Source organism: Vibrio sp. MA40-2 (genome assembly GCF_047302445.1).
Lineage (GTDB): Bacteria > Pseudomonadota > Gammaproteobacteria > Enterobacterales > Vibrionaceae > Vibrio.
On the sequence record NZ_CP178628.1, the window covers coordinates 1,787,812 to 1,845,482 of the forward strand.

The 57,671-nt window shown below is 39.8% G+C and carries 54 protein-coding genes and 1 tRNA gene (1 of these 55 running past the window's edge); 38 read left to right on the forward strand and 17 right to left on the reverse strand.

Annotated features, from left to right (window positions below):
• The first annotated feature begins 144 nt into the window (after positions 1-144).
• Positions 145-630 (forward strand): DUF4442 domain-containing protein, encoded by a 486-nt coding sequence (locus ACLKML_RS15780; RefSeq protein WP_413283991.1) that lies wholly within the window; start codon positions 145-147, stop codon positions 628-630.
• Between the two features lie 94 nt (positions 631-724).
• Here ACLKML_RS15780 and fldA read toward each other — a convergent pair whose 3' ends face one another.
• From fldA to ACLKML_RS15795, 3 genes are all read right to left on the reverse strand, one after another.
• Positions 725-1,252 carry a flavodoxin FldA gene (gene fldA, locus ACLKML_RS15785; RefSeq protein WP_317716407.1) on the reverse strand — a complete coding sequence of 176 codons (528 nt, stop codon included), beginning with the start codon at positions 1,250-1,252 and terminating at the stop codon, positions 725-727.
• Between the two features lie 86 nt (positions 1,253-1,338).
• Positions 1,339-1,560: a DUF2788 domain-containing protein gene (locus ACLKML_RS15790; protein ID WP_317716406.1), complete on the reverse strand. Its 222-nt coding sequence runs from the start codon at positions 1,558-1,560 to the stop codon at positions 1,339-1,341.
• A gap of 83 nt (positions 1,561-1,643) precedes the next feature.
• A complete protein-coding gene (locus ACLKML_RS15795) occupies positions 1,644-2,414 on the reverse strand; it encodes an alpha/beta fold hydrolase (protein WP_413283992.1) in 771 nt (256 codons plus the stop codon).
• A 161-nt stretch (positions 2,415-2,575) separates the two neighbouring features.
• On the opposite strand from ACLKML_RS15795, the gene seqA reads away from it, so the two are divergent.
• Together seqA and pgm are read left to right on the forward strand one after the other, a co-directional pair.
• Positions 2,576-3,148 carry a replication initiation negative regulator SeqA gene (gene seqA / locus ACLKML_RS15800; RefSeq protein ID WP_413283993.1) on the forward strand — a complete coding sequence of 191 codons (573 nt, stop codon included), beginning with the start codon at positions 2,576-2,578 and terminating at the stop codon, positions 3,146-3,148.
• A 112-nt stretch (positions 3,149-3,260) separates the two neighbouring features.
• Positions 3,261-4,901 (forward strand): phosphoglucomutase (alpha-D-glucose-1,6-bisphosphate-dependent), encoded by a 1,641-nt coding sequence (pgm, locus tag ACLKML_RS15805; RefSeq protein ID WP_413283994.1) that lies wholly within the window; start codon positions 3,261-3,263, stop codon positions 4,899-4,901.
• Positions 4,902-5,051: 150 nt separating this feature from the next.
• Here the strand turns inward: pgm and ACLKML_RS15810 are convergent, their stop codons facing one another.
• On the reverse strand, positions 5,052-5,798 hold the full coding sequence (locus tag ACLKML_RS15810) for a DUF1853 family protein (protein ID WP_413283995.1): 747 nt from the start codon (positions 5,796-5,798) through the stop codon (positions 5,052-5,054).
• 60 nt (positions 5,799-5,858) lie between these two features.
• Between ACLKML_RS15810 and ACLKML_RS15815 the strand changes: the two genes are divergently transcribed.
• Positions 5,859-6,614, forward strand: a complete 756-nt coding sequence (locus ACLKML_RS15815) for a Nif3-like dinuclear metal center hexameric protein (RefSeq protein WP_317716401.1) — start codon at positions 5,859-5,861, stop codon at positions 6,612-6,614.
• A gap of 208 nt (positions 6,615-6,822) precedes the next feature.
• Here the strand turns inward: ACLKML_RS15815 and ACLKML_RS15820 are convergent, their stop codons facing one another.
• Complete coding sequence (locus ACLKML_RS15820; RefSeq protein ID WP_413283996.1) at positions 6,823-8,112, reverse strand: citrate synthase; 1,290 nt, start codon at positions 8,110-8,112, stop codon at positions 6,823-6,825.
• 417 nt (positions 8,113-8,529) lie between these two features.
• Between ACLKML_RS15820 and sdhC the strand changes: the two genes are divergently transcribed.
• The 10 genes from sdhC to ACLKML_RS15870 all read left to right on the forward strand — a co-directional run bounded on the left by sdhC (position 8,530) and on the right by ACLKML_RS15870 (position 20,347).
• The gene (gene sdhC / locus ACLKML_RS15825; protein WP_413283997.1) at positions 8,530-8,922 is read left to right on the forward strand and encodes a succinate dehydrogenase cytochrome b556 subunit; all 393 of its coding nucleotides are present in this window, start codon (positions 8,530-8,532) and stop codon (positions 8,920-8,922) included.
• Positions 8,916-9,263: a succinate dehydrogenase, hydrophobic membrane anchor protein gene (sdhD, locus tag ACLKML_RS15830; protein WP_317716398.1), complete on the forward strand. Its 348-nt coding sequence runs from the start codon at positions 8,916-8,918 to the stop codon at positions 9,261-9,263. Before sdhC ends, sdhD begins: the two co-directional genes overlap by 7 nt.
• Positions 9,264-11,030: a succinate dehydrogenase flavoprotein subunit gene (gene sdhA / locus ACLKML_RS15835; protein WP_413283998.1), complete on the forward strand. Its 1,767-nt coding sequence runs from the start codon at positions 9,264-9,266 to the stop codon at positions 11,028-11,030. It begins immediately after the preceding gene.
• 15 nt (positions 11,031-11,045) lie between these two features.
• Positions 11,046-11,759 carry a succinate dehydrogenase iron-sulfur subunit gene (locus ACLKML_RS15840; RefSeq protein ID WP_413283999.1) on the forward strand — a complete coding sequence of 238 codons (714 nt, stop codon included), beginning with the start codon at positions 11,046-11,048 and terminating at the stop codon, positions 11,757-11,759.
• A 166-nt stretch (positions 11,760-11,925) separates the two neighbouring features.
• Positions 11,926-14,736 carry a 2-oxoglutarate dehydrogenase E1 component gene (sucA, locus tag ACLKML_RS15845; RefSeq protein ID WP_413284000.1) on the forward strand — a complete coding sequence of 937 codons (2,811 nt, stop codon included), beginning with the start codon at positions 11,926-11,928 and terminating at the stop codon, positions 14,734-14,736.
• A 32-nt stretch (positions 14,737-14,768) separates the two neighbouring features.
• Positions 14,769-15,977 (forward strand): 2-oxoglutarate dehydrogenase complex dihydrolipoyllysine-residue succinyltransferase, encoded by a 1,209-nt coding sequence (odhB, locus tag ACLKML_RS15850; RefSeq protein WP_413284001.1) that lies wholly within the window; start codon positions 14,769-14,771, stop codon positions 15,975-15,977.
• 311 nt (positions 15,978-16,288) lie between these two features.
• Positions 16,289-17,455, forward strand: a complete 1,167-nt coding sequence (sucC, locus tag ACLKML_RS15855; protein WP_317716393.1) for an ADP-forming succinate--CoA ligase subunit beta — start codon at positions 16,289-16,291, stop codon at positions 17,453-17,455.
• The gene (sucD, locus tag ACLKML_RS15860) at positions 17,455-18,327 is read left to right on the forward strand and encodes a succinate--CoA ligase subunit alpha (protein WP_413284002.1); all 873 of its coding nucleotides are present in this window, start codon (positions 17,455-17,457) and stop codon (positions 18,325-18,327) included. Before sucC ends, sucD begins: the two co-directional genes overlap by 1 nt.
• Before the next feature lie 221 nt (positions 18,328-18,548).
• Complete coding sequence (locus ACLKML_RS15865; RefSeq protein ID WP_413284003.1) at positions 18,549-19,115, forward strand: NnrU family protein; 567 nt, start codon at positions 18,549-18,551, stop codon at positions 19,113-19,115.
• A 146-nt stretch (positions 19,116-19,261) separates the two neighbouring features.
• A complete protein-coding gene (locus ACLKML_RS15870) occupies positions 19,262-20,347 on the forward strand; it encodes a TRAP transporter substrate-binding protein (RefSeq protein ID WP_413284004.1) in 1,086 nt (361 codons plus the stop codon).
• Between the two features lie 47 nt (positions 20,348-20,394).
• On the opposite strand, the gene ACLKML_RS15875 is transcribed toward ACLKML_RS15870, so the two are convergent.
• Complete coding sequence (locus ACLKML_RS15875; RefSeq protein ID WP_413284005.1) at positions 20,395-21,573, reverse strand: multidrug effflux MFS transporter; 1,179 nt, start codon at positions 21,571-21,573, stop codon at positions 20,395-20,397.
• Positions 21,574-21,787: 214 nt separating this feature from the next.
• A complete protein-coding gene (gene sodB, locus ACLKML_RS15880) occupies positions 21,788-22,372 on the reverse strand; it encodes a superoxide dismutase [Fe] (RefSeq protein WP_317716388.1) in 585 nt (194 codons plus the stop codon).
• 275 nt (positions 22,373-22,647) lie between these two features.
• Here sodB and ACLKML_RS15885 point away from each other — a divergent pair, with 275 nt between their 5' ends.
• The gene (locus ACLKML_RS15885) at positions 22,648-22,971 is read left to right on the forward strand and encodes a Grx4 family monothiol glutaredoxin (RefSeq protein WP_413284006.1); all 324 of its coding nucleotides are present in this window, start codon (positions 22,648-22,650) and stop codon (positions 22,969-22,971) included.
• A gap of 129 nt (positions 22,972-23,100) precedes the next feature.
• Here ACLKML_RS15885 and ACLKML_RS15890 read toward each other — a convergent pair whose 3' ends face one another.
• A complete protein-coding gene (locus ACLKML_RS15890) occupies positions 23,101-24,423 on the reverse strand; it encodes a Na+/H+ antiporter family protein (protein WP_413284007.1) in 1,323 nt (440 codons plus the stop codon).
• A gap of 27 nt (positions 24,424-24,450) precedes the next feature.
• Positions 24,451-25,107 (reverse strand): ribonuclease T, encoded by a 657-nt coding sequence (gene rnt, locus ACLKML_RS15895; protein WP_413285909.1) that lies wholly within the window; start codon positions 25,105-25,107, stop codon positions 24,451-24,453.
• A gap of 212 nt (positions 25,108-25,319) precedes the next feature.
• Here rnt and motY point away from each other — a divergent pair, with 212 nt between their 5' ends.
• Complete coding sequence (gene motY / locus ACLKML_RS15900; protein ID WP_413284008.1) at positions 25,320-26,204, forward strand: flagellar protein MotY; 885 nt, start codon at positions 25,320-25,322, stop codon at positions 26,202-26,204.
• A 112-nt stretch (positions 26,205-26,316) separates the two neighbouring features.
• Here motY and purU read toward each other — a convergent pair whose 3' ends face one another.
• The gene (purU, locus tag ACLKML_RS15905; protein WP_413284009.1) at positions 26,317-27,150 is read right to left on the reverse strand and encodes a formyltetrahydrofolate deformylase; all 834 of its coding nucleotides are present in this window, start codon (positions 27,148-27,150) and stop codon (positions 26,317-26,319) included.
• A 228-nt stretch (positions 27,151-27,378) separates the two neighbouring features.
• Between purU and ACLKML_RS15910 the strand changes: the two genes are divergently transcribed.
• From ACLKML_RS15910 to ACLKML_RS15955, 10 genes are all read left to right on the forward strand, one after another.
• Positions 27,379-27,576 (forward strand): hypothetical protein, encoded by a 198-nt coding sequence (locus tag ACLKML_RS15910; protein ID WP_413284010.1) that lies wholly within the window; start codon positions 27,379-27,381, stop codon positions 27,574-27,576.
• Positions 27,577-27,684: 108 nt separating this feature from the next.
• Entirely contained in the window at positions 27,685-29,598 is a 1,914-nt protein-coding gene (locus ACLKML_RS15915; protein WP_413284011.1) for an ATP-dependent DNA helicase, read from the forward strand.
• A gap of 27 nt (positions 29,599-29,625) precedes the next feature.
• A complete protein-coding gene (gene tsaB, locus ACLKML_RS15920) occupies positions 29,626-30,327 on the forward strand; it encodes a tRNA (adenosine(37)-N6)-threonylcarbamoyltransferase complex dimerization subunit type 1 TsaB (RefSeq protein WP_413284012.1) in 702 nt (233 codons plus the stop codon).
• A gap of 81 nt (positions 30,328-30,408) precedes the next feature.
• Positions 30,409-30,705, forward strand: a complete 297-nt coding sequence (locus ACLKML_RS15925; protein WP_413284013.1) for a chromosome partitioning protein ParA — start codon at positions 30,409-30,411, stop codon at positions 30,703-30,705.
• 115 nt (positions 30,706-30,820) lie between these two features.
• Entirely contained in the window at positions 30,821-31,366 is a 546-nt protein-coding gene (locus tag ACLKML_RS15930; RefSeq protein ID WP_413284014.1) for a Slp family lipoprotein, read from the forward strand.
• Complete coding sequence (locus ACLKML_RS15935; RefSeq protein WP_413284015.1) at positions 31,367-32,245, forward strand: alpha/beta fold hydrolase; 879 nt, start codon at positions 31,367-31,369, stop codon at positions 32,243-32,245.
• 151 nt (positions 32,246-32,396) lie between these two features.
• Positions 32,397-34,112 carry a long-chain-fatty-acid--CoA ligase FadD gene (gene fadD / locus ACLKML_RS15940; protein WP_413284016.1) on the forward strand — a complete coding sequence of 572 codons (1,716 nt, stop codon included), beginning with the start codon at positions 32,397-32,399 and terminating at the stop codon, positions 34,110-34,112.
• Between the two features lie 98 nt (positions 34,113-34,210).
• The gene (gene rnd, locus ACLKML_RS15945) at positions 34,211-35,332 is read left to right on the forward strand and encodes a ribonuclease D (protein WP_413284017.1); all 1,122 of its coding nucleotides are present in this window, start codon (positions 34,211-34,213) and stop codon (positions 35,330-35,332) included.
• Positions 35,333-35,340: 8 nt separating this feature from the next.
• Positions 35,341-35,616: a YcgL domain-containing protein gene (locus ACLKML_RS15950; RefSeq protein ID WP_413284018.1), complete on the forward strand. Its 276-nt coding sequence runs from the start codon at positions 35,341-35,343 to the stop codon at positions 35,614-35,616.
• Positions 35,617-35,656: 40 nt separating this feature from the next.
• Positions 35,657-36,628, forward strand: coding sequence for a lytic transglycosylase domain-containing protein (locus ACLKML_RS15955; protein WP_413284019.1), 972 nt, complete (start codon positions 35,657-35,659; stop codon positions 36,626-36,628).
• Positions 36,629-36,709: 81 nt separating this feature from the next.
• Here ACLKML_RS15955 and folD read toward each other — a convergent pair whose 3' ends face one another.
• Complete coding sequence (gene folD / locus ACLKML_RS15960) at positions 36,710-37,567, reverse strand: bifunctional methylenetetrahydrofolate dehydrogenase/methenyltetrahydrofolate cyclohydrolase FolD (RefSeq protein WP_413284020.1); 858 nt, start codon at positions 37,565-37,567, stop codon at positions 36,710-36,712.
• Between the two features lie 52 nt (positions 37,568-37,619).
• Positions 37,620-37,745 carry a hypothetical protein gene (locus ACLKML_RS15965; protein ID WP_413284021.1) on the reverse strand — a complete coding sequence of 42 codons (126 nt, stop codon included), beginning with the start codon at positions 37,743-37,745 and terminating at the stop codon, positions 37,620-37,622.
• 9 nt (positions 37,746-37,754) lie between these two features.
• Between ACLKML_RS15965 and ACLKML_RS15970 the strand changes: the two genes are divergently transcribed.
• Positions 37,755-37,831: transfer RNA gene (locus tag ACLKML_RS15970), tRNA-Arg, on the forward strand.
• A 546-nt stretch (positions 37,832-38,377) separates the two neighbouring features.
• Here the strand turns inward: ACLKML_RS15970 and ACLKML_RS15975 are convergent.
• Complete coding sequence (locus ACLKML_RS15975) at positions 38,378-39,337, reverse strand: transposase (RefSeq protein WP_413284022.1); 960 nt, start codon at positions 39,335-39,337, stop codon at positions 38,378-38,380.
• 395 nt (positions 39,338-39,732) lie between these two features.
• Here ACLKML_RS15975 and ACLKML_RS15980 point away from each other — a divergent pair, with 395 nt between their 5' ends.
• The 3 genes from ACLKML_RS15980 (at position 39,733) to ACLKML_RS15990 (ending at position 42,780) form a co-directional block, all read left to right on the forward strand.
• Entirely contained in the window at positions 39,733-40,728 is a 996-nt protein-coding gene (locus ACLKML_RS15980; RefSeq protein ID WP_413284023.1) for a DctP family TRAP transporter solute-binding subunit, read from the forward strand.
• 63 nt (positions 40,729-40,791) lie between these two features.
• The gene (locus ACLKML_RS15985; protein WP_413284024.1) at positions 40,792-41,415 is read left to right on the forward strand and encodes a TRAP transporter small permease; all 624 of its coding nucleotides are present in this window, start codon (positions 40,792-40,794) and stop codon (positions 41,413-41,415) included.
• Positions 41,416-41,418: 3 nt separating this feature from the next.
• A complete protein-coding gene (locus ACLKML_RS15990) occupies positions 41,419-42,780 on the forward strand; it encodes a TRAP transporter large permease (protein ID WP_317716369.1) in 1,362 nt (453 codons plus the stop codon).
• 61 nt (positions 42,781-42,841) lie between these two features.
• On the opposite strand, the gene ACLKML_RS15995 is transcribed toward ACLKML_RS15990, so the two are convergent.
• A complete protein-coding gene (locus ACLKML_RS15995) occupies positions 42,842-44,185 on the reverse strand; it encodes a sigma-54-dependent transcriptional regulator (protein ID WP_413284025.1) in 1,344 nt (447 codons plus the stop codon).
• Positions 44,186-44,200: 15 nt separating this feature from the next.
• The gene (locus ACLKML_RS16000) at positions 44,201-45,985 is read right to left on the reverse strand and encodes a sensor histidine kinase (protein ID WP_413284026.1); all 1,785 of its coding nucleotides are present in this window, start codon (positions 45,983-45,985) and stop codon (positions 44,201-44,203) included.
• Positions 45,986-46,533: 548 nt separating this feature from the next.
• Between ACLKML_RS16000 and tig the strand changes: the two genes are divergently transcribed.
• The 7 genes from tig to ACLKML_RS16035 all read left to right on the forward strand — a co-directional run bounded on the left by tig (position 46,534) and on the right by ACLKML_RS16035 (position 55,766).
• Entirely contained in the window at positions 46,534-47,844 is a 1,311-nt protein-coding gene (gene tig, locus ACLKML_RS16005; protein ID WP_413284027.1) for a trigger factor, read from the forward strand.
• A 246-nt stretch (positions 47,845-48,090) separates the two neighbouring features.
• The gene (gene clpP / locus ACLKML_RS16010; RefSeq protein WP_317716365.1) at positions 48,091-48,717 is read left to right on the forward strand and encodes an ATP-dependent Clp endopeptidase proteolytic subunit ClpP; all 627 of its coding nucleotides are present in this window, start codon (positions 48,091-48,093) and stop codon (positions 48,715-48,717) included.
• 99 nt (positions 48,718-48,816) lie between these two features.
• Entirely contained in the window at positions 48,817-50,097 is a 1,281-nt protein-coding gene (gene clpX / locus ACLKML_RS16015) for an ATP-dependent protease ATP-binding subunit ClpX (RefSeq protein WP_317716364.1), read from the forward strand.
• A gap of 274 nt (positions 50,098-50,371) precedes the next feature.
• On the forward strand, positions 50,372-52,723 hold the full coding sequence (gene lon / locus ACLKML_RS16020; RefSeq protein WP_413284028.1) for an endopeptidase La: 2,352 nt from the start codon (positions 50,372-50,374) through the stop codon (positions 52,721-52,723).
• A 201-nt stretch (positions 52,724-52,924) separates the two neighbouring features.
• Positions 52,925-53,197 (forward strand): HU family DNA-binding protein, encoded by a 273-nt coding sequence (locus ACLKML_RS16025; RefSeq protein WP_413284029.1) that lies wholly within the window; start codon positions 52,925-52,927, stop codon positions 53,195-53,197.
• 152 nt (positions 53,198-53,349) lie between these two features.
• The gene (gene ppiD, locus ACLKML_RS16030) at positions 53,350-55,215 is read left to right on the forward strand and encodes a peptidylprolyl isomerase (RefSeq protein ID WP_413284030.1); all 1,866 of its coding nucleotides are present in this window, start codon (positions 53,350-53,352) and stop codon (positions 55,213-55,215) included.
• A gap of 269 nt (positions 55,216-55,484) precedes the next feature.
• Positions 55,485-55,766, forward strand: a complete 282-nt coding sequence (locus tag ACLKML_RS16035) for a ComEA family DNA-binding protein (protein WP_413285910.1) — start codon at positions 55,485-55,487, stop codon at positions 55,764-55,766.
• Between the two features lie 118 nt (positions 55,767-55,884).
• Here ACLKML_RS16035 and rrtA read toward each other — a convergent pair whose 3' ends face one another.
• A complete protein-coding gene (rrtA, locus tag ACLKML_RS16040; RefSeq protein ID WP_413284031.1) occupies positions 55,885-56,439 on the reverse strand; it encodes a rhombosortase in 555 nt (184 codons plus the stop codon).
• Between the two features lie 3 nt (positions 56,440-56,442).
• Between rrtA and ACLKML_RS16045 the strand changes: the two genes are divergently transcribed.
• On the forward strand, positions 56,443-57,063 hold the full coding sequence (locus ACLKML_RS16045; RefSeq protein ID WP_413284032.1) for a tRNA-uridine aminocarboxypropyltransferase: 621 nt from the start codon (positions 56,443-56,445) through the stop codon (positions 57,061-57,063).
• Between the two features lie 70 nt (positions 57,064-57,133).
• Here ACLKML_RS16045 and ACLKML_RS16050 read toward each other — a convergent pair whose 3' ends face one another.
• Positions 57,134-57,671: the end of an anti-phage deoxyguanosine triphosphatase gene (locus ACLKML_RS16050; RefSeq protein WP_413284033.1), read on the reverse strand. 818 nt of this gene lie beyond the right edge of the window; only the last 538 of its 1,356 coding nucleotides appear in the window; the start codon falls outside the window, past its right edge; it ends in the stop codon at positions 57,134-57,136.

Below are 57,671 nucleotides of genomic sequence, written 5' to 3' on the forward strand. Positions count from 1 at the left end.
ACAGCATCAATATTACACATTATAGGGTAGCATTCATTAACATTAAACCTCAAACGTCAGAGGCTTAACAAGAAAAGTTGTAATAAGTTAATAATTTTAGTTACTGTAACCTATAAATAACATTTTGTTAACACTGAGGTGATTATGAATAAAACGTTAGCAAAGCTGTATAAGCCAAATTTAGTGAGACATGCACTTAACAGTTGGCCTCCATTTTGGGGGGCGGGCATCAAAATAACCAATATCAGTGAAGACTTTCGCAATGTAAACATCAAACTAAAGTTACGTTGGTGGAATAAGAACGCCAATAGAACTCAATATGGTGGGAGTATTTTTTCTTTAACGGATCCCGTTTACGCTTTGATGTTGATGGGGATACTTGGTGATAAGTATTTTGTGTGGGATAAAGAAGCGAGTATAAACTTTATTAAACCAGGAAAAACAGATTTATATGCTGATTTTCAAATTACGCAGGCCATGTTAGATGACATTTTGAATAATACCGCCAATGGAGAAAAGTGTTTCCCGCAATTTATGACCTACGTGAAAGATAATAATGGGGTTATTGTCGCGGAAGTACAAAGAAAACTGTATGTAAGAAAGAAACCGCAATATAGAGAAGAACAATAGTATAAGAGAAGAACAATAATCTTAGCGAATAAAAAATGCCTCTAAGAGGCATTTTCGATATATCGTAATTGAAACGACGGGGCAGCTACAAAGCTTAGTCTTCAAGCTCGGCAAGACACATCTCGTCGTAAATTTGCTTAACCCAGTTTGACACTCGTTCATCAGTCAGTTCCGGTTGACGATCTTCATCAATACACAAACCAACAAATGTTTCGTCGTCGATAAGCGCTTTTGATGCTTCAAACTCGTAGCTTTCTGTTGGCCAGTTGCCTAAAACAGTTCCGCCTTTTGCTTCGACGATATCGCGGATATTTCCCATCGCATCACAGAAATATTCGGCGTAATCTTCTTGATCACCGCAACCGAAAATAGCAACAAGCTTAGTAGAAAAATCTATGTCTTCTAATTCAGGGAAAAAGTCATCCCAGTCACATTGTGCTTCTCCGTAGTACCAAGTTGGTATACCCAGTATAAGAAGATCAAAGTTGTCGATATCTTCTTTACTACTTTTCGCGATGTCTTGAACGTGAACCAGTTTTTTACTCAATTGTTTTTGAATCATCTTAGCGACAGCTTCTGTGTTGCCGGTGTCACTGCCAAAGAAGAGACCTACACTTGCCATATTTGTATACCTATTGATAATTTGTGATGTTGGCCAAACGCGCTATGGACAGTATGTTACTACCGCCTAGCTTTGACGAATTCTGGTTAACCTAAACCAGTTCCTTCCCAAGCTATTTGGATAATGCCTTTGGCAATGAATCCAGCGCAGCCTAAAAATAGAACCATCCATACGATACGTTGACCAAATACTGGAACATTACCCTGCTTAAGTACATCTTTTATCGCCATCCCTATGAGGAAAAAAATAGACGCAAATAAAAGATCTAAACCGATGGATTCCAATAAATCGTAATACTCGTAAAGCATAGTTGCCCTTTATACCAAATTTGTGGGTGAACTATACCACTGTTAATCATTAAAGTTAATGTGAAGCAGCACAGTTTAGCAGTCTATTTTTTATCGAGAAATCGTCTTATAACTCTAATCACTTCTTGTGGCTTTTCTGCATGCAACCAATGGCCAGTATTAGCAATAACATGAGCTTTTGCATCGGCGAATTGAGCTTGTATCAATGGTTGCTGTTCTTGAGTTAGATAGTCAGACTCGCCACCTTTAATAAATAAGGTCGGAATTCGAGTCTTTTCAATACGATCCCAACCGAGAATATAATTATAATTATCCATTATAGATTTAACATTAAAACGCCAGTTGAATCCTGTTTCAGAGCGAAATAATGATTTACTCAAAAACTGCCTAACACCATCTAATTCTATGTGCTGTGCTAATATTTCCATCGCTGCAACGCGAGTTTGAGGCTGGGTTGCTTGTACCGCTTGTAGACCAGCAAAAACATTGTCATGCTTTCTTTTTATGTAGGCAACAGGCGCCATGTCTAAGACGATAAGTTTATTGATATTATCTGCATATTGGCTCGCAAGTTTTATTGCCACTTTGCCACCCATTGAGTGGCCAATTAACGTGATATTTTTTAGCTCTAGTGAGGTAATTAACTGCTGAACATCGTCTGCCATTGCTGAATAAGTATGTTCATTTGAATGAAACGACAAGCCATGGTTTCGCAAATCCATAGACAAGACCTGATGATCGCGTTCGAGTTCTCGAGCCAGAAGTCCTAAATTGTCTAGATTACCAAATAGACCGTGTATTAATACTACCGTTGGCCCCTTGCCTTGAAGTTTATAGTTGAGCAGCTCAGACATTGTATTTATTTTCGATAAAAAAGGGAAAGAACGTTCATGGTAGTAATCCAAATGTCGCTGTGCAACCCAAAAATGCAGAAATACGATCTTGGAAACTCGCATCTTATGTTTGAATGAGTATAATCAACCAGATATTAATACAGTGAGATTGTGAAAAGCGAATGAAAACAATTGAAGTTGATGAGGATCTATACCGTTATATTGCAAGTCAGACTCAGCATATTGGTGAAAGCGCGTCAGATATATTGCGCCGTTTGCTGATTGTAGCTGAGGATAAGCAAGGTTTACCTCAAATCGCAGAAGCTACAGGCGCGCAGAAAGTGCCTCTTGCTACCAAAGAACCAGTTGGTATTGTTGTGAGTAAAGATGCAGGGAATACCGAGAAAGTTAATGGTGTGAAAGCGATGCGAATGTTACTTATCTCTGATGAATATTCAGAAAGTAACAAAGCAATAGATCGTTTTCTACAAGTTTTGTCTACGTTATACCGTATAAACAATGAAAGTTTTGCAGAAGCTACTCAAGTGAAAGGGCGAACACGTGTTTATTTTGCTGATAATGAAGACGTACTTTTAGCCAGTGGCAAAACAACCAAACCTCGCTCTATACCAAATACACCATTCTGGGTTATTACTAATAATAACACCAATAGAAAACGTCAAATGGTTGATCAGTTGATGACCAGAATGAACTTCCAGCAAGATTTAATAGAAAAAGTGTGCAGTTCGATTTAATTTTTGATTTGTGCTGTGGTATTCAAATGTATATAAGCCTCATAATGAACTGATTCCTCAGATGTCGTTATGAGGCTTTTTATTTAGGCTTTAGTTATTAAAGGATTACAAAATGGCAATGCATCCCCGAGCTGGGCAGAAAGCCCAACAACAAGATCTCACCAATATTCCTGCATTAGTATCAAGTTATTATTTGTTGCAGCCTGATAGTGAAGACACCGCAAAACGTGTTGCGTTTGGTACGTCTGGTCATCGTGGTTGTTCAGAAAAAGAGACGTTTAATGAGAATCATATTCTTGCTATTGCACAAGCCATAGCAGAAGTTCGAGCGGAAAAAGGGACTACAGGGCCTTTATTTCTAGGTAAGGATACTCACGCTCTTTCTGAACCGGCTTTTTGTAGTGTAATAGAAGTATTGGTTGCTAATGATGTGAAAGTGATTGTTCAAGAAAACAATGGTTTTACGCCCACGCCTGGTATTTCACACGCTATTTTGACTTATAACCTTCAACATGATGACAAAGCCGATGGGATTGTCATTACTCCTTCTCACAATCCACCTCAAGATGGCGGAATTAAATATAATCCACCACATGGTGGCCCAGCAGAAGGTGACTTAACCCAGGCTATTGAAGATCGTGCTAATGAATTGATCGCGAATGAAATGACTGGTGTTAAAGCCATGCCAAGTGGTGCAGCTAAGCAACTTATATCTGAAGTTGACCTTGTGCAACCTTACGTTGACGATTTAGTTAATGTTGTTGATATGCAAGCGATTCAAAATGCCAATATCAAAATTGGCGTAGATCCATTAGGGGGATCGGGCATCGAATATTGGCGACAAATAGCGAAAACCTATAATTTAGATTTAACCTTAGTTAACGAAGCGATTGACCCATCATTCCAATTTATGTCTTTGGACAAAGATGGCGCTATTCGTATGGACTGTTCTTCACCTTATGCTATGGCGAGTTTACTGGCATTAAAAGATGATTACGATTTAGCATTTGGTAACGACCCAGATTACGATCGTCATGGTATTGTTACCCCTAAAGGTCTGATGAACCCTAATCATTATTTGGCGGTATGTATTGATTACCTTTATCGCCATCGCGACGGTTGGGGGAAAAATGTTGCGGTAGGAAAAACACTGGTTTCAAGTGCATTAATCGACCGTGTTGTTGCCGATCTCGGTCGAGATCTGTGTGAAGTACCTGTTGGCTTTAAATGGTTTGTTGATGGTTTATACGATGGTTCATTTGGCTTTGGTGGTGAAGAAAGTGCTGGTGCTTCTTTCCTACGTAAAGACGGTACACCTTGGTCTACTGATAAAGATGGTATTTTATTGTGTTTGTTAGGTGCAGAAATTACCGCTGTGACAGGAAAAAATCCGCAACAATATTATGAAGAATTGGCCGCCAAACACGGTTCTTCAGAGTATAACCGTATATCTGCTGTGGCTAATGCCGAGCAAAAACGCGTTTTATCTAAGCTTTCTCCTGACATGGTTTCAGCAGAAACGTTAGCAGGAGAGCGTATTACTGCAAGATTGACTCATGCTCCTGGTAATGGCGCTGCGATTGGTGGATTGAAAGTAACCACGGAAAACGGTTGGTTTGCAGCTCGTCCATCTGGGACGGAAGAGATTTATAAAATTTATTGTGAAAGCTTTAAAGGTGAAGCGCATTTAAAAGCTATCGAAAAAGAAGCACAAGAAATTGTAAATCAAGTCTTTAAAGAAGCAGGACTATAGTTTTATCGCTGTTTAATGCGTTAATCTACCGCGATTTTAAAGTTAATAAATTTGAAAACCGATACGGTTAAGTGTCGGTTTTTTATTGGATTTTCAGTCAGCATATTTATCTATTTGATTGATTTGAGTATACAAGATCTATCTAACTGATTACTTAGGCCAATGGTCAGGTACCACAAACCAAAAGTCACCGCTTAATGTTTGGCAATGTACGGCATACTCGCTAAGTTCTGTCAGTTTTTCGGTTAGTGCGTTAGTGCCGGCAATCCAATCGTACTTTTTAAGTTTGTATAGTGGTTCATTTACTAACTGTAGTTGATGTTGATAGCACCAGTTACCGACAATCGAACATGGGTTGATCGTGTACCCAACGCTCTCTTGAGGCACTGTTTCGGGTTCAAATGGGTTGATATATAGCCGTCCATGCATGAGCAGTTTTGGTGTAATATCGGCTAAATTGGGAAAGCGTTGCATAAATGCTTCACTTTTGGACATTTCTAGTTGGTGGGTAAGCATTCTATCCAGTTTTATATCTAACCTATCGCGACTATCTGGACCATACCAGAGTCCTCCTCGTAATAAATAAAACTTAATCGCGACTTCCCAATGTTCAATTTTTTGCTGCCGTTTGAGGATAAAATCAATGGCTCCGATGGTTTGCTTACCTTCAAATAGTTGTATTTCATCTGCGACAACAGAAAAATCAGAATGATGCTCAAAAAGGCGTTTACATAGTTCTTGATAGATAAAACCTAATCGACTGTTTCCGTTATATTCTTGGTAGTTAGGTAAGGATAATTGTTTAAATGGGTTACATGTGGCAGGTTCTTTATCAGGTTGTAATATTGGTGGATTATCGATCATCCATTGCGTTATTTTGCTGACATTATCCTGCATTATTGACGTCCTGTGGTATTCTGGAAACAAGGCTAACTTTATATATTGGTATAACATAAAATGGATCACTTGCAATTAGAAGCACTGCTAAATCAAAAACTTTCTCCTGAATTAATCAAAGATTACTGTCCAAACGGACTCCAAGTAGAAGGAACGTCGCAAGTTAAAAAAATTGTGACTGGTGTTACAGCATCTATTGCTCTTATTGAGAAAGCAATAGCTTTAAATGCTGATGCTATTTTGGTTCATCATGGTTACTTCTGGAAAGGCGAGCCTGAACCGATTCGAGGAATGAAAGGTGAAAGAATTAAAGCCCTCATAAAGAATGACATTAATCTTTACGCCTATCATTTACCGTTAGATATTCACCCAGAACTTGGTAACAACGCGCAACTTGCACAATTACTAGGTATTGAGGTTGAAGGTGGCCTAGAAGCGACGCCTCAATCTGTTGCTATGTATGGTTCGCTAAAGTCCACGCTTTCGGCAGATGAGTTTGCACAAAAAATTGAATCTGTTCTAAATCGAGTACCGTTACACATTTCCTCAGAAGTAAACAAGTCAATAAAAACGGTAGGTTGGTGTACTGGCGGAGGACAAGACTATATCGATTTAGCTGCAGCTAAAGGGCTTGATGCTTTTATTTCAGGGGAAATATCAGAACGCACAACGTACTCAGCCAGAGAGCAGGACATTCATTTTTTTAGTGCGGGTCATCATGCGACCGAACGTTATGGGGTGAAAGCGTTAGGGGAGTGGTTAGCTCGAGAATATGGGTTTGATGTTGAGTTTATTGATATCGATAACCCTGTTTAAAGAAAGTTCTTGTAACTCATTGATTTATAAATTTATTATTGTGTGGATAAAAAAGAGAAGCGATAAAATACGCTTCTCTTTTATTGTTTAACCGTTAATCAGTTATCCAAGTACTAATCAGCTACCTGAACACCAATTACTTGCCCGATTATGAGTAAATAAGTAGTGCGCCATAAACTCTCAGCACACTACAATTTAATCGTGACTGTTATTCTCTTTCGTGCAACGGTTCAAAATCACGTAATTGTTCACCAGTATAAAGCTGACGTGGACGACCGATACGGTTGTCTGGATCGCCATGCATTTCATTCCAGTGAGCTATCCAGCCAATAGTACGAGACATTGCAAAAATAACCGTGAACATAGAGATTGGGATACCAATTGCTTTCAGGATGATACCGGAGTAGAAATCCACATTCGGGTACAGTTTTTTCTCAACAAAATATGGGTCAGATAGAGCGATACGCTCTAATTCCATCGCCACATCCAACAATGGATCTTCGATTTTTAGCTCTTTTAAAACTTCATGACAGGCTTCACGCATTACTGTTGCACGTGGGTCATAGTTTTTGTAAACACGGTGACCAAAGCCCATTAATCTAAACGGATCTTCTTTATCTTTGGCACGGTCGACATATTCTGGAATATTATCAACACTGCCTATTTCCTCTAACATACGCAAGCACGCTTCGTTAGCACCGCCATGAGCAGGCCCCCAAAGAGATGCAATACCTGCGGCAATACAGGCAAATGGGTTTGCACCTGAAGAACCGGCTAAACGTACCGTTGAGGTTGATGCGTTTTGTTCATGGTCTGCATGCAATGTAAATATTTTGTCCATAGCACGAGATACAACAGGATTAACTTCATAATCCTCACATGGGTTAGCGAACATCATATGCAAGAAGTTTTCTGCATAGTTTAAATCGTTGCGAGGATAAATAAACGGTTGACCAATAGAATATTTATAACACATTGCCGCCAGTGTTGGCATTTTCGATAGTAAACGGAATGCAGCAATCTCACGGTGGCTGTCGTTATTGATATCAAGTGAGTCGTGATAAAACGCTGCAAGGGCACCTACTACCCCAACCATAATAGCCATTGGATGAGCATCACGACGGAAACCATGGAAAAAGCTTGCTATCTGCTCATGAACCATTGTGTGTCGCGTAACAATTTTTTTGAAATTGTCGTACTCTTTTCTGTTGGGCGCCTCTCCGTATAGGAGGATATAGCAAACTTCTAAGTAATCTGCTTTGTTAGCTAATTGATCTATTGGATAGCCTCGGTGTAATAACACACCTTTTCCGCCATCGATGAATGTTATTTGGGATTCGCAAGATGATGTCGCTAAAAAACCAGGGTCAAATGTAAAATATCCATTTGCACCTAATTTACGTACATCGATTACTTCAGGTCCTAAAGTACCTTCCATAATCGGCAGTTCTATTGGAGCTTTACCTTCTATATGAAGGGTCGCCTTCTTATCTGCCATTACATTCTCCTTTGTTTAAAATTAGTCTATCCGGGATTTGTTCTGAGACATTTTTTACTCAGGATCTTGAGTAAAGTCAATTTTTCTAGAGGTTTGTGTGCACTTGTTAAGGTTTTCCACATTTAAAAAGTTAAAAACATGTGCCATGTAGCACTTTTTGTTAAGATTATTGTATTAATTTGTTGCCAAACGTATAGTGTAAATGAAGTTTGTGGTTGAGACCTTATAAGTTCAAGCCTAGAAAGAAATAATTACTTTAAAATCTGAACGCTTGATTAACATTTTGTTTACATGTTTAACCGTCATTTGAGTGTTAAAATGTTAATTAGATGTTAAGTTTTGTAAGGTTGACACATAAAGAACTCCAGATCTATCAAAATTCGAAGTAATAAATAAACAAACGCTCAATGGAGCTGAGTGAGCAAGCCCGTGAAAGAAAGAAAGTCAAGACCTGTCAATCTCGATTTGCAGACCATACGCTTTCCAATTACTGCGATTGTGTCTATCTTGCACCGTGTTACTGGTGTAATCACATTTGTAGCCATTGGTATTTTGCTTTGGCTGTTATCAATATCTTTATCATCCCCTCAAGGTTTCATGCAAGCAGCTGATCTCGTCGACAGCTTTTTGGTCAAGTTTGTCTTATGGGGAATACTAACCGCACTTGCCTACCATATTGTTGGTGGAATTCGTCATTTAATAATGGACTTTGGTCATTATGAAGAATTCGAATCTGGCGTTATGACTGCAAAAGTAACCTTTGCTGCTACTGCAGTATTGTCGCTACTTGGAGGTATTTTGGTATGGTAAATTCTGTTTCTTCTGTAGGTCGTAATGGTGTTCATGACTTCCTACTTATCCGCGCTACTGCAATTATCCTTACTTTGTATACGATTTACATTGTTGGTTTTTGTGCTTTTAGTGGCGATATAACTTATCACACATGGACCTCGTTCTTTGGTGGCACGTTTACCAAAGCATTTACCATGCTTGCTTTGACTTCTGTCCTTGTTCACGCCTGGATTGGTTTATGGCAAGTTCTAACCGACTATATCAAGCCAACGCTTATTCGTGGCCTGTTACAATGTGTAATAGTTGCTATCTTATTTGTGTATTTCTTTTCTGGCCTATTTATTCTGTGGGGTGCGTAAGTGACTATTCCGGTTCGTGAATTCGATGCAGTTGTCATCGGTGCTGGTGGCGCGGGTATGCGCGCAGCATTACAAATTTCAGAGCAAGGCCTTTCTTGTGCTTTGCTATCAAAAGTATTTCCTACTCGTTCGCACACTGTATCCGCTCAAGGTGGTATTACCGTTGCACTAGGTAATTCCCATAAGGATAACTGGCAGTGGCACATGTACGATACGGTGAAAGGTTCCGATTATATCGGTGACCAAAATGCCATCGAATACATGTGTAAAAATGGGCCTGAGTCGGTAATTGAACTTGAAAAAATGGGGTTACCTTTTTCTCGTTTTGAAGATGGTTCTATTTACCAACGTCCATTTGGTGGACAATCTAAAGAGTTTGGTGGTGAACAAGCCGCTCGTACTGCAGCGGCAGCTGACCGTACCGGGCATGCATTATTGCACACGCTTTATCAGCAAAATATTAAACATAAGACCACTATTTTCTCTGAATGGTATGCGCTAGATTTAGTTAAAAACCAAGATGGCGCTATAATGGGTTGTACCGCAATCTGTATGGAAACTGGTGAAATAAATTACTTTAAATCTAAAGCAACTATTTTAGCCACAGGTGGCGCAGGTCGTATTTATTCATCGACCACTAACGCTCATATTAATACGGGCGATGGTGTTGGTATGGCATTGCGTGCTGGTGTGCCAATGCAAGATATCGAAATGTGGCAATTCCACCCAACAGGTATCGCTGGTGCAGGAGTATTAGTGACGGAAGGTTGTCGTGGAGAAGGTGGTTATCTTCTCAATAAAGACGGTGAACGCTTCATGGAACGTTATGCGCCAAATGCGAAAGACTTGGCCGGACGTGACGTTGTTGCTCGTTCCATCATGATCGAAATCCGAGAAGGTCGAGGGTGCGATGGCCCATGGGGACCACATATCAAGCTTAAATTGGATCATCTAGGTAAAGATGTACTAGAGTCTAAATTGCCAGGTATTTGTGAATTGTCGCGTACATTTGCTCATGTGGATCCAGTAAAAGAACCGATTCCTATTATTCCGACTTGTCATTATATGATGGGTGGAGTGCCTACTCAGGTATCAGGACAAGCGATTAAGCAAGATACAAATGGTGCTGACATTGAAGTTCAAGGCCTGTTTGCCTGTGGTGAAATTGCATCTGTATCTGTGCATGGTGCTAACCGTCTAGGTGGTAATTCATTGCTTGATTTGGTGGTATTTGGTCGTGCTACAGGGCTTCATTTGGGTGACACATTGGCTGCTCAATCAGAAGCTCGTCCAGCAACAGAGTCTGATATCGAAGCATCTTTGGCTCGCACAATGCGTTGGGAAAATAGCGATAAAGGTGAAGATCCTGTTCAAATTCGTAAGGATTTACAGGCGTGTATGCAGAATAACTTCTCAGTATTTAGAGAAGGTGATGCAATGGCAAATGGCCTTCAAGAGTTAAAAGAGATTCGTGAGCGTTTAAATAATGCTCACCTATCAGATAAGTCTTCTGAGTTCAATACTCAACGTATTGAGTGTTTAGAGCTTGATAACTTAATGGAAACGGCCTTTGCTACTGCGGTCGCTGCTAACTATCGTACAGAAAGCCGTGGTGCTCACGCTCGATTCGATTTCCCTGACCGAAATGATGAACAGTGGTTGTGCCACTCTATCTATAATCCGGAAACAGGTGAAATGTCTAAGCGAGATGTCAATATGGAACCTGTGCATCGTGATGCTTTTCCACCTAAAGTCCGTACTTACTAAGGGGAGTAGAATACTATGAAACTGAATTTCTCTCTTTACCGTTATAATCCAGATGTAGACAGTAAACCTTATATGAAGGATTACGAACTCGAAGTGGATGAAGGTACTGACATGATGGTGTTAGATGCGCTGATTCTGTTGAAAGAACAAGATGCATCAATTTCTTTCCGTCGTTCGTGCCGAGAAGGTGTGTGTGGTTCTGATGGTTTGAATATGAATGGTAAGAATGGCTTAGCTTGTATTACGCCACTGTCAGCACTGATGGGACAAAACCCTATAGTGATCAGACCACTACCAGGCCTACCCGTAGTTCGTGATTTAATTGTGGACATGACGCAATTTTATGATAATTATGAGAAAGTTAAGCCGTACTTGATTTCAGATGGTAATCAACCACCATCAAGAGAAAATTTACAATTGCCAGAAGAACGTGTTCATCTGGATGGTTTATATGAATGTATTATGTGTGCATGTTGTACAACCTCGTGCCCATCATTCTGGTGGAATCCAGATAAATTCATTGGACCTGCCGGTTTGCTTGCTGCTTATCGTTGGTTAATTGATAGCCGAGATACGGCGACAGACGAACGCTTGTCAGATCTTGATGATGCATTTAGCGTTTTTCGTTGCCATGGCATCATGAATTGTGTAAGTGTTTGTCCTAAAGGATTAAATCCGACTAAAGCGATTGGTCATATTAAAACCATGCTAGTGAATAGATCGGTTTAAACTTTATTAGGAAACAACAGCAATATTTAATTACTCGATATTGTGAGAGTAAGCAAAATTGAACAAATAGGCATTGCCAGCACTGTGAACCTATTGCAGTGCTGGCTATAAACAGAAAGCCCGAATAAATCGGGATTAAAGTGAAAACTACTGGTTAAGGGAATATATGCACAACGGCGTGATGAAGGCATGGCTCGAGTCTTCACACTTGGCTGGCGCCAATGCAACTTACGTAGAAGAACTCTACGAACTGTATCTAAGTGATCCGGATCTGGTCAGTGAGGAATGGAAACGTGTGTTTGAAGATTTGCCTGCGCAATCTTCCGAGGTGACTGAACAATCTCACTCACGTGTCCGTGACTACTTCCGGAGACTCGCTCAAGAGACAAAGCATTACAATGTCCAAGTTAGTGATCCAGATGTCGATGCTAAACAAGTAAAAGTTTTACAATTAATCAATGCCTATCGATTCAGAGGGCATCAAGCAGCTAGCCTAGACCCACTAGGTATATGGGAACGTGACCCTGGTCCGGACCTAGATCCTGCATTCCACAACCTTACTCAAGATGACTTTGAAGAAACCTTTAATGTAGGCTCTTTTGCAGTAGCACAAGATTCTATGCAGTTAGGCGATCTTTATTCTGCGTTGAAAAAGACCTACTGTGGCTCAATCGGTGCAGAATATATGCACATGACGAATACAGAGCAAAAACGCTGGGTTCAACAGCGTTTAGAATCTGTGTTAGGCCAGCCAACGTTCACAGCAGAAGAAAAAGCAACCTTTCTTGATGAATTAACTGCCGCTGAAGGTCTAGAGCGTTATTTAGGAGCTAAATTCCCGGGTGCAAAACGCTTTTCTCTAGAAGGTGGTGATGCACTAATTCCAATGACTAAAGAATTGATTCGTCATGCTGGTAAATCCGGCATGCGTGAAGTTGTCATTGGTATGGCTCACCGTGGCCGTCTAAATATGTTGGTCAATGTATTAGGCAAAAAGCCACAAGACCTATTTGATGAGTTTGCCGGAAAGCACGATGAGACTTGGGGTACAGGTGACGTTAAATATCACCAAGGTTTCTCTGCGGACTTTGCTACTCCTGGCGGCGATGTACACTTAGCTCTCGCGTTTAACCCTTCTCACTTAGAAATTGTTAATCCGGTAGTTATTGGTTCAGTACGCGCTCGTCAAGATCGCCTTAAAGATAAAGATGGCAGTATGGTATTGCCAATCACAATCCATGGCGATTCAGCTATTGCAGGTCAAGGTGTTGTACAAGAGACCTTTAATATGTCTCGTACTCGTGGATTCCAAGTTGGTGGAACAGTAAGAATTGTTGTTAACAACCAAGTGGGCTTCACCACATCGAACCCTAGAGATACCCGTTCAACTATGTACTGTACTGATATTGCAAAAATGGTACAGGCACCTATTTTCCATGTAAATGCTGATGATCCAGAAGCTGTTGCTTTTATAACGCGTATTGCACTGGATTATCGAAATACATTTAAACGCGATGTAGTGATTGATTTAGTGTGTTATCGCCGTCATGGTCACAATGAGGCCGATGAACCTAATGCTACCCAGCCATTGATGTATCAAAAAATCAAAAAACACCCAACGCCACGCAAGCTTTATGCTGATGTGTTGATTGATCGTGGTGAAATTGATATCGGTAAAGCTACCGAATTGGTCAATGATTACCGTGATGCACTCGATGATGGTGAAGTGGTCGTAAAAGAATGGCGTCCAATGGAAATGCATTCCGTGGATTGGAATCCTTATCTTGGACACGACTGGAATATTGAGTGGGACAGCGAGTATGAACTTACTCGACTTAAAGATCTTGGTGAAAAACTGTGCGATTACCCGGAAAGTCATAAGTTACAAAGTCGTGTAAATAAGATTTATAACGACCGTCGAGCAATGATTAACGGAGAAAAAGCACTCGACTGGGGTATGGCTGAAATTTTAGCCTACGGAACACTGGTTGATGATGGTAAACGTATTCGTATTTCTGGTCAGGACTCTGGTCGTGGTACTTTCTTTCATCGTCATTCGGTATTGCACAATCAGGAAGATGCTAGCACTTATGTACCATTGCAGAATGTTCATTCTAAGCAAGGTCCATTTCAAGTGTTTGATTCCGTTCTGTCTGAAGAGGCGGTATTGGCGTTTGAATACGGTTATGCAACTGCAGAGCCTGGTGGTTTAACCTTATGGGAAGCACAATTCGGCGATTTCGCTAACGGTGCTCAAGTGGTTATCGATCAGTTTATTTCCTCTGGTGAACAGAAATGGGGTCGTTTGTGTGGTTTAACGATGCTGTTACCGCATGGTTATGAAGGTCAAGGGCCGGAGCATTCATCGGCACGACTAGAGCGTTATTTGCAGTTGTGCGCGGAGCAAAATATTCAAGTTGTTGTGCCGTCAACACCTGCACAAGTTTACCATATGATTCGTCGTCAAGTTGTCCGTCCTATGCGTCGTCCACTGGTGGTAATGTCGCCGAAGTCTTTATTACGTCACCCATTGTGTACTTCAACACTTGAAGAACTCGCACAAGGCACTTTCCAACCTGCGATTGGTGAAGTTGATGAGATCGAAGCAAGTAAAGTGAAACGTGTGGTGTTTTGTTCAGGTAAAGTTTATTACGATTTATTAGATCAAAGACGCAAGAACGAACAAAGTGATGTGGCAATTATCCGTATAGAACAATTGTACCCATTCCCATTATTTGAAGTGCGTGATCTGATAGAGCAGTATGAAAACGTAAAAGATTTTGTTTGGTGTCAAGAAGAACCACAGAATCAAGGCGCTTGGTATTGTAGTCAACATAATTTCCGTAATGCGATTCGAGATGGTGTTCTAAAATATTCTGGAAGACCAGCTTCAGCATCTCCAGCGGTCGGCTATATGTCGGTACATATGAAACAACAAAAAGCGTTGGTTGATGACGCTTTGAATCTAGATTTTTGATGAAGAACTAGAAGTTAAAGGAAGAAAAAACTATGACAATTGAAATTCTGGTTCCAGACTTGCCTGAATCCGTCGCTGATGCAACGGTGGCAACTTGGCATAAAAAACCAGGTGAAGCAGTTGCTCGTGATGAAGTAATTGTTGACATCGAAACAGACAAAGTAGTACTCGAAGTTCCAGCTCCAGAAGCGGGTGTATTGGATGCGATTATAGAAGAAGAAGGTGCCACGGTACTTTCTAAGCAATTATTAGCACGTATTAAACGTGGAGCAGTCGCCGGTGAGCCGACTTCAGCAACGACCAGTACGACAGAAGAATCTCCAGATCAGCGACATAAAGCTACGCTGACTGAGGAATCGAATGACACTCTAAGCCCAGCAATTCGTCGTTTGCTGGCAGAACATAGTATCCAAGCGAGTCAGATCAAAGGTACTGGTGTTGGTGGTCGTATTACTCGTGAAGATGTTGATGGTTATTTAGCGAGTGCTAAAACAGCAGCTAAAGATGAAGCAGCTCCAGCTATAGAAGCGCCAGCGGCTGCACGTAGTCAAAAACGCGTACCAATGACTCGTTTGCGTAAACGAGTTGCTGAGCGTCTGTTGGAAGCGAAAAACAGCACCGCTATGCTGACTACTTTTAATGAAGTCAACATGAAACCTATCATGGATCTGCGTAAACAGTATCAAGAGCAGTTTGAAAAACGTCATGATATACGTTTAGGCTTTATGTCTTTCTATGTTAAAGCAGTAACAGAAGCTCTAAAACGTTACCCAGAAGTGAACGCGTCTATCGATGGTGAAGATATCGTTTACCATAACTATTTCGATATTAGTATGGCAGTGTCAACGCCACGCGGCTTGGTCACGCCAGTACTGAAAGATTGCGATATGCTTGGGATGGCAGATATTGAGAAAGGCATCAAAGAGCTGGCTATAAAAGGTCGTGATGGCAAACTTACCGTAGAAGAACTAACCGGTGGTAACTTTACTATCACCAATGGTGGTGTATTTGGCTCATTAATGTCAACGCCAATCATTAATCCACCGCAAGCGGCAATTCTTGGTATGCACAAGATTCAAGATCGCCCAATGGCTATTAATGGCAAAGTAGAAATCTTGCCGATGATGTACTTGGCCCTCTCATATGACCATCGCCTAATTGATGGTAAAGAGTCGGTTGGATTCTTGGTAACGATCAAAGAACTACTTGAAGATCCTGCGCGTCTACTGCTTGATGTTTAAGTTGTTTATGTATCAGTTGTTTTTGGTTAACTGACAAAGACAGAGCTAGGTAGCTCAACACCTAGCTCTAACTTAATTAAGGCGTTGATTAAAGTGAGTAGTGTAACCTACAGTTATTAGACACTTTGATACCAACTAAAAAACCCTACAAATGTAAAGGAAGCCTCAATATTATAAATTTATTCGCTTTAACCGCTATTTGTTTAGATATTTATTAACTGAATAAGTAACAGCACAGGCGAAAAATTGAATAATATTTTGTACCTTATGGAAATAATAATCCCTTAAGGGATAGGAAATGGAATAGCACAATGAATTTGCATGAATATCAAGCGAAACAGCTATTTGCTGAGTTCGGACTGCCAGTACCAGAAGGCTACGCGTGTGACACCGCACAAGAAGCGTTTGAAGCGGCGGGCCGCATCAGTACAGAAAAAAAGGTCGTAAAATGTCAAGTCCACGCAGGTGGACGCGGGAAAGCAGGCGGCGTAGAGCTGCATGATACTAAAGATGGTGTTAAAGCGTTCGCACAGAAGTGGCTTGGCAAAAATCTAGTGACGTATCAAACCGATGCTAATGGTCAACCAGTCAGCAAAATCTTGGTTGAAGAAGCGTCTAGCATTGCTAATGAACTTTACCTCGGTGCAGTTGTTGACCGTTCAACACGTCGAATCGTGTTTATGGCATCGACTGAAGGCGGAGTCGAAATTGAAAAAGTCGCCGAAGAAACACCAGAGCTTATCCACAAAGCCGCGATTGATCCACTGGTTGGCCCACAAGCCTACCAAGGACGTGAATTGGCCTTTAAGCTAGGTTTGAAAGGCGACCAAATTAAGCAATTCAGTAAGATTTTCATGGGTCTAGGTAACATGTTTGCTCAATATGACCTTGCTTTGTTGGAAATTAATCCACTGGTCATCACTGGTGATGGAAACCTTTTATGTCTTGACGGTAAAATTAATATCGATTCTAACGCGATGTATCGTCAGCCAAAACTACGTGAGATGCACGATGCATCTCAAGAAGATGAACGTGAAGCACATGCGGCGCAGTGGGAACTAAACTATGTTGCACTAGATGGCAGCATTGGTTGTATGGTTAACGGTGCCGGTTTAGCTATGGGCACCATGGATATTGTTAATCTGCATGGTGGTCAGCCAGCAAACTTCCTCGATGTTGGGGGTGGTGCAACTAAAGAACGTGTAACAGAAGCGTTTAAAATTATTCTTTCTGATGAAAATGTTAAAGCCGTATTGGTGAATATTTTTGGTGGAATCGTTCGTTGTGATTTAATCGCAGACGGTATTATCGGTGCAGTTGAAGAAGTTGGTGTTAAAGTGCCAGTAGTAGTTCGACTCGAAGGTAATAACGCCCCACTAGGTTCAAAAAAATTGGCCGAAAGTGGACTAAATATTATTGCCGCGACCTCGCTAAAAGAAGCTGCGGAAAAAGTAGTTGCAGCAGCGGAGGGCAAATAATGTCTGTATTAATTGATAAAAATACCAAAGTTATCTGCCAAGGTTTCACTGGCGGACAAGGTACATTTCATTCAGAACAAGCGATTGAATATGGTACACAAATGGTGGGTGGTGTTTCACCTGGCAAAGGTGGTCAAACTCATCTAGGTTTGCCGGTATTTAATACGGTGAGAGAAGCGGTAGAAACAACCGGTGCAACAGCTTCGGTTATCTACGTTCCAGCGCCATTTTGTAAAGATGCTATTCTGGAGGCTATCGACGCCGGTATTACTTTAATTGTAACAATTACCGAAGGTATTCCAACGCTTGATCTGCTTGATGTAAAAGTACGCCTAGATGAAGCTGGTGTGCGTATGATCGGTCCTAATTGCCCAGGTGTTATTACGCCTGATGAATGTAAAATTGGTATTATGCCGGGTCATATTCATAAAAAAGGCAAAGTCGGCATTGTATCTCGTTCAGGCACTCTAACTTACGAAGCGGTTAAGCAGACTACTGATGAAGGTTTTGGTCAATCGACATGTGTTGGTATTGGTGGAGATCCGATTCCGGGTTCGAACTTTATCGATATATTAAAACTGTTTGAACAAGATCCTGAAACAGAAGCAATTGTTATGATTGGTGAGATTGGCGGAACCGCTGAAGAAGAAGCTGCAGCGTTTATCAAAGATAACGTAACTAAACCTGTTGTATCTTATATTGCTGGTGTGACTGCACCTCCTGGTAAGCGTATGGGGCATGCAGGTGCGATTATCTCTGGTGGTAAAGGGACTGCTGAAGATAAATTTGCTGCTTTAGAAGCCGCAGGTGTAAAAACCGTTAAAAGTCTTGCCGATATTGGTCAAGGTCTGCGAGAGATTACTGGTTGGTAAAGTGAGGTATATAGTTGGCCAATATTGTCAACTAAACTGCCGACTTAAATAGATTAATTAAATCTTGATAGAAAAGCTTGAACATTTGTTCGAGCTTTTTTTTACTTTGGACTTACTATTAGCAGGACAAATAATAGTAAGTCCAAAGTATAAACATATAAAATATAAAACTAATATTTGTTCAACGTTCATTGTCGTTTGGTTTAAAGGAAGTTATTGCTATGTTGAGTTTACTGTTGGGGTTGTTGTTATTTTTGGGGATGCATTCTACGTCCATTTTTGCACCTACTATGAGACAAAAAATGGTGCAGAAAAGTGAATTAGGATGGAAAGCGATCTATTCGATCGTTTCAATTTTAGGTATCTACTTTATTGCAATAGGTTATAACGCGCTGCGAATGGAACCGGTTTTAATTTATGTTACGCCTTATTGGTTTAGACATATTACCTATTTCTTAATGGTTCCAGTGATGATTCTTTTCGTTACCCCGTATTTGCCTGGGAAAATAAAACAAGTTACTAAACATCCACAACTCATTGCTGTTAAGTTATGGGCAGTAAGCCACTTATTAGTTAATGGGATGTTAGCCGATGTTATTCTGTTTGGTGCTTTCCTAGCTTGGGCAGTACTTGATCGAATTTCAATGAAAAAGCGTGAGCAACGTCCAATACCGAGCTTAAAGCCGTCAATTATTAACGACTTTATAGCTGTGGTAATTGGGATTGTGCTAACAGGTGTATTTGTAACGTATTTGCATGGTAAGTTAATCGGTATGCCATTAATGTAAATAATTGGGCGATTTTATCCATTTCAATAAAAAACGATGCGAAGGCATCGTTTTTTTGTTTGAGTCGTAAATATTACTTGACCTTATTAATGAATGCCGTAAATTTATCTGTACATTTCGAATGTATTAAAATTATAGAGGAACGGATGAAATCCCAAAATAAAATTAAGCTGTTACTAAAAACAGCGACAATTGCAGCAATTGCTGTTTTTTCACTTTCAACTCAAGCGGCTGACAAAGTATATCGTTTAAAGTTAGCGGAAACTTGGGGGCCAAATACGCCGATCCTCGGAGACGCAAGTAAGAACATGGCAAAAATTGCCAATGAAATGTCTAATGGTCGACTGCAAATTCGTATCGATTCAGCCAATAAGCATAAAGCACCATTAGGTGTGTTTGATATGGTTAAATCTGGCCAATATGATTTGGGCCATTCAAGTTCGTACTATTGGAAAGGTAAGGTTCCAAACACGTTGTACTTTTCATCAATGCCATTCGGCTTAATGACAACAGAACAGTACGCATGGTTCTACCGTGGTGGTGGCATGGAATTAATGCAAGAAGTGTATGCACCTCATAACTTACTCTCTTTTCCTGGCGGTAATTCAGATATCCAAATGGGTGGATGGTTTAGAAAAGAGATCAACTCTATCGAAGATTTGCAAGGGCTTAAAATGCGTATCCCTGGGTTCGCAGGAGAAGTGTTTGCTCGTGTAGGTGCTAAGCCAACCAATATTGCACCAGGAGAGCTGTACACGTCATTAGAGCGCGGTACTATCGATGCACTGGAATGGGTAGGTCCTGCATTTGATTTACGTATGGGCTTTCAAAATATCGCACCATATTACTATACTGCATGGCATGAGCCAGGTTCAGAAACACAGTTTTTAGTTAATAAAAGAACATGGGATAAACTGCCTAAAGACCTACAAGTTATCTTAGAAACATCATTCCGTGTAGCGGCATTTGACATGTATGTTCAAGCAATTGATGAAAATGCTGAAAGTTGGGAAAAAATGTTGAGTGACAATCCAAACATTAAAGTACGAGATTTCCCACCTGAAGTGCTGGATAGAATGCTGCAAGAGAAAGAAGCTCTACTTGCTGAATACGCGGAAAAAGATCCACTAGCGAAGAAGATTATTGATTCTCAAGCGACGTATTTAAAACGTGTTCGCGCTTGGACCAATATCTCGACTAAAGCTTATTTGGATAGTACTTCTGCCCAGTAAGTGATTTTACTAAACAGTATGAAAAGCTCGGTATTTACCGGGCTTTTTTACTGTTTGGGTTCAGATTTAAAACCAAACCAAATCCCGATCGAACTGAATATAGTGATGAACACCACTACCACGCCCAAATGCCACGCTTGTTGAATACCAAAGCTCATAAGAACCATTCCAAGTAAAGAAGCAAAGGTCATTTGTCCACCACCTGATAAAGCGGCAACTGAGCCAGCTTTTTCTTTATACGGCACTAATAGTTGTGTTTGAGCACAAGGGAATGCAATGCCGTTGCCTAAGGTCAAAAGGAACTGGCCGAACATCATTGAAAGTGGCGTAAGAGGGGCGAAAATCAACCATATAGCGCCAGTTAAATGGACAAAAGGGGCACAGAATAGCATTTTTTTGGTTCCAATTTTAGGCCGAACTCGATTACAAATAGTACCGCCAACTAACAGACCACAAGCAGGAATAAGAGCCCAAAGTGCATACTGATCAGAGTTCATGCCAATTTGAATTTGCATAATAAAAGGCATAACTGAAATTGAAATAACCACCAAACTAAAATTAAACCAACCGATGCTAGCGAAACTTAAAAAGTAACGGGAAGTAATAAGCATCTTATAGGTTGAGAGCATAGCGGTAAGGTTCGGCAAGGGTTTTTTCACCGCTAATGTTTCGGTAAAGACAAAAAACAATAACGTAATAACTAAGCCAATATAAGAAAGTAGAGCAATAAATACCGCTAACCAACCAAACGCATGGTTGATAAATCCACCAAGTACGGGGGCAATTATAGGGGTAAATGAAGCCACGATAGTAACCCAGGAAAGCGCTCTTGGTAGATTAGCACCGTCGTAAGAATCCCGTATTGAAGCTCTAGCTAATACAGCGCAGCAGCCAGCACCTAGTCCTTGTATAAATCGCCCTAATACCAACATATCAAACGAAAAACTGGCCAATATTGCAATTGATAAACCTAAAATGGCCAACAACAACCCTGCTATGAGTATGGGTTTTCGGCCTAGCGCATCAGACATCGGTCCATAAATAAGCTGAGAAGGGCCAAAACCCAGTAAATAGATAGAAATGAGCAATTGAGCGTCTTCGGCTGAGATAGAAAAGTCTTGAGCAATCCAAGGTAAAGCAGGAAAAACTAAGCCCATACTAAATTGGCCAATACTAACGATAAGTCCAGCAAGTAGGACGGGTTTCCAGTCAAAAGAAGAAGGCATGGTTGTTCCAATAACAGCTAACAGACTCAACCAATAATGGTCAGTCTAGATGACATTTGAGAATAAAGATGCCCTGATTATTGTATGAGAATTAGAGCTTGTCGATGGTTATTTTTAATAAATTCAATGAGTTTTTAGTCAATAACAGCTTTTCACTCACTGTTAAAAAACAAAAAGCTGGCCAAGGCCAGCTTTTTGTATCAGGAAGAGAAAACTATTTTGCTAGGTTTTCTGCTACGAATTCCCAATTAACTAAAGCCCAGAAACCATTCATGTAATCTGGACGAACGTTACGGTAGTCGATGTAGTAAGCGTGTTCCCATAGATCAACAGTAAGCAACGGAGTAACAGTATCGTCAGTTAGTGGCGTTGCTGCATTTGATGTGTTTACGATATCTAAAGAACCATCAGCTTTCTTAACAAGCCAAGTCCATGAAGAACCGAAGTTGTTGATTGCTGAATCGGTGAATTTCGCTTTAAATTCTTCAAAAGAACCGAATGATGCAGTAATTGCTTCTGCAACTGCGCCTGTTGGTTCGCCACCTGCGTTTGGAGCAAGGCAGTGCCAGTAGAACGTGTGGTTCCAAATTTGTGCTGCGTTGTTGAAAATACCAGCAGAAGAAGTTTTTATGATCTCTTCTAATGATTTATTTTCAAACTCAGTACCTGGAATAAGGCCATTTAGTTTTACAACGTAAGTGTTGTGGTGTTTACCGTGGTGAAAATCTAGAGTTTCAGCTGAGATATGTGGTTCTAGTGCATCTTTTGCATAAGGAAGTGCTGGTAATTCAAAAGCCATTGCCGGATTCTCCATTGATTTGAAAGATTGATTCTTTCGTTGCTTCCAATAATTATTTTTATTTCGTCAAGTAAGCTGACTTAGTAAATAGTTTATCAAGTTTTTACTTTATTAAAAGCCTATTAACAAAAAAAACTTCAAAATGTAATTATCTTATCTGCGGATAAGATAATTAAGCATAGCTTAAAACCTTACTTATATTGTGCTTTTTATTCCTGTGCAAACCAGTAGAATGCTATCGTAACGTTAAGTGTTAAAACTAATGCGAGAAGACAATGGAAACTATCGATAAAATTAAACAACAGATTGAAGAAAACTCGATCCTACTTTACATGAAAGGTTCGCCTAAACTACCAAGTTGTGGTTTTTCCTCTCAAGCCTCTCAAGCGCTTATGGCTTGTGGCGAACAGTTTGCTTATGTAGATATTTTACAGAATCCAGATATCCGTGCAGAACTACCAATTTACGCTCAATGGCCGACTTTTCCACAGCTGTGGGTAGGTGGTGAATTAGTTGGCGGTTGCGATATTATTCTTGAAATGTTCCAAAAAGGTGAACTTCAACCACTTATTAAAGAAGCGGCTGAGAAAGCACAATAAATTTAAGTTACACAAAAAAACCAGTGACTTGTCACTGGTTTTTTTTATGGCTGAGAGAATATTTTCTCAAGCAACATTTCGATATTAATACTTTTGTTACCGCTGCTTATACTAAAGCCATTTCAGTAACTAGAGCACCATTGCTGCAATCCAACCAAATACAATTAACGGGATATTGTAATGAACAAAGGTTGGAACAACCGTTTCCCATACGTGTTCATGTTGTCCATCTGCATTTAAACCGGATGTTGGACCTAAGGTTGAATCCGACGCAGGTGAACCTGCATCACCAAGCGCTGCAGCTGTACCTACTAATGCAATTGTTGCCATTGGTGAAAAGCCAAATGCCATTGCTAGTGGCACGTAAATAGTGGCAATAATTGGTATGGTGGAGAACGAAGAGCCGATGCCCATTGTTACCAGTAAACCAACCACCAACATCAGTAGAGCAGCAAGCGCTTTATTATCGCCGATGCTGGTAGATAACGCTTCCACCAACGTTTCTACGCCACCTGTTTGCTTCATTACCGCTGCAAAACCTGCTGCTGCAATCATAATAAAACCAATCATCGCCATCATGTGGACGCCACGGGTGAAAACATCTTGTGTTTCTTTCCACGCAATCACACCGCCAAAAGTAAACACCATAAACCCGGCGAGACCACCTATTATCATCGATCCTGTTGTAAGCTGTGCACCGAGAGCAACCACAATGGCCACAACTGCGATGGCAATATGTTTACTATTAATTTGAACGTCGTTGCTTACCGTGGTCAGTTCAGTCTGTTTGTATTCACGAGGCTTACGATAAGTAAACAGAATTGCGGTAAGCAACCCGGCAATCATACCTAACCCAGGTAACATCATTGCTGTTGGGACTTGGCTTGCGACCACGTCAGGTAATCCGTTGTCGTGTAAGTTTTTTAACAGGATATTATTAAGGAAAATACCGCCAAAGCCGATAGGCAACACCATATATGGCGTGACCAAACCAAAAGTTAGGACACAGGCGATCAAACGTCGATCTAATTTCAGTTTTGCAAAAACGCCCAACAGAGGAGGAATTAATATTGGAATAAAGGCGATGTGAACAGGGATAACATTTTGTGAGGACATTGTGACAAGAATCAATGCACAAATAACTAAATATTTTAGTCCGGTGGTTGCTGCGCCGTTTTCTTTGCCATGAATGCGCTTAATAACATTTTGAGCAAGTAAATCGGTTAAGCCTGATTTGGAAATCGCAACCGCGAATGTTCCCAACATTGCATAACTTAATGCGATAGTTGCACCACCACCTAAGCCACTTTCAAATGCTGAGACAGAGTCGGTGAGCGTCATACCGGAAACAAGTCCACCGACGATAGCACTGAAGGTAAGAGCTACAACAACGTTAACTCTCATCAGTGCAAGTAATAGCATGATACATACTGAAATAACTACAGGGTTCATAACAATCTCGTTTAGTAATGGGTATTTTTATAGTTGTTCGGTGTCGTCATTGCTAAGCGGCCAGCCACCTAGGGCTTTCCACTTGTTGACTATTCCGCAAAATAACTCGGCCGTTCTTTCTGTATCATATAAGGCCGAGTGCGCTTCTTTGTTGTCAAAATCCAACCCAGCAGATTTACATGCTTTTGCCAACACAGTTTGACCATAAGCGAGACCGCTCAATGCTGCTGTATCAAAAGTAGCGAAGGGATGGAAGGGGACGCGTTTTAGTTTGCAACGTTCACTGGCTTGCATAACAAAACTATGGTCAAAAGTTGCGTTGTGCGCGACCATAATTGCTCGGCTACAGCCGGCTTGTTTTTGTTCTTTTCTTATTAGCTTATTTATCTCTTTTAAGGCAGTTTCTTCTGAAACAGCACCGCGTAATGCGCTATATGGGTCGCGAATACCATTAAATTCTAACGCTGCTTTTTCTAGGTTAGCGCCTTCAAAAGGTTCAATATGGAAGTGAATAGTAGACGCTGGATGTAGCTCACCGTTCGCGTCCATTTTTAAGGTAATGGCACAAATTTCCAAAAGTGCATCGGTTTTTGCATTAAAACCGGCAGTCTCTACGTCGATAACGACTGGGAAATAGCCGCGAAAGCGTTTTTTAAGGGTCAACTCTTCGTTTTCTACAGTCATCATTTTTATAAAGAATCGTCATGTTTGATAAGACGCGCATTATTGCAGATTCTCGCTCGAAGAAAAATGGTTAAAGTCAATTCTCTGTCTATAACTTGGCTAACTTCTTGCAACACGAAATACAGTTAAATGGAAAATGAATAAAAAATGGACTTGTTGTCCTTGTAAAGCGGCAGTCGTTTGCCGTTTCAGTATAAAGAGTTTTAGTTGTTATGAAAAAACGGATAGCGTTATGTACCCTGGTTACTGCCTCTGCTCTGATATCTCCGTTCTCAGAGGCAACGGCTGTCCGCTATGTAGCGGCACCTGAGCAATCGTCATGGGAAATGGCCACTAACACTCCTTTAGAGTGTCGCCTTGTTCATCCTATTCCACACTACGGGCAAGCCGAATTTTCGTCGCATGCGAGTAAAAAAATTAATTTGGACTTCGAACTGAAAATGCGTCGGCCGATGGGAGAAACGCGTAGTGTAAGCTTGGTTTCTATGCCGCCCGCGTGGCGTTCTGGTGAAAGCGCCGATAGAATGAATACCATGAAGTTTTTTAAGCAATTTGATGGTTATGTTGGTGGACAAACGGCGTGGGGAATATTATCGGAATTAGAAAAAGGGCGTTATCCGACGTTCAGCTACGCAGATTGGGTTAGTCGTAATCAAAGAGTTGAAGTGTCGTTATCATCCGTTACATTTAGACAAAAATATGATGCTTTTACTCACTGTTTGAGTCAATTATTACCGTACAGTTTTGAAGATATTTCATTTACTATTTTACATTACGATAGAAATAGCGATCAGCTTAATAAAGCGTCTGAGAAACGATTATATCAAATTGCCGATTATATCCGATACAACCAAGATATTGATTTGGTATTGGTTTCCTCTTATACCGATTCAAGTGGTGATAAAGATTTGAACCAGTCGCTATCAGAAAGAAGAGCAATTGTGCTAAAAGACTATTTTAAATCGATTGGTTTACAAGATAATCGAATTCGAATTCAAGGTTATGGAGAGCGTCGACCGGTTGCAGACAATGCATCACCGATAGGAAAAGATCAAAATAGACGAGTGGTCATTTCATTAGGCCGAAGCCAAGTTTAATTTGGTATTGTTGCTAACTTAGGTTGAGCCTAAATACATTGGTTTCTAAAAGCAGAAGGACGGTGTAAATGTCCTTCTACTTTTTATAATCGATGATCAACGTTTTAATCGATTATAAAATAACCGTTTTGTTGCCATAAACAAAAACATGGTCATTAATTACTTTCATTAATGCTTTACTTAAGACGCTTTTTTCTACATCTCGCCCAGCTTGAGCCATATCTTGAGCACTAAAGTTGTGGTCCACGGGTATGACGTCTTGTTTAATGATAGGTCCTTCATCTAGGTCATCAGTGACAAAATGGGCTGTTGCGCCGATTATTTTAACGCCTCGGTCATATGCTTGTTGATAAGGTTTCGCACCGATAAAAGCCGGCAAGAAACTATGATGTATATTAATTATTTTATGATGGTAATTTTTAACGAAATTGGGTGTCAATATACGCATGTATTTTGCTAACACGACATAATCTGCTTGGTAACTGTCGATAACTTTTTGCATTTCCGCTTCATGTTGTTCACGAGTTAGATCAACATGTGAGACATGGTGATAAGGAATATCGAACTTTTCGGTTAATGCTTGTAGCGTATCGTAATTACCTACTACCGCTGCAATATCGACATTTAAGCTTCCGTCATACGCCTTCATTAAAATATCACCCAAGCAATGTGATTCTTTAGTGACCAGTATGACTATTTTCTTTCTTGTAGAGCTCATTAATCTACGTTTAGTGCCTTCTGGAAGTGCGTAGTCGAGATCGGCTAGCAAAGTCTCATCATTGAAATAACCTTCAAGCTCAGTACGCATAAAAAAGTGACCGACAGCATTATCGACATACTCATTATTATGGATGATATTCAATTGATGCTTGTAACAGATATTAGTGATCTTTGCGATTAGACCAGGTGCGTCGCTACAGTGGGTTAATAAGGTCTTCTTTTCCATTCTTTTTTACTTCCAAAGGTACAATTTTATAAAATAGCTAAATATATTTAAAAGCTCAATCACTTGGTGAGTTAGTGATCAGTGCCACAATAATAGCTCTATAATTAATCTATTCTTACTATGGTTTCAACAAAATTTAAGCAATATTAAATGTAATATGCATATTATTGATTTATTCCAGATTGTTTGACCAAATTTTTCATGAGACTCGTTATAAAGGAATACGTTATGGATAAAGAACTACTCGCACGTAAACTTTACTGCCAAAGAATCAACAACATGGTTGGTTTTCATCATATCGATGAAGAAACGATTAGTGAGCTTTGGGAAAGCAGGACTAATCCAGTTGATGCCGCAAAAAGCATCCTCTCCGAAAATGACAGTTTTGAAGGACCAGCTTGGTTGTCGAGATATTTGCAGCGTTAACAAAAATAATTTTTCACCGTAATTTTTCTGATGCGAATAAATCCTTATTCGCACCAACTCATCAAACCTGACATAATCCGTTTACAGTCTAACTTCCTTGTTAATTAAATGATACGCAAAACTTTCTCTTCGGATGGTGCGCTTGGTAAAGCTATACCAGGCTTTTCCGCCAGACAGCCTCAAATTGATATGGCTGAAGCAGTGAATAAAGCCATCAAGGATAAATCACAGCTGGTGATTGAAGCAGGAACAGGTACGGGTAAAACTTTTGCTTATTTGGTGCCAGCTCTGTTAAGTGGTAAAAAAGTTATCATTAGTACTGGATCAAAAAATCTACAAGAGCAGCTTTTCCATCGTGATTTACCGTTGATGGTAGATGCGCTTGGTTATTATGGTCAAGTTGCCTTGTTAAAAGGTCGTTCAAATTATTTGTGTTTAGATCGATTGAGTCGACAATTAGTCGAAAGTCATACTAACGAAGCGGAACCTACGCTACTGACGCAATTGATCAAAGTGCGGAGTTGGTCTTCGACCACTAAAAGTGGTGATTTAGGCGATTGCGAAGAGATTGCTGAAGATAGCCCAATCATTGCTTCAATTACGTCAACTAATGATAATTGTTTAGGTAAAGAATGCCCAAGCTTTGAAGATTGTTTCGTTTTAAAGGCACGAAAAAAAGCCATGGATGCCGATATTGTTGTGGTAAATCATCATCTTTTTTTGGCTGATTTGGCGATTAAAGAAACTGGGTTCGGTGAACTAATTCCAGAAGCGGATGTGTTCATTTTTGATGAAGCTCATCAATTACCGGATATTGCTAGTCAATACTTTGGTCAATCATTATCTAGCCGACAATTACTTGATCTGTCGAAAGATATAGAAATTGGCTATCGTACAGAAGCCCGAGATATGCGGCAATTACAAAAGGTATCAACTCGGTTGAGCCAGTCAGCAATGGATATGCGTATTGTGTTGGGGGATACGGGTTATAAAGGCAACTGGCGCGAAGCGTTAAAGTCGGAATCGGTTGTACGTGAATTGAGTCGACTACAAGACAGTTTAGGGTTGGCAATTGATGTGCTCAAATTAGCGTTAGGCCGCAGCCAATTACTTGATACAGCATTTGAGCGTGCAAATACGATCAAATCTCGACTGGATCGTGTTTGTGACGTTTCTATAATGGGCTACTCTTATTGGTATGAAACGACACCGCGACAATTCTCTTTGCATATTACCCCTCTTTCAGTTGCCGATAAATTTAAGCAACAAATTGAACAGAAGGATGGATGCTGGGTGTTCACTTCCGCCACTTTAGCGGTATCGGATGATTTTGGACATTTTACTCATCGTTTAGGTTTGCAGCCCAAGGAGCAGTTTTCTTTACCAAGCCCTTTTGATTATCAAACTCAAGCAAAACTTTGTGTGCCTCGATATTTACCTGAACCTAATAGTCCTGGGTTATCCAAAAAATTGGTCTCAATGCTTGCCCCTGTAATTGAACAAAATAATGGCCGCTGCTTCTTTTTATGCACTTCTCATAGCATGATGAAAGAACTAGCCGAAGGTTTTCGTGCAATATTAACGATTCCTATCTTGATGCAAGGTGAAACCAGTAAACAAAAATTACTGGCAGAGTTCATGGAATTAGGTAATGCATTGCTAGTCGCTACAGGTGCTTTTTGGGAAGGGATAGATGTTAGAGGTGATACGCTAAGCTGTGTTATTATCGACAAATTACCGTTTACAGCCCCAGATGATCCGTTATTAAAAGCGCGTATAGAAGATTGTAAACTCAGTGGTGGAGAACCATTTCGTCAAGTTCAGTTACCTGATGCGGTGATCACTTTAAAACAAGGGGTAGGGCGATTAATACGAGATGGAAAAGATAGAGGTGTACTGATTATTTGCGATAATCGTCTTGTTACCAGAGAGTATGGCGGTGTTTTTTTAGAAAGTTTACCACCTATACCAAGAACAAGAGATTTGACACAAGTCACTGCTTTTCTTGAAAAACTAACTTAATCAATCATTAAATAATTCGAGGCGTTAATGAAAGCAACAATTCTTGCTTTAGACACATCCACAGAAAACTGTTCCGTTGCATTAATGGTAGGGGACAACTTAATTCGTCGTAGTGAAGTCGCACCTCGTGAGCACACGGCTAAAATATTACCTATGGTAGACGAACTGCTGCAGCAAGCTGGTATTACGTTAAATGATGTTGATGCGCTTGCTTTTGGCCGAGGTCCGGGAAGTTTTACCGGTGTGCGCATTGGTATTGGCATTGCTCAGGGGTTAGCATTTGGAGCAAATTTGCCTATGATAGGAATATCAACGTTGGCAGCAATGGCTCAAGGGACTTATCGAAAACATGGCTCGACTTATGCTGCTTGCGCTATTGATGCTCGTATGAGTGAAGTGTATTGGGGTCGTTTTGTTCGTCAAGATAGTGGTGAATGGCGTGAATTTGAACCAGAGTGTGTTATCGCTCCAGCACAACTTATTAAAACAGTAGGTGTAGATAGCAATCCGTGGTCGTTTACCGGTACGGGATGGCAGGCTTACCAACAAGAGCTGGCTATGCTTGCGATTGAAGGCCAACAAACTGAGGTTTTATACCCAGAAGCGGAAGATATTGCTTTTCTTGCTCAATTTGAGTTTGCTAAAGGCAATACAACATCAGCAGAAGAAGCGAGCCCGGTGTATTTACGTGATAAAGTAACGTGGAAGAAGCTACCGGGTCGAGAGTAGTAACTTGTTAGACGAATAGGGCGCTAATAAGCAAAAGTAACAATATTATAATGGCGATAACTTTTTAAATGGTGGCGATAAATGGTGACAGTGAATGGCTTAACGCCTGCAATAGTCCAACGAAATCATAAAGCACATAACAAAAGTGCTTTAAAAAACAGTGATGCGCAAAATAATAACAACCAAACATCAAAAGTTGCGTCAGCAGTTTCTCAATCTATTCGGGTAGTGAGTGAGTCTGATTTAGAAAAAGTCGAACTGCAATATGACCTTCCTGAAGGTTATTCCCGTAAAGCAATGGAACAGTATATGGACGTATTTCATCACGCTAAAAAAGAACACCTTGCGAAGTTAATGGGCGTTGATATTTATATATAGTTTATTATTTTCCAATTTATTTTTATCAAGTTCTAGTGTTAAAAATCTAGTACTAGAGACAAGTCTATTAACCGATATCCCTATTGATTTAGTCGGTTAATATTAAGGGAACTATATGATCAGAATGTTGAGTGTAATTGTTATGTTGATGCTTGTATCGGCGTGTTCATCATTACCTGAATCACTTCATACCACTAACGAACAAGTTATTACCGATTATCAGCAATGGCTAAATCTTCCTCAGGAACAAGTCAGGGAAATTCGTCTTGGGGGAATCATCGCTAAGGTAAGCAATTTGTCAGATAAAACCAGAATTGAAGTGGTGAATATACCAATTAGCAGCAATGGTAAACCCAGTTTAAATTTCGAGCCTTCAGGACGATTTGTCGCTTATGTTGATGGTTATGTTGAACCGATGGCCTATACAGAAGGCCGGCTCGTCACTTTGTTAGGTAGTAGCCAAGGAGAAGAATTAGGTAAAGTTGACGATTTCGAATTATCTTTTCCAGTTATGAGAGTTACCGGTTCCCATTTATGGCGTATCGAAGAGACGGTTGTAGTGAGAGACGTTGAAAGTCACTTTTCACCTTGTTACGGGCTATATTGCCGAGGTTATAAAGGTTTGCCTAGCAAAGGAAAGGTTGTACAGGAAGTAAAATAGATGTTTATTGAAAAACAATACAAGCTAGTGCACAACAGGCTAGCGACGATGGAACTAGGAGATGCAGAAACGGCCGCAATAACGGTCGTTTTTATTCACGGATGGTTAGATAACTCGGCTAGTTTTGCCAAGTTGATGAAAGCGTGTCATCAGTTAATGCCAGAGGCTCATTTGGTCGCAGTTGATCTTCCAGGTCATGGTTTATCCACTCATCGTGAAGATGATAATTACTATCTTTTTCACGATTATCTTGATGATATCCACCAGTTTTTGAGTGTGTTAGAAACAAAAAAAATGGTATTAGTTGGCCATTCACTTGGTGCGTTTCTGGCGACTTGTTATAGTGCTGCTTTTCCTGAAAATGTTGCGGGATTAATTCAAATAGAAGGTTTTGGCCCATTAGCGGAGTCGCCTAATAACACAGTAAAAAGATTGCGTGAAGGCATACTTAGTCGGCAAAAAATTAATGAAAAAAGACAACGATATTTTTTTAGTATCGATGAAATGGTTGATATCAGAGCAAAAGTGAATCATTTAAGACGACTCGAAGTTATGCCTATTGTAAAGAGAGGTACGATATTCGATGGAGAAGTTTGGAAATGGCGACATGACCCTAAGCTTCATGCTGACTCTTTGACTCGGATGTCACGTAGAAATGCCGAAGTGATTATGAAAGAAGTGCGCTGTCCACATTTGGTTATTCTTGGACAGTCTGGATATGATTATTTGTTACAACAAGCAGAAGCAGAACTTGAACATCCGATTTTGGCGCAAAATAGTCAATTTAACGTTGAATACATTCCCGGTGGACACCACTGCCATATTCAACAGACTCAATTAACATCAGAGTTGATTGTTGGCTTAGTTAACAAAATTTAAACGTCTGTTTGATTATTTCATACACAAGTGATTGAAGCTGTGTTGTAATAACTATGTTAATTAAATGAAAAACGCTTAAATCACTAGTGTCGTATCGACTAAACCTATAACCCCTTATAATAACAAATTGCCAATAACGAGGAGTGTAATTGTGAATAAACCTTGGCTTTCACATTACCCGAGTGACGTACCTAAAGAAATCAATCCAGACCAATATCAATCATTGATAGAGATGTTCGAAAATGCAGTGCGTAATTATGCCGATCAGCCTGCATTTGAAAATATGGGGTCGATAATGACGTATCGCAAGCTTGAAGAGAGAAGTCGCGCATTTGCTGCATACTTACAAAATGATCTCAAGCTGAAGAAAGGCGAACGTGTCGCGATAATGATGCCTAATTTGTTACAATACCCGGTGGCACTTTTTGGCATATTAAGAGCAGGTCTGATTGCTGTAAATGTCAATCCTCTTTACACGCCACGAGAGTTAGAACATCAACTTAATGATGCTGACGCTTCCACTATTGTTATCGTTTCAAATTTTGCCAGCACACTAGAAAAAATCGTCGCGAATACGCCTATAAAAAACGTTGTCCTTACCAGTCTAGGACAAATGTTGCCTCGAGCAAAAGGGACCGTCGTTGATTTTGTGGTGAAGTACGTAAAAAGATTAGTGCCTAAATATCATTTGCCAGGTGCTATATCGTTTAGAAAAGCACTTTATAAAGGTCGTAGGCTACAATACGTTAAACCTTTTATGTCCGGCGAGGATATTGCTTTTTTACAGTACACTGGTGGTACAACAGGAGTGGCTAAGGGCGCTATTTTAACGCACCGCAATATGATTGCTAATGTGATGCAATGCAAGGGCGTGTACCAAGCAGTGTTACAAGAAGGACGTGAATCAGTAGTAACCGCACTGCCTCTTTATCATGTCTTTGCGTTAACGGTTAACTGCTTGCTGTTTATTGAATTCGGTGGTCGTAATTTACTCATTACTAACCCTCGCGATATACCAGGGTTCATCAAAGAGTTGCAAAACACCAAATTTACCACGTTGACAGGAGTGAATACTTTATTTAATGCTCTAGTTAATAATGAAGACTTTCATGAGCTGAATTTTAGTAATTTAAAATTAGCTATTGGAGGAGGAATGGCAGTGCAGAAGGCTGTCGCTGAAAAGTGGCAAAAGGTCACAGGTGTCGCGCTCGCTGAAGGTTATGGTTTGACCGAATGCTCACCATTGGTGTCTGTTAACCCGTACAATACCACCGAATATAATGGCTCCATTGGGATGCCCGTGTGTTCAACAGATGTTCGTATTGTTGATGATGAAGGTAAACCTCTGGCAATGGATCAAGTTGGTGAATTACAAGTTAAAGGCCCACAAGTGATGCAAGGTTATTGGCAACGTGCCGAAGCGACACGTAGCACAATTAGTGAAGACGGCTGGTTGTCGACGGGTGATATCGTCAAAATTGATGAAAAAGGCTACATCACAATAGTCGATCGCAAGAAAGATATGATCTTAGTGTCAGGGTTTAATGTGTATCCCAACGAAATTGAAGATGTGGTTGCATTGCATGGCAAAGTCTTAGAAGTAGCAGCGATTGGTGAGCCAAATAATGCGTCCGGTGAACTGGTTAAGATCTTTGTAGTTAAGCGTGATCCAAGCGTAACTTCACATGAGATTATTCAACATTGTCGACAATATTTAACCGGCTATAAAATACCGAAAGTCGTGGAATTTATTGACGAGCTACCTAAATCTAATGTGGGAAAAATTTTGCGTCGAGAGTTACGTGAAGCTGATGAAGCTAAACGTAATGCTGCGCAGGGGAAAAATAGTGTCGAAGAGGTTGCTTAGAACCGCTAAGGCTTGCTTTTATTTAGAGGTTACTTAGCTTCACTCAAATGTTATGATGCCGACTATGATAGTCGGCATTTTTATGAATAGAGATTTATGTGGAATACAAAATAATTGATACAACATCGGCGCTTGAAGCCGTTTGTGAGCTTGCCACCGAAGCTGATAGTGTCATGCTAGACACTGAATTTGTGCGTACTCGAACTTACTTCCCTCAACTTGGTTTAATCCAGTTATATGATGGTGAAAACCTTTCACTGATCGACCCTTCATGTATTGATGACATGTCTTCATTCGAAAAATTACTAAAAGAAGCCTCTGTATTAAAAGTGTTACATGCTTGCGGTGAAGATCTAGAAGTATTTAAACAAAGTTTTGGCTGTACTCCTTTTCCTATGATTGATACCCAAATTATGGCTGCTTTCTTAGGCCATGGTCTATCGACTGGATTTGCGTCTTTAGTCAACCAATATCTAAATATTGAACTTGATAAAAGTGAATCGAGAACCGATTGGCTTGCTCGACCATTGACGTTACGACAACTCGAATACGCAGCCGCCGATGTGTATTATTTGCTCCCTCTGTTTAATTCACTCGATCAACAAATTATTCAATCTGGATGGAAAGAGGCGGCGTTCCAAGAGTCGGAGTTACTCATAGAAAAACGTTGTGCGGTGTCTAATCCTGAGTTGGCTTATATTGATATAAAAGGAGCATGGCAACTGGATCCTAAGCAATTAGCGGTTCTCAAACCACTCGCTATTTGGCGTCTACAAGAAGCGCTAAAAAAAGATATATCGCTCAACTTTGTCTTTAAAGAACAAGATCTTTGGACTGTCGCAAAGTTAGGTATTAAGTCATTAAGAGTAATGAATGAAGAAGGATTTGATCAAAGGGCTATTCGTCGCCATGGCGAAAAAATCATCCAAATAGTGAAAAATGCTGAACAGCTTAGTGAAGATCAATGGCCAGAAAAAATAGAGCGTTTAATGGATAAGCCTGGCTATAAGCAAATTTTCAAAGTGCTTAAAGATCATGTTAAACAGGTTTCCCAATCGACTAATTTAGCCAGTGAATTTTTAGCTTCCAAGAAACAACTTAATCAACTGATTAGTTGGGCTTGGAAAAAGAATCGAGATCCTGAAATGTTACCTGATTTAATGATCGGTTGGAGAAAAGATCTACTTGGTGAGAAATTGGATACTTTATTAAAAGGTTAGTTTTATTTATGTTGTGTTCGATATATAAAAGTAATAAGAAAGATGGCGCTTATTTATACATTGCCGAAAAAGACAATTTTTCTCAAGTCCCAGATGAACTGATGGCAATGTTTGGTGTGCCCCATTTTGTAATGGTAATTAAGTTAGATGGACGAAAATTAGCTCAAGTCGATATCAATAAAGTGAAAGAATCTCTACAAGAGGAGGGTTTTTTCCTTCAACTTCCTCCTCCACCGCAAAACGTGTTGGAGCAATATAAAGCACAAAAATTAAAACAGACTTAAGCTTTATTCCCAAAAAGTCAGCTAAAGGAGAGGGTTAACATTGAAAAAATTGGTCATATTTATGTTAGGCATTGGACTAACAACCAATGCGCTTTCACAACAAAAAATGGAATTTACTGAATACGTAAAAGGCTTAAAGCAAGAAGCGAGAGAGTATGGTATTTCAGAGCAGACGATAGAGAGTGCTTTCGCAAATGTAGAATATAAACCTAGAGCAATCAAAGCGGATAAGAATCAACCTGAAAAGAAACTTACTTTAGACGAATATATTCCAAGGGCGGTACCCGATTGGAAAATAAAACAGGCTAGAGCTCTGTATAAAGAGCATTATGAAGATCTGAATAGAATTGGTCTTGAGTACGGTGTTCAACCAAGATTTATCGTTGCTTTATGGGGTGTTGAAAGCAATTTTGGTAGGTTTACAGGTGGTTACAACGTTATAGATGCCTTGACGACTTTAGCTTATGACGGTAGACGAGAAGCGTTTTTTAAAAAAGAAACGATGGCGGCATTGACGATTCTGGAGCAAGAACATATCTCTATAGACAATATGAAAGGGTCTTGGGCTGGTGCCATGGGTCAAAGTCAGTTTATGCCAAGTTCATTTGTTCATTATGCGGTAGATGGTAATGGCGATGGAAAAATAGATATTTGGAATACTAAGCCGGATGTGTTTGCTTCTGCTGCAAATTATTTAAAAAGCCATGGTTGGAACGATAAATATACCTGGGGTCGTCAAGTTAGTGTGCCTGAAAACTTATCAGCTAATTTAACTGGACGACAACAAGACAAAGCTAAAACGTTACAAGAATGGAACGATTTAGGTGTTCGAAAATTAAATGGCGCATCATTACCACAAATAACCCCTGATATTGATGCGTGGTTAATTATGCCTGATGATAAAGGGGGACGTTCTTATTTAATTTATGGTAATTATCAAACATTAATGAAATGGAATCGTTCTTATTATTTTGGTCTAGCAGTAAGCCATTTAGCGGATAAAATTAACTAGAGTAATTGTTGCTAGGTTACAATCTTCCTTTCAACGAGATTGCAACCTAGCTTGATTCTTTTTAGATAACGTCTAACACCATTAACTTTTTTTGTATTGTTCGCAAGCAATCATGGTATTTTCAATTAAGCTAGCAACCGTCATTGGGCCAACGCCACCAGGAACCGGTGTGATAAAACTGGCTCGTGTTTTCGCCACGTCATATTCCACATCACCAACTAATTTACCAGAGTCCAAACGATTTATACCCACATCAACTACAATAGCGCCTTCTTTTATCCAGTCGCCTGGGATGAAATTCGCTTTCCCTACCGCAACAATAACAATGTCCGCTTGGCGTACAAAAGATTGCAAGTCGCTAGTAAATCGATGACAGGTTGTGGTGGTGCACCCAGCCAAGAGTAATTCCAACGTCATTGGACGGCCGACAATATTAGATGCACCCACAACGACAGCGTGTTTACCTCGTAGCTCTATATTGTAACGTTCTAGAAGCGTAATGATCCCTTTAGGTGTGCAAGACCTAAGCTTAGGTATGCGCTGTGCTAATCGTCCAACATTATATGGATGAAATCCATCGACATCTTTTTCAGGAACAATCCGTTCTAGTACTTTTGTGCTATCAATTCCGGCAGGAAGTGGTAATTGGACTAAAATACCGTCAATTTCGTCATCGACATTTAGCTGATCAACTAAATCCAATAGTTGCTGTTCGTTAGCAGTAGCGGGTAAGTCATAAGATTTAGATACAAAACCTACTTCATCACATGCTTTTCGCTTACTACCAACGTAGACTTGAGATGCAGGGTCTTCTCCGACCAGTACCACTGCTAACCCTGGAGCGCGTAATCCTACTTCCGTACGTGCTCTTACACGAGCGGCAACTTCAGAACGAACAGTTTGAGATATTAACTTTCCATCGATATTTTGAGCCGTCATAAGGTCCCTTGAACTGGTTAATTGTAAAGCGTGCGCATTGTCGCAAATTTTTTTAACTAGGTCTATCAAGCAAACGTTTGCTATGGTCATATTTCGATGCATTGGCTTTTTTTTGCCCACTTGAAACAGTTTGTTGTAGAAAGGCATTGACCTGAGCAAGTTCTTTCGTATAATTCACAGCCTCAACGCTCCGTTAGCTCAGCTGGATAGAGCACCCGCCTTCTAAGCGGGTGGTCGCAGGTTCGAATCCTGCACGGAGCGCCATATTTTTCAAGGCCTTAGCATTTTTGATGCTAAGGCCTTGTTCGTTTCTGCTTCCACGTAGTCAAGTAAGCTTGTGGCTCAATGAAAACTTGTGCAAGTCATCGCCATCCAACTTCTGAATCTTGTCCTGTTTTAACTACTATTTTTTCATAAGTTTGCATTTTTATCTGTAAAAACAGTTGTGGTTTTGAATAAATACGAGGTACCCGATAAGGTTTCTTAGCAATTCTTATTAGTTTTAAGAATTCTTAAAATTCATGCTAAAAGTTAAGAATTAGATACTTTTTAATCAGTGATTAAAGCCAAAACGGTTAAGCATATCTAGAGTATAATTAGGACAGTCACCTTAGAAGTATAACTAGAAGTATAACTAGGACAGGAACTTTAAAAAATTAGCTATCAATCGAATCTAGCAAGAAAACTAATGTTGAAAATTGGTGACAGGTAGTTTGGTCATTTATTATATCGGTCTAATTTATCAGGTCAGGTAATAGAAAGAGGATTTGCAATATGCTTCAAATGATAAGTGCGATTGGTTGAATTTATTTAACTTAGTTGATATCCACGTATTCGACTTCGGCGTAATTTAGGTAGAGCCAATGGAAAACTTTGTCTGCACCCAACTAAAATGGCTCGTTGTTTCTCTAACTGAGAGCAAGCAATTAACCAATCTTTATCCGTTAGATTTAGCCTTTGTAAAATAGAGGGAAGATGTGGGCTTAAACTTGCTTTACCTTCTTTTAGCTTTTGACCTGACCACTCAACAAGTTCTAGGTAATCCATCAATCTAAACGGTATTCCTGTATGAGTTGTGCTGGTTGAACCACCAACGAAAGGGAATAAGTTTGGTTCAGTTGGTTGTTGTCGGTAAAGCGCCTTTAATCGACTTTTGATTGAAGTGTAATCAGAGGTGTCGAGGGTTTTAGCGGTACCTGAACGGACGGGATTCAAGTCAGTGTAAGCCATTGCAGCAAGCAACGCTTTTTCATCGAGCAAAGCCTGACTTTTGTATCGACTTTCCCAAAAGTGGCCTTTGCAGTTATCTTCTTTATTCGCTTTCAAAGCGATATCAAAATTTAGCTCACGCATAAACCAACTCAAACTATAGAGTCGCTCTCGCCATTGCAGAATTATCTTATTCGCTAAGCTGATTTCAGCTTTCCCTTTCAAATCATGGCCCATAAATCGTTTTATGATGTCTGGTTTAATGTGAAGCTGAGACCAACGCTGAACAACATCACTATCAGTTAATTCATCCAATTTGGCTTTGTTTATGTGCACCACAAGGTGATAGTGATTACTCATCACCGCATAAGCGCAAATATCGATACAATAGACAGTGGCGAGCATTTTGATACGAGATTCAATCCAGTCTCTTCTGTGCTCGTAACTTGTTTGTGAAAAGGCATCATAACCACATAGAAAAGAGCGGCGAACACAACGAGAAACGCAGTGATAATAAGGCGTGGCGTCAATACTAACTTGTTGGCTTCTTGCAGTGGTCATGGATGCTTCCTATGTTAGGTATCGCAACCAATATAACGGAAATACGTTGAAAGCAGATAAATGATTAATCGCCTTTCGAGCGATAATTTATTTTTTAATGTAAACGGTTAGTTTGTTTCATAAGGTGCCTGTCCTTATTTGGAGAACGTTGAATCTACTCAACCCAAAGCAGTTAGACTTTGTATACAGTATGTAAAAAATGACACATTTACTTCCGATTAATGGGTCAATAGCCACCCATTAACTATCAGGTTAATCTGTTATATGAACAGGGTTTATAACTCTAACTCTTGCTAGATAAGGGATGTAGCATAATTGTTAAAACTTGGCTTACTTATTGCCATATAGAATACAGATCCCAAAGATGGGACTGCTAAATCATATGGAGAATAAAAATGATCAAGCCACTTACCCTACTATCTGTATCTGCTATTGCTTTAACCTCATTCAATGCTATGGCTAATTGTGACCCTGGAGAAATAGTCATTAAATTCAGCCACGTTACCAATGCCGATAAGCACCCCAAAGGTATCGCTGCTTCGTTACTCGAATCACGGGTAAATGAAGAAATGAACGGTAAAGCCTGTATGCAAGTTTTCCCTAATTCAACTTTGTATGATGACGACAAATTGTTAGAAGCTCTGCTCAATGGTGATGTACAAATGGGCGCACCATCTTTATCCAAATTTGAGAAAATCACTAAGAAATATCGTATTTTCGACCTTCCTTTCCTATTTGAAGATGTTGCAGCTGTTGACCGTTTCCAAAACTCTGAAGCTGGAGACAAACTTAAAAATGCCATGAAGCGTCGCGGTTTAAAAGGCCTAGCATTTTGGCACAACGGTATGAAACAAATGTCGGCGAACAAACCACTTATTCACCCGGAAGATGCGGAAGGGTTGAAGTTTCGTGTACAAGCATCGGATGTGTTAGTTGCGCAATTTGAACAATTAAAAGCTAACCCACAGAAAATGTCTTTTAAAGAAGTCTATGGCGGTTTGCAGACCAAGGTTATTGATGGACAAGAGAATACTTGGTCAAACATTTATGGCAAAAAATTCTTTGAAGTACAAGATGGGGTAACTGAAACCAACCATGGAATACTGGATTACTTGGTTGTGACATCAAATAACTTTTGGGATGAATTACCCGTAGATGTGAGAGAGCAATTGGGTCAGATTGTTATGGAGGTGACTAAAACTCGAAACTCCGAATCTAGCCAAGTAAATGAAACCAATAAGAATAATATTATCGAAGCAGGTGGAGTGGTTCGCTCGTTAACAGCAGATCAACGTCAAGAATGGGTGGATGTACTCAAACCAGTTTGGAAAAAATATGAGAAAGATATTGGTTCCGATTTGATTGAAGCCGCACTGGCATCAAATAAGTAATCCGCAAGCATGGGTAAAAACTACCCATGCTTTTTACAACCAGAATAAACGCGGAGAATTTTTATGCAACAGACTCTTTTTGCCCGCATTGAAAAGGCAACGGATTTATTAGAAGAAACACTCATATCGAGTTTTCTAGGCATTATGACTTTACTCACTTTTGCCAACGTCGTATGCCGTTATGTATTTAACGACAATATTTTATGGGCCTTAGAATTAACGGTCTTTATGTTTGCTTGGATGGTGCTAGTTGGTGCGTCATATGGTGTAAAAAGACACTTTCATATAGGTGTCGATGTGATAATAAATATGGCACCTAAAGGGCTACAGAAAATATATGCAATCATCGCTGTTTCACTTTGTTTATGTTTTTCAGTTTTATTACTGATTGGTTCTTGGAATTATTGGTATCCGTTTATCTCTGAACGTGCCTGGTACGAGACCGATGACATTCCTATGCCAGAAATGCTGCAGTTTTTAGCCGATATTTTCAATGAAGGTGAGCGTTATGAAAAGTTACCGCGCTTTATTCCCTATGCGGTACTTCCGATTAGTATGTTGACGTTAACCGCTCGTTTTGTTCAAGCGGCATACAAAATATTCACTGGTGAGTTAGATAGACTCATTGCAAGTCACGAGGCTGAAGAAAATCTTGAAGCCCTAAAAGCCGCAGTTAAGGAGGACTAAACTATGGCTATTCTATTCCTCTTTATTATGGTTATTGCGTTCATGTTGGTTGGTGTACCCATCGCTATTTCGTTGGGTTTGGCGAGCATGTTCTTCTTAATGATTCATTCAGATGCGTCGCTCGCTTCTGTGGCGCAAACTTTGTTTAACGCTTTTGCTGGACACTATACGCTTTTAGCTATTCCTTTTTTCATCTTAGCATCTAGCTTCATGTCGACTGGTGGTGTGGCCCGTCGAATTATTCGTTTTGCTATCGCCATGGTCGGCTGGTTTCGTGGTGGTTTAGCAATGGCATCGGTTGTAGCTTGCATGATGTTTGCGGCGCTGTCAGGGTCTTCTCCGGCGACGGTAGTGGCTATCGGAAGTATTGTCATTGCCGGTATGGTGAAAAATGGCTATAGCAAAGAATTTGCTGCTGGCGTGATATGCAATGCAGGGACTCTGGGGATATTGATTCCACCATCTATTGTTATGGTTGTTTATGCCGCAGCGACAGATGTATCGGTTGGACGTATGTTTTTGGGCGGTGTGATTCCTGGTTTACTTGCGGGATTAATGTTAATTATTGCTATCTACATTGCTGCTAGGATTAAAAAATTACCAAGACAGCCATTTGTTGGTTGGAGCGAAGCGATTAGTGCAGCCAAGGACGCGAGTTGGGGTTTACTTCTAGTGGTTATCATCCTTGGTGGTATCTATGGAGGGGTGTTTACACCAACTGAGGCTGCGGCTGTAGCGGCAGTCTATGCTTTCTTTATTGCCAACTTTGTTTATAAAGATATGGGGCCTTTTGCTGATAAAGAAAACACCAAACCTTGGTATATAAAAGTGTTCCAAGCATTCGTGCATAAAGATACCAATACCACTCTTTATGACGCAGGAAAATTAACCATAATGTTGTTGTTTATCATTGCTAATGCACTGATTTTAAAGCATGTTTTGACCGAAGAACGTATTCCTCAGATGATCACGGAATCAATGCTTTCTGCTGGTTTAGGACCGATCACCTTTTTAATTGTAGTGAACGTAATGCTGTTAATTGGTGGTCAATTTATGGAACCATCAGGGTTACTTATTATTGTTGCGCCATTAGTATTTCCTATCGCAATCGCTTTGGGGATCGACCCAATACATTTAGGGATTATGATGGTGGTGAATATGGAGATAGGGATGATAACGCCTCCGGTTGGGCTTAACCTCTTTGTCACGGCGGGGGTTGCCAAAATGTCGATGCTAAATGTGGTAAAAGCGGCACTACCTTGGGTTGGCGTGATGTTCTTATTTTTGATAATTGTTACTTATGTACCTTGGGTGTCTACTTGGTTACCAACTACCTTGATGGGACCAGAAATAATTACTAAGTAAACGCCAACTTTGTAGCGTAACTTTAAATAAACCCTCAAGGATTAGATTGAGGGTTTTTTACTTAATTGACCTTATAGTTATCTTTATCTAATTCATAACGCTGCATTTTGTCATACAGTGTTTTACGTGCAAGGTTAAGTATTTCCATAGTATCTTTAATGCTGCCACCAGATTCTATTAAGGCTTGTTCAATAGCTGATTTCTCAAACTCAGCAACTTGTGCGGCTAAACTAGAGTTGATACAAACACTGTTTGTATCTTGTTCCAATTGCACCAGTTTTCCTAATAAAACATAACGTTCAGCTGCATTTCTTAATTCTCGCACATTACCCGGCCAGCTATGCGAAATTAACGTTTGAACTTCACCTTGGGGCAGTGTGGTTGCTGCTTTTTTATATCGTGCTGCCGCGACCAATAAGAAATGATGGAAGAGGGCCGGGATATCTTCTTTTCTGTCACGTAAGGGCGGCAAATGTAACGTCACAACATTGAGTCTGTAATAAAGATCTTGTCGAAACGTCCCTTCACTCGCTGCCTGTTTTAAATCAACTTTGGTCGCTGCGATAACGCGAATATTAATAGAAATGGTTTGATTTGACCCCACACGCTCTATAACACGCTCTTGCAAAACTCGAAGTAAGCGTATTTGTGCTTGCATTGGCATCGACTCTATTTCATCTAAAAACAGTGTGCCACCCTGGGCAAATTCGAACTTACCAATACGCTTACTTTCTGCTCCGGTAAACGCTCCTTTTTCATGGCCATATAGTTCACTTTCTATTAAGTTTTCTGGCACGGCACCGCAATTAACCGCAACAAAATTATTTTCTCGCCGACTACTTTGTTCGTGCAATGATCTTGCTACCAGTTCTTTACCGGTTCCTGTTTCTCCGAAAAGTAAGATGTCTGCATCGGTGTCTGCGATTGTTGTTATGGTTTGTCTCAAATCCTGCATACTTGCAGATTCACCAATAATCCGAGGGCCTAGTGTTTTGTTCGCTTTAAGATCTTGTTTGAGTTTTATGTTTTCTTGAATTAATCGGCGTTTATCTTTTGCTCTTTTGACTGTATCGATCAGACGATCATTAGAAAATGGTTTTTCTATAAAATCGTACGCTCCATCTTGCATTGACTGAACCGCCATAGAAATATCGCCATGGCCGGTTATCAGTATAACTGGAAGTTCACTATCTTGGCTTTTGAAGCTATTAAGTAGTGCCTGTCCTGATATGCCGGGTAAACAAATATCGGTGACCACAACATAAGGCAAGCCATCGTTTTTCGCTGCAAGTAACGCAGATTCTGCGTCGGCGAAAAATCGTGCAGAAATCCCCTCTAACTCAAAGCTTTGCTCATGCGCGAGTCTCATGTCTGGCTCATCATCAATAAAAAATACGTCGTACATTTTTTTACCTTATTATTATTTTTCGGCAGCTTTATTTATTGTTATCGTGAATCTTGCTCCGCCTAACTTGGAATGGCCTGCGGTTAAATCGCCTCCCATGGTTTGCATTATTTGGAAGGAGATAGATAATCCTAAACCCAAACCGTTTTTTTTGGTTGTGTAAAATGGTTCGAAAATCTGGCGAGTTTTATGTTGGGTAAATCCTTTACCTGAATCGTCAATATGAATGTATATTTTATCTGCATCTTCACATAAACAGATTTCAATGTTTTTTGTACCACTCTCTGTTAGAGCATCAATTGAATTGGTTAATATATTTATAATTACTTGTTCTAATTGTATTATATTTATATTGGCGATCAGCTTTTCGTTTTCAATTGAAGTGGTGATAGTTATCTGATTTGCTCTAAATTGAGTTTTTAATAAGTCGAGTGAAGAGATAATAACTGGGTAAACTTGCACGATGGCGAGTTCATCACTAGAAGATTTACGAGCAAAGGATTTTAATTGCTGGCTAATATTGGCCATTCGGTCGGTCAGCGCAGAAATTCGTGTCAGATTGTCGACGGTTCTTTCGGCTTGTCCTCTATCTAAAAAACGTTTGCCATTTTCCGCAAAGCTTCTAATTGCCGCTAATGGATTGTTGAGTTCATGACTTATGCTTGCAGACATTTGTCCCAAAACAGCCAGTTTTGCTGCTTGAATGAGTTCATCTTGGGTTTTCCTGAGCATTAGTTCTGTTTTTTCTCGTTCATCTATCTCCATTTGTAATTCAGAGGTGCGTTCCATCACTTGAAATTCAAGTTTTTGTTTGGCTTCCATTTCAATTAACGCGATTTGTTTCATTTTTATATGTCTATTGCGAAACAGTAGCCAAACCACAAAAATAAGCGCATACACTAAAGTCACAATGATGATGAAGCCAAATAGCTGCCAAAAAATGAGCACGGTAGGCGATAACACCCGAATTTGTAGGTTTTGACTACCAATAGCCTGTTTTACGCTTTGATATTTGTCACTAAAGAAAACCGATTTGTCTTTTTCAATCTGTCCAAATTGGGATAAATGATCTCGCGAAAACCCAAGGTGGCTTATGGGCGTATCGAGATAACGCTGACCTTGCATGATGTTTTGTTTTTGCTGTTCTGATATGAAAAACAAACTCTTATATAACCAATTTTTATTACTCGACATAAAAATTATGCCATCGGAATCGGTTGCAACAAAAGCGCTGTTATTATTTGACCAATTTTTTTCTATGCCACTTAATTCGGTCTTTATTACAATGACCCCAATTCTCTCAGCCGCAAAAATAATTGGGTAGGCGTAATAAAATCCTCGTCTATTTGATGTGGTTCCAAGTGCAAAATATTGCCCTCGTTGGCCATTAATGGCTTGCTGGAAGTATGGACGAAACGCAAAGTTTCGGCCAATAAATGAGGTTTCAGTATTCCAATTATTGGCCGCAATCGTAGTGCCATTTTTGTCTAACAAATACGTATCGGATGCCCCAATAATAGTATTAACGTTGTGCAAATAACGGTTAGTGATATCAATTTGAGCACCATTATTAGGGTTGGTAAGGGCATCGATTAACTCGCTGTCTTTTGATAACAATTGCGGTATATAAGCATATTTATCTAGTTGGCTAGAAAGTTGACTGGTAAAAAGATTGAGTTGTACTAAATTGTTCTGATTCTGATTTTCATAAGCCGCATGCCAATAGGCTTTTCCACCGATTAGGACAGTGGAAAAATACAAAATAACAATGATTGATGAGATACGTTGTAGTTTAATCATGAATATTTACCGCATGAACAATTACTTTAGGGTAAAGTGTCTTGGCAAACTTACCAATTTAACCGTTTAAAATAAGACAAAGATCTCTTTTTGCTCATTTTAGGAAAAAATTGATCACCCTCCATTGAAAAACCAGTTATTGTCCCCATTTCTGATGCAAAGTAGATAAATTAATGGTTGTCTAACTATATTTATTCGACTTGTTACTTGAGAATTTAGAACTTCACTCGACAGCCATTCGTCATATCGCTAGAATGTCGCGTCTAAAATTTTGGTTCTGAGACTAATCGGAGATACCTTGCTTACGGTTCGTTATTAAAGTTATTTTTTAATGAAGCGGTCCCTTATTGAAAATTCTGGGATGGGAAGATATCACTGATTGGTCCGGTACATGTGTATCGTGGAGAGCATTTCACGAAATGATTGTGTACCAATGCTCAAATTAAACGGTACTTCGATGAAGTACAACATAAAGATATGGTCATAACCTAAAGACGGTTGGGGCTAAAATACTCAGCAATCTGAGTTAGTTTTGAGGTTTATAAATAATGCAAGCTACTGTTGAAACTCTTGAAGGCCTAGAGCGCCGTCTAAATATTACTGTTCCTGCTGCTAACATCGAAGATGCAGTAACAGCGGAATTACGCAATATTGCTAAAAATCGTCGTTTTGATGGTTTCCGTAAAGGCAAAGTGCCGATGAAGATGGTTGCTAAAATGTACGGCAAAGCTGTACGTCAAGATGTGATGGGCGAAGTTATGCAACGCCACTTCATTGAAGCAATCGTTAAAGAAAAAATTAATCCAGCGGGCGCACCAACTTTTGCACCTGTTGAAAATGAAGCGGGTAAAGATCTTGTTTTTACCGCAAGCTTTGAAGTTTATCCAGAAGTTGAACTGAAAGGTTTAGAAAACATCGTTGTTGAAAAGCCAACAGTTGAAGTTAACGATTCTGATGTTGATGAGATGATTGAAACATTGCGTAAGCAACAATCAACATGGACTGAAGTTGATGCTGCGGCTGAAAAAGGTTCTCGCGCAACAATTGACTTCGTTGGCTCTATCGATGGTGAAGAGTTTGAAGGCGGAAAAGCCGAAAACTTCCCTCTAGAATTGGGCGAAGGTCGCATGATTCCTGGTTTTGAAGATGGAATTATGGGTAAAGTTGCTGGTACTGAATTTGAAATCGATGTTGCGTTCCCTGAAGATTACCATGCTGAAAACCTAAAAGGTAAGCAAGCTAAGTTCTCTATCAAAGTGAGCAAAGTTGAAACTCAAGAGCTTCCTGAAGTAAACGATGAATTTGTTGCTAAATTCGGTGTGACTGAAGGTGGAATTGATGCGCTTAAAGCTGAAGTTCGTAAAAATATGGAACGTGAGCTTAAACAAGCAATCAAAAACAAGATCAAAGAGCAAGCGATTGACGGTTTAGTAAAAGAAAACGACATCGATGTTCCAACTGCTGTTGTTGATCAAGAAATCGGTGTTCTACGTCAGCAAGCGGCACAACGTTTTGGTGGTAACCCAGAAGCTGCAGAACAACTTCCTCGTGAATTGTTCGAAGAGCAAGCTAAACGTCGTGTTGTTGTTGGTCTGTTACTTGGTGAAGTGATCAAAGCGGAAGAACTCAAAGCTGACGATGAAAAAGTTAACGCGCTTATTCAAGAAATGGCTACCGCTTATGAAGATCCAAGCGAAGTTGTTGCTTACTATGAGCAAAACGAAGAAATGATGAATAACATGCGCAACGTAGCTCTAGAAGAGCAAGCTGTTGACGCTATCATTGCTAAAGCACAAGTTTCTGAAAAAGAAACTAGCTTCAATGAGTTAATGAATCAGCAACAACAGCAATCTGCTTAATTACAGACTCTGTTTATTGTGATAAATATGGTCCGTGTGAATTGTTCACTCGGACCATATTTTTACTGTTTTTTATAGGTATTCTAATACCGAGTCGGTTTACATGATATTGATGTAATATCAGTTAAAAATGATAAATACGTATAAATGTTAAGCAATTATCTAAGAATAGTTAACTTATTCTTGTTTATTCTCTAATATTGATTTAGATACTTATATAAAGCAGTAATTTTTTAGGGATATCAAATGAGCTACCAAGAAAAAAATATAATGTCTCCGATCGTTGATGCGCTCGTGCCAATGGTTGTTGAGCAAACTTCCCGCGGTGAGCGTTCTTATGACATCTACTCACGTCTTCTTAAAGAGCGAGTGATTTTCCTTACTGGTCAAGTTGAAGACCATATGGCAAATCTAGTTGTCGCTCAATTATTATTTCTTGAGTCGGAAAATCCAGATAAAGATATATTCTTATATATCAACTCACCAGGTGGAAGTGTAACAGCAGGCATGTCAATTTATGACACAATGCAGTTTATTAAACCTAACATCAGTACAGTATGTATGGGTCAAGCATGTTCTATGGGCGCATTTCTGTTAGCTGGTGGAGCAAAAGGCAAACGTTATTGTTTACCTAATTCACGCGTTATGATCCATCAGCCGCTAGGTGGTTTCCAAGGTCAAGCTTCTGATATTCAGATTCATGCCCAAGAAATTCTAACCATTAAGCAAAAACTGAATAAGTTGCTTGCCGAACATACTGGACAGCCACTAGAAGTGGTTGAAAAAGACACTGACCGTGACAACTTTATGTCTGCCGACCAAGCTGTAGAATACGGTTTAGTGGATGCAGTACTAAATCATCGCGGTGAATAAAACCTAAATTTTCGTACTAACGGAATTCGGTTTTACAAGAAATACAATGAATTTTGATATACACTCAAGTCAATAAGGCTAAAGCTAAGAGGTTAGCGAATGACAGATAAAAGCAAAGAGAACAGCGGCGGAAAATTGCTCTATTGTTCTTTCTGCGGTAAGAGCCAGCACGAAGTTCGCAAGCTAATTGCAGGTCCTTCGGTTTACATCTGTGATGAATGTGTCGATCTATGTAATGACATTATTCGTGAAGAGATAAAAGATGTTCTACCTAAGAAAGAGTCAGAAGCATTACCGACTCCACGTGATATTCGTGACCACCTTGACGATTATGTCATTGGTCAAGATTATGCAAAAAAAGTGCTAGCTGTTGCGGTATACAATCACTATAAACGTCTACGTAATGGTGATACAACGGCCGAAGGAGTGGAACTTGGTAAAAGTAACATTCTTCTAATCGGACCGACAGGTAGTGGTAAAACACTATTAGCGGAAACGCTTGCTCGCTTCTTAGATGTTCCGTTTACTATGGCGGATGCAACAACCCTAACCGAAGCTGGTTATGTTGGTGAAGATGTAGAAAACATCATCCAAAAATTATTACAGAAATGTGATTATGATGTTGCTAAAGCTGAGCGTGGCATAGTTTATATCGATGAAATAGACAAAATTTCTCGTAAAGCTGAAAATCCATCGATAACACGAGATGTATCTGGCGAAGGTGTTCAACAAGCCCTGCTAAAATTGGTTGAAGGAACGATTGCATCGGTTCCTCCTCAAGGTGGACGTAAACATCCTCAACAAGAATTTTTGCAAGTTGACACGTCGAAGATCCTATTTATCTGTGGTGGTGCATTCTCTGGCCTAGATAAAGTTATTGAGCAACGTGTAGCGAAAGGGACGGGTATAGGCTTTGGTGCAGAAGTTCGTTCTAAAGACGAAACGAAAACCGTTGGTGAACTGTTCATGCAAGTTGAGCCAGAAGATCTAGTTAAATATGGGTTAATCCCAGAATTTATCGGTCGTCTTCCAGTCACTACTACGCTAACAGAGCTCGATGAAGCTGCACTAATCCAAATTTTGTGTGAACCAAAAAATGCGCTTACTAAACAGTATGCGGCATTGTTTGAAATTGAAGATACAGAATTGGAATTCCGTGAAGATGCATTGAAAGCGATCGCTAAAAAAGCAATGGAACGAAAAACTGGTGCACGTGGCTTACGTTCTATTCTTGAAGGTGTTTTGCTTGAAACGATGTATGAATTACCATCTTCAACAGATGTAAGTAAAGTTGTGATAGATGAATCCGTTATTAACGGTGAATCTGAGCCATTGCTTATTTATGATGGAAAAGATAATCAAGCTGCTGGCGCTGAATAAAATAATTAGCTCAGTTAAGTCGTGATGAAAAAAGGAATGCAATGCATTCCTTTTTTGTTTTTCGCCCTATTTGTTATTAGTGTTATCTACTATAAAATTCATTTTTTATAATCTGGTGTTATTACTGGTCGTACACAGCTACAAAGTTGAGTGAATTTAGTCATATATAAGATCAATCCGACATAAGAATTTATTTCTTTTTTCTCTTCAGTTGTTGAATCCAATCAATTTGACCCCATATACTTTTCATAAGAAAACGGATAGAGAGATAAATATGAACTTGGAGCGTTCCGAACGTATCGAGATTCCAGTATTACCACTGCGTGATGTCGTGGTATATCCGCATATGGTAATTCCTTTGTTTGTTGGTCGTGAAAAATCGATTAGTTGCTTAGAATCAGCAATGGATAACAATAAGCAAGTATTATTAGTAGCCCAAAAAGAAGCGGATACCGATGAGCCTGATATCGATGATTTATTCGAGATCGGTACCGTCGCGACAATTCTTCAATTACTCAAGCTTCCTGATGGAACTGTTAAAGTTCTGGTTGAAGGGCAGCAAAGAGCCAAAATCCACCAATTTAAAGAAAATGATTTCTTCTTAGCTGATGTTGAATATTTGACGACGCCTGAGCTTGATGAAAAAGAACAAGAAGTCATTGTACGCAGTGCGATTAATCAGTTTGAAGGCTTCATTAAACTGAATAAAAAAATCCCACCAGAGGTGTTAACTTCTCTTAGTGGTATAGATGAACCTGCTCGTCTTGCCGACACTATTGCTGCCCACATGCCTCTTAAGCTGACTGAAAAGCAACAAGTATTAGAAATTATCGACGTGAATGAGCGTCTAGAATTTCTTATGGCGCAAATGGAATCTGAGATAGACCTTCTTCAAGTAGAAAAGCGTATTCGTGGCCGCGTTAAAAAGCAGATGGAAAAATCTCAACGCGAATACTATCTGAATGAACAAATGAAGGCGATTCAGAAAGAACTCGGTGATATGGACGATGCGCCAGATGAGTTTGAAACACTGAAGAAAAAAATTGAAGAATCAAAAATGCCTAAAGAAGCTCGTGAAAAAACCGAGCAAGAACTACAAAAACTTAAAATGATGTCTCCTATGTCAGCCGAAGCGACGGTTGTGAGAAGTTACATTGATTGGATGGTTGGTGTTCCTTGGGCTAAGCGATCTAAGGTTAAAAAGAACCTTGCCAAAGCAGAAGAAGTGTTAAACGAAGACCATTATGGGCTTGAACGAGTTAAAGAACGCATCCTTGAATATTTAGCCGTACAAAATCGAGTGAATAAGCTCAAAGGTCCGATTCTGTGTTTAGTCGGTCCTCCTGGTGTAGGTAAAACCTCATTGGGTCAATCCATCGCATCCGCTACTGGTCGTAAATATGTACGTATGGCTCTTGGTGGTGTGAGAGATGAAGCTGAAATTCGTGGTCATCGTAAAACATATATTGGTTCGTTACCTGGCAAATTGATCCAAAAAATGTCAAAAGTTGGCGTGAAAAACCCACTGTTTTTATTAGATGAAATTGACAAAATGGCTTCTGATATGCGTGGTGACCCGTCTTCAGCTTTATTAGAAGTGTTGGATCCAGAGCAAAACAATGCCTTTAATGATCATTACTTAGAAGTGGATTATGACTTGTCTGATGTGATGTTTGTTGCGACATCCAACTCAATGGATATTCCGGGCCCACTTTTAGACCGAATGGAAGTCATTCGTCTGTCTGGTTACACAGAAGATGAAAAGCTCAATATTGCTAAACGCCATTTAGTAGAAAAACAGATAGAACGCAATGGGTTAAAAAAGAACGAAGTAATTATTGAAGATTCAGCGATTATTGGAATTATCAGATATTATACTCGTGAAGCAGGTGTCCGTAGCTTAGAAAGAGAGCTATCTAAGATTTGTCGTAAAGCGGTGAAAAACATCTTGCTTGATAGCTCTATCAAGCAAGTGATAGTCAATATGGACAATCTAAAAGATTACCTTGGTGTACAGCGTTGTGACTTTGGCAAAGCGGATGAAAGTAATCGTGTTGGTCAAGTTACCGGCCTTGCATGGACTTCAGTAGGTGGTGACTTATTAACTATTGAAACAGAAGCGATGCCAGGTAAAGGTAAATTAACTCAAACGGGTTCGCTTGGTGATGTAATGCAAGAGTCAATCCAGGCGGCGATGACAGTTGTACGTTCACGTGCGACTAAATTGGGTATTAACGAAAATTTTTATGAGAAACGCGATATCCACGTCCACGTACCTGAGGGTGCAACGCCTAAAGACGGTCCAAGTGCCGGTATAGCAATGTGTACGGCTTTAGTATCTAGTTTGACTGGCAACCCAGTAAAAGCAGAAGTCGCTATGACAGGTGAAATTACCTTGCGTGGTGAAGTCCTGCCAATTGGTGGTTTGAAAGAAAAATTGTTAGCCGCACATCGTGGTGGAATTAAAACGGTACTGATTCCAAAAGACAACGAGCGTGACTTAGAAGAGATCCCAGACAATGTTATTGCTGATTTAGTTGTTAAGCCCGTTCAATGGATTGATGAAGTTTTAGCCGTAGCATTAGAGAATGATCCAGCAGGTTTTACGGTTGAATCTTCAAAATAGTGACGAGTAGCAAAAATAAGTAAAGAATTGCGCTGGCAGAGTACAAAAATACTTGTCAGCGTTTTTTTTGAAGGATAACGTTACAACGCTATAGCAATAAGCTATATTCCTAAAGGCTTTGAGCTAACTAATTATTTTATAAATGGAACGAATGTTACCAAACTACAAATATAACGGGTAACACATTAAGGGGAATAAAAAGTGAATAAAACACAACTAGTAGAAAAAATTGCAGAAAACGCAGACATCTCAAAAGCATCCGCTGGACGTGCGTTAGACGCAGTGATTGATGCAGTGACGGAAACACTTAAAGCTGAAGAGCAAGTTGCTTTAGTTGGCTTTGGTACATTTAGCGTTCGTACTCGTGCTGCTCGTACAGGTCGTAACCCTAAAACTGGCGAAGAAATTCAAATTGCAGAAGCTAAAGTCCCTGCATTCAAAGCAGGCAAAGCATTGAAAGAAGCGTGCAATTAATACAATTAATTACATATTTTTAGTATAAGACTCAAAATTATGCGCATCACAACGCTGGTGCGCATTTCTTTTTCTGATATCATCAATTACCTCAAATTTCATACTGAGTGCGAAAAATAATTTCGGCTCAATCTTCGGAGTAAAATAAGATTATGATGGAGCGATTACGCGAAGGCGTAAACAGTATCGCGGTTAAGATTATTCTTGGTCTAATTATCCTTTCTTTTGTATTTGCAGGTGTCGGCAGTTATATCGTCGGAGGAAGTGGCAATGCTGCTGCCAAAGTGAATAATACAGAAATCGGACGCGGTGCATTTGAACAAGCATATACAAATGAACGTAATCGTATGCAAGCACAAATGGGCGACTATTTTTCTAGCTTGTTAGCTGATCCAGCTTACGTTCAATCTTTCCGCAAATCGGTGCTTGATAGAATGGTTAATGAACTGCTGATAGAACAGTATGCAGATTCATTAGGGTTGCGTATTAGTGATAAGCAAATTCGTCAGCAAATTCTAGCGATGCCAGAATTTCAAAATAATGGCACATTCGACCAGGAAATCTATTCAGCTACTTTACGCAGAGCTGGTTTAAATCCGGATAGTTTTGCTGAATCTTTACGTAATGATATGACTCGTCAGCAAGTATTGTTCGCTTTGCAAAATAGTGAATTCTCTCTTACCAGTGAAGTTAGCTCGCAAAGTATGCTATTAACTCAAACCCGTGATATACGTTCTATTACGTTGGATGTTAATGAATTTGCTAAGAACATTGAATTGACTGATGAAGAGTTGCTAGCTTATTACGACGAAAATACAGCAAATTATGTTCGCCCAGAACAGGTGAAAGTTGCGTACGTTGAACTGTCGGTACAAGATCTACAATCTAAAATAGAGATCAGTGATGAGCAAGCACAAGAATACTATCAAGCTAATCTAGATAAGTATTCGACTACTGAGCAACGCGAAGTGAGCCATATTCTGGTTCAAGGTGATGACGAAGCAAAAGCTCAAGCTATCTTAGATGAACTTAATTCTGGTGCTGATTTTGCTGAGCTAGCCAAAGTAAAATCAGAAGATATCGGTAGTTCAGAACAAGGTGGCTCTTTAGGTTGGATCGAAAAAGACGTTATGGATCCTGACTTTGAAGCGGCTGCATTTGGTTTGGCAAATATTGGTGATACTAGCGGTTTAGTTAAATCTGCTTTTGGTTACCATATTATTAAGTTGGATGGGTTAAAAGCATCTCAAGCGACACCGTTCGCTGATGTTTCAGCTGATATAAAACTTGAATTGGCAGGTCAGGAAGCGATAGAGAAGTTTTATGAACTGCAAACTGATCTAGAGACAGTAGCGTTCGAGTACCCAGATTCATTGGATGATTCTGCGCAAACGATCAATCAACCCATTCAAACCACAGATTTCATCTCTCGTGCTGATGCACCAGAGTTGCTCAACAATACGGCTGTATTACAAGCTATTTTTAGTGCAGAAGTTAAAGAGGATGGCTTGAATTCTGAGTTGATTGAGGTTGCTCCTGAACATGTTGTGGTTGTTCGTGTAGAAGATAGCCGTCCTGAAACAGTCTTACCTTATGATCAGGTTCAAGAACAGGTTAAAGCCGCTCTAGCTCAACAAAAAGGTAAAGAAAAAGCCACAGCATTAGCCAACGTTGTGCTTGAAGCATTGAAGTCGGGTGATGAATCTGTGGTTGAGTCAAACGATTTACAGTTTGGTGAAGTTGAAACCGTTGATCGTCGTTCGCCGTTAGCGCAAACAGTGTTTGCATTAGCTAAGCCAGAAGAAGGGATGAAAACGTACGCTCAAACCACCGATCTGGATCAGAATATTGTGATTATCGAATTGAACAATGTTTCTGTTAACGTAGATGATAGTTTTGATACTCAAATCGCTGCTCAGTTAGTTCGAGCTGGAAGCCAGCAAGATTTGGCTGCAATTGTTAGCATGCTTCGTGAAGAGGCTGACATAGAGTATTACGCTGTGGAAACTCAGCCGTAAATAAATGTATCTGTATGATATAAAAACAGGCCGCTTATGCGGCCTGTTCTATTTCTAGTATATGGGTCGCGACAATTGTTCAAGTATCTTTAATTATATGGTCTTCTATCAATACAAAAGGAAGACCCATGAAACGATTTATTCTTGTTATCCTCTCATTGACGACTATTATATTTACTGGCGCAGCGACGAGCCAAACCACATCATCCGGCAACGAAAAAATAGATAGCAAAACTAAAGTAGCAAGTGAAGTTAAAGTCGTTAACGAAATGGTTGAACCAACTAAGGTAACGACAGATTTGATACCAAATGGCAATACAACGCGTCAATCTACCGATAAATATGAAGGTATTGAAATTACCGTTAATATTAATACCGCTACTTTAGAAGAATTGTCTGCTTTGCTTATTGGAATTGGCAGTAAGAAAGCACAACTTATTATTGATTATAGAGAGAAACACGGTCCTTTTTCTTCAAATGAAGCGTTGATGGAAGTAAAAGGAATCGGCCCATCAACCATCCAGAAAAATGCTAATCGTATAATTTTGTGAATGGTCAATGCATATTGAATTTAATGGGATTTGATCGTTGTTAGGACTGCCACCAGTTAGAAGCTGGTGGTTTGGTCAGCGTTACCCAATAACCTATCTAAGCTGTTGAGGTGAATGGCTATCTTTTATATCTTAAATAGGCTAAACAAAAAGTGATCATCGCTAAGCCAGTACCCGCTATAGTACCAATTAAGTGAGCTTCTATAGCGACTCTAGCGTTGATCAATTCAGCAGTGCTAATTGAAGCGCCATAAATTTGTTCGTATGCTATTTTTATGACAATCCCGGCTAATAATAACCAACTTGATTTACGCCTGTTTATTATTTCACATAAAGTGAAATAGACAAATATGCCGTGTAGAACACCAGATAAACCCGCATAAATTTGTAATGTGGACATTAATAGCCCCATACCAACCACTAAACACAGGCTAATAAGAATAACTGAAAACTTCTTATATGAAGGTTTAAATAGGTAACATAGTAACCACAAAGCCAGAGTGTTCATGATTAAGTGAGCGACATTGGTATGAGTAAGATTTCCTGATAAAATTCGCCACCATTGACCATGATGTATCAAGTCACTATTCCAGATCACTGAGCTTTGAATCGCGGGTAATTGAAAAATAGCGCATATAATGGTAACAACAATCACAAAATAGGATAATTTCACTCGATGTCTCGATATTGCATAAATTGTGGTAAAGCTAACAAAGCTTGTATCTGTTCAAGCATACAAACGATAGATACGGATATCGAGCTTATCATTCTTCAACACCCTTCTGAAGTTAATCGAGCCAAAGGGACGGCAAAAATATTGAATTTATCGTTACCTAATAGTCATCATTTTATTGGAGAAGACTTTTCATTGCACCAAGAGTTAAACGCTTTAATTACAGCCAAAGGGAGTAAAACATATCTGCTTTTTCCCTCAGAAACCGCTCAGATCGTTCAACCGAAACTATTACAAGGCAAAGAAAGTAACCACACGATTAGAGTTATTTTGTTAGATGGCACGTGGAAAAAAGCGTATAAAATGTACCAACTTTCTTTAAATCTACAAGCTTTACCTTGCTTATGTCTGCCACTAGATATCAGCGGTAATTATAAGATTAGAAAATCACCAAAGAAAAATAATCTTTCTACTGCCGAAGCGGGTTACCAAGTACTAAAAATCATTCAACCAGAAAAGAATTTTGAGCCCTTATTAGCCTCTTTTAATGCCATGATTGCATTTTATATCCAGCAATTACCAGAAGGCATTTACCAACAAAACTATACGGATGATAAGTACTAAACCCGATATCACGTCAGCGCAGATAAACGCTAAATTTATGGGCAACTTTGTCGTTAATAATGATCATCTATTAGTTAGCCGATGAAAACAGTTGTTGGTGTAATTTTTGAGCGTAACCATCCGTCATGGCGGCAATGTAGTCAGAAATGATTCTCATACCCGCTTCATCTTCTGTTTGACCATGCTCTTGCTGAGTAATGACCTTTTGTGAAAGTAACCACTTTCTTTTCGTCGCTTCAGGTAATAGTCTTTCTGGATCCGCACTTAGTGCTTCGAACAAGTCCATAATGATCTGCTGCCCTTTGTATTCGATGATTTGAACTTCAGGTATTTGAATCACATATTTACTAACGAATCGTTTGAATACGTCCAACGCTTTAGCCAGATTAAGTTCTAGGAACGCATTATATTGCAACAACTCATTTTCAAATGTGACGTTAGGTTGCGATTGTATATGTGCGCTTGTGAGAAGGGTATTAACAATCGCGCCGATGGCATCCTTACGTAGATAATGCTCACCAGAAAAAAGCATCTCGCTAATATCTTGTATATTTTCTTCAAACCAAGGATCACCACAGTTGGCCAGTTCATCAGCTGCAAAGTCTTGC

Excerpts from the sequence above, each read along its gene's own strand:
- ACLKML_RS15780 (WP_413283991.1), top strand. The coding sequence starts at position 145 with ATGAATAAAACGTTAGCAAAGCTGTATAAGCCAAATTTAGTGAGACAT.
- fldA (WP_317716407.1), bottom strand. The coding sequence starts at position 1,252 with ATGGCAAGTGTAGGTCTCTTCTTTGGCAGTGACACCGGCAACACAGAA.
- ACLKML_RS15790 (WP_317716406.1), bottom strand. The coding sequence starts at position 1,560 with ATGCTTTACGAGTATTACGATTTATTGGAATCCATCGGTTTAGATCTT.
- ACLKML_RS15795 (WP_413283992.1), bottom strand. The coding sequence starts at position 2,414 with ATGTCTGAGCTGCTCAACTATAAACTTCAAGGCAAGGGGCCAACGGTA.
- seqA (WP_413283993.1), top strand. The coding sequence starts at position 2,576 with ATGAAAACAATTGAAGTTGATGAGGATCTATACCGTTATATTGCAAGT.
- pgm (WP_413283994.1), top strand. The coding sequence starts at position 3,261 with ATGGCAATGCATCCCCGAGCTGGGCAGAAAGCCCAACAACAAGATCTC.
- ACLKML_RS15810 (WP_413283995.1), bottom strand. The coding sequence starts at position 5,798 with ATGCAGGATAATGTCAGCAAAATAACGCAATGGATGATCGATAATCCA.
- ACLKML_RS15815 (WP_317716401.1), top strand. The coding sequence starts at position 5,859 with ATGGATCACTTGCAATTAGAAGCACTGCTAAATCAAAAACTTTCTCCT.
- ACLKML_RS15820 (WP_413283996.1), bottom strand. The coding sequence starts at position 8,112 with ATGGCAGATAAGAAGGCGACCCTTCATATAGAAGGTAAAGCTCCAATA.
- sdhD (WP_317716398.1), top strand. The coding sequence starts at position 8,916 with ATGGTAAATTCTGTTTCTTCTGTAGGTCGTAATGGTGTTCATGACTTC.
- ACLKML_RS15840 (WP_413283999.1), top strand. The coding sequence starts at position 11,046 with ATGAAACTGAATTTCTCTCTTTACCGTTATAATCCAGATGTAGACAGT.
- sucA (WP_413284000.1), top strand. The coding sequence starts at position 11,926 with ATGCACAACGGCGTGATGAAGGCATGGCTCGAGTCTTCACACTTGGCT.
- odhB (WP_413284001.1), top strand. The coding sequence starts at position 14,769 with ATGACAATTGAAATTCTGGTTCCAGACTTGCCTGAATCCGTCGCTGAT.
- sucC (WP_317716393.1), top strand. The coding sequence starts at position 16,289 with ATGAATTTGCATGAATATCAAGCGAAACAGCTATTTGCTGAGTTCGGA.
- sucD (WP_413284002.1), top strand. The coding sequence starts at position 17,455 with ATGTCTGTATTAATTGATAAAAATACCAAAGTTATCTGCCAAGGTTTC.
- ACLKML_RS15865 (WP_413284003.1), top strand. The coding sequence starts at position 18,549 with ATGTTGAGTTTACTGTTGGGGTTGTTGTTATTTTTGGGGATGCATTCT.
- ACLKML_RS15870 (WP_413284004.1), top strand. The coding sequence starts at position 19,262 with ATGAAATCCCAAAATAAAATTAAGCTGTTACTAAAAACAGCGACAATT.
- ACLKML_RS15875 (WP_413284005.1), bottom strand. The coding sequence starts at position 21,573 with ATGCCTTCTTCTTTTGACTGGAAACCCGTCCTACTTGCTGGACTTATC.
- sodB (WP_317716388.1), bottom strand. The coding sequence starts at position 22,372 with ATGGCTTTTGAATTACCAGCACTTCCTTATGCAAAAGATGCACTAGAA.
- ACLKML_RS15885 (WP_413284006.1), top strand. The coding sequence starts at position 22,648 with ATGGAAACTATCGATAAAATTAAACAACAGATTGAAGAAAACTCGATC.
- ACLKML_RS15890 (WP_413284007.1), bottom strand. The coding sequence starts at position 24,423 with ATGAACCCTGTAGTTATTTCAGTATGTATCATGCTATTACTTGCACTG.
- rnt (WP_413285909.1), bottom strand. The coding sequence starts at position 25,107 with ATGACTGTAGAAAACGAAGAGTTGACCCTTAAAAAACGCTTTCGCGGC.
- motY (WP_413284008.1), top strand. The coding sequence starts at position 25,320 with ATGAAAAAACGGATAGCGTTATGTACCCTGGTTACTGCCTCTGCTCTG.
- purU (WP_413284009.1), bottom strand. The coding sequence starts at position 27,150 with ATGGAAAAGAAGACCTTATTAACCCACTGTAGCGACGCACCTGGTCTA.
- ACLKML_RS15910 (WP_413284010.1), top strand. The coding sequence starts at position 27,379 with ATGGATAAAGAACTACTCGCACGTAAACTTTACTGCCAAAGAATCAAC.
- ACLKML_RS15915 (WP_413284011.1), top strand. The coding sequence starts at position 27,685 with ATGATACGCAAAACTTTCTCTTCGGATGGTGCGCTTGGTAAAGCTATA.
- tsaB (WP_413284012.1), top strand. The coding sequence starts at position 29,626 with ATGAAAGCAACAATTCTTGCTTTAGACACATCCACAGAAAACTGTTCC.
- ACLKML_RS15925 (WP_413284013.1), top strand. The coding sequence starts at position 30,409 with ATGGTGACAGTGAATGGCTTAACGCCTGCAATAGTCCAACGAAATCAT.
- ACLKML_RS15930 (WP_413284014.1), top strand. The coding sequence starts at position 30,821 with ATGATCAGAATGTTGAGTGTAATTGTTATGTTGATGCTTGTATCGGCG.
- ACLKML_RS15935 (WP_413284015.1), top strand. The coding sequence starts at position 31,367 with ATGTTTATTGAAAAACAATACAAGCTAGTGCACAACAGGCTAGCGACG.
- ACLKML_RS15950 (WP_413284018.1), top strand. The coding sequence starts at position 35,341 with ATGTTGTGTTCGATATATAAAAGTAATAAGAAAGATGGCGCTTATTTA.
- folD (WP_413284020.1), bottom strand. The coding sequence starts at position 37,567 with ATGACGGCTCAAAATATCGATGGAAAGTTAATATCTCAAACTGTTCGT.
- ACLKML_RS15975 (WP_413284022.1), bottom strand. The coding sequence starts at position 39,337 with ATGACCACTGCAAGAAGCCAACAAGTTAGTATTGACGCCACGCCTTAT.
- ACLKML_RS15980 (WP_413284023.1), top strand. The coding sequence starts at position 39,733 with ATGATCAAGCCACTTACCCTACTATCTGTATCTGCTATTGCTTTAACC.
- ACLKML_RS15985 (WP_413284024.1), top strand. The coding sequence starts at position 40,792 with ATGCAACAGACTCTTTTTGCCCGCATTGAAAAGGCAACGGATTTATTA.
- ACLKML_RS15990 (WP_317716369.1), top strand. The coding sequence starts at position 41,419 with ATGGCTATTCTATTCCTCTTTATTATGGTTATTGCGTTCATGTTGGTT.
- ACLKML_RS15995 (WP_413284025.1), bottom strand. The coding sequence starts at position 44,185 with ATGTACGACGTATTTTTTATTGATGATGAGCCAGACATGAGACTCGCG.
- ACLKML_RS16000 (WP_413284026.1), bottom strand. The coding sequence starts at position 45,985 with ATGATTAAACTACAACGTATCTCATCAATCATTGTTATTTTGTATTTT.
- tig (WP_413284027.1), top strand. The coding sequence starts at position 46,534 with ATGCAAGCTACTGTTGAAACTCTTGAAGGCCTAGAGCGCCGTCTAAAT.
- clpP (WP_317716365.1), top strand. The coding sequence starts at position 48,091 with ATGAGCTACCAAGAAAAAAATATAATGTCTCCGATCGTTGATGCGCTC.
- clpX (WP_317716364.1), top strand. The coding sequence starts at position 48,817 with ATGACAGATAAAAGCAAAGAGAACAGCGGCGGAAAATTGCTCTATTGT.
- lon (WP_413284028.1), top strand. The coding sequence starts at position 50,372 with ATGAACTTGGAGCGTTCCGAACGTATCGAGATTCCAGTATTACCACTG.
- ppiD (WP_413284030.1), top strand. The coding sequence starts at position 53,350 with ATGATGGAGCGATTACGCGAAGGCGTAAACAGTATCGCGGTTAAGATT.
- ACLKML_RS16035 (WP_413285910.1), top strand. The coding sequence starts at position 55,485 with ATGGTTGAACCAACTAAGGTAACGACAGATTTGATACCAAATGGCAAT.
- ACLKML_RS16045 (WP_413284032.1), top strand. The coding sequence starts at position 56,443 with ATGTCTCGATATTGCATAAATTGTGGTAAAGCTAACAAAGCTTGTATC.